Raw genomic sequence first — 57,671 nt, forward strand, 5'->3', positions numbered from 1 at the left:
GCATGGTTGGTATAGCAAACATCGCACCCCATCGGCACGCCAAGCAGCTTGCCACAGAAATGGTCTTCAAGACCGGCGCGCGTGATCTGTTTGCCATCAAACAGATATTCCGGCCCGATGAAGCCGACAACGGTGTTGACCAGAAGCGGCGAATATTTGCGCGCAACCGCATAAGCGCGGGTTTCCACGGTTTGCTGATCAACCCCTTCGTGGGCATCGGCGGACAAAGCCGCACCCTGCCCGGTTTCGAAATACATCACATTATTACCCACCGTGCCGCGTTTCAGTCCCTTGGCGGCATCTTCGGCCTCGGCCAGCATGGCTTGGGTAATGCCAAAACTTTCATTGGCTTTCTGGGTTCCAGCAATCGATTGAAACACCAGATCGACCGGGGCATTGCGGGCCATTACGTCAATGGCTGTGGTGACGTGGGCCAGAACGCAGGATTGGGTGGGAATATCGATGCGTTCGCGGACTTCATCGATCAGTTTCAAAAGATCGATCATGGCTTCGGGGCTGTCCGTTGCCGGATTGATACCGATCACCGCATCGCCACTGCCATGCATCAGACCATCAAGGATCGATGCTGCCACACCGGCCGGATCATCGGTCGGGTGGTTGGGCTGCAAACGGACGGCCAGATGGCCGGGAAGCCCGATTGTATTGCGAAAGGCCGTCACCACATGGCATTTCCGGGCAACGGCGATCAGGTCCTGATTGCGCATCAGTTTGGAAACAGCCGCCACCATTTCGGGCGTCAGACCGGGCGCAAGGTTTTTGAGAACTTCGGGGGTTGCGTCATCGCCCAGAAGCCAGTCGCGAAATTCCCCGACTGTCAGGGATGCGACCGGCGCAAAAGCATCGGCATCATGATCATCGATGATCATGCGCGTGACATCATCATCCTCGTAGGGAACCAGTGCTTCTGACAGGAAGCGTTTTAACGGTACATCCGCCAGTGCAAAGCGCGCTGCAACCCGTTCTTCATCCGACCCGGCCGCAAGCCCGGCAAGCACATCGCCGGATCTAAGCGGGCTTGCCTTTGCCAACAGGGTCTTGAGATCGGGAAATGTAAAGCGTTCGAAACTGAATGGCGCGCCGGTCTGCAAGTTCTGTCTCCTGAAGCATCGATCGCATCACATGATATTTTTATGCTTGTTATCATGTGGTTACGGCATCATCCCAATGGATGCCGCAACGGGTGATCATGATGCTTCTATGGAAACAGAAAATTCCCCAAATGCAAAGTTTTTAATCACAAAGAAACAGCGCCTGCCTATTGGGCAGCAAGCGGTGTTTCATTTCCCGGACCGTGAAGGATTGCCGTGCTGTGGCGGCTTTGGGCTTGGTCACTGGGGCCACGCAAAACGACATGGCGATGGCCGAGTGAATTAAGCTCGACATGGCCGTCAACCTGATAGACATCACGCAGAAGACCACTGTCGATCACATCGGCACAGGGGCCATAGGCAACCATCCTGCCATCACAGATGGCCATGGCCTGATCGCAATATTGCAATGCGTGATTCAGATCGTGAATGGCAATCAGAACAATAATGTTCTGCCCCTTGGCAACGTCGCGCATGAAAGACAGGACTTCCATCTGGCGATGAAGATCAAGGGCGGATGTCGGTTCATCCATCAGCAGGATCTTGGGATCACGCACCAGTGTCTGGGCAATCGCGACCAGCTGACGCTGCCCGCCGCTGAGTTCCCCAAGGTTGCGTCCGGCCAGATTGGAAATGCGCAAGGCTGCCAGAATTTCATCAATCCGTGCCAGTTCATCGGCCTTTACCCGCAGGCTGGAACCCTGCTTGGCGGCCAGAATGATTGACTCGTAAACCGACAGCACAGCTGTTGATCCGGTGTCTTGCGGCATATAGCAGATCGTGTTGCGTTCTTTGGCAATCGCGCCAAGATCAACCGATCCCGTACCCTTTGCCAGACCTGCAATGCGTTTGAACAGGCTTGATTTGCCTGCCGCATTCGGGCCGATCACGGCGGTAACGGTTCCGGGCTGAATGACCGGTGTGGTGATCCCTGATACCACCTGCACCTTGCCATATCGGGTGCCGATGTCATTAAGGCGAAGCGTTACCATGATTTCCTCCGACTTGCGAAAATCAGCGAGAAGAAGAAGGGCACACCAACAAGGGCGGTAATCACCCCGATCGGCAGGATCGCACCCGGGATCAGAAGTTTTGACAAAACCGACGTCGCCGAGAGGATCAAGGCCCCGCACAGAACCGATGCCGGCAGGAAGAAGCGTTGATCTTCGCCCACCAGCATGCGGGCAATATGCGGACCGACAAGGCCGATAAAGCCGATGGTGCCGACAAAGGAAACCGGAATTGCGGCCAGCATGCTGACAATCAGCATGGTGCGCAGACGAAGCCCCTGCACATTCACGCCAAAGCTTTCTGCCTTGGCATCACCAAGTCGAAGGGCGGTCAGGGCCCATGCCTGGCGCACGAACAGAGGCAATGCAATCGCAACTGCAATCGCGGTGACCGCAACCTTGGTCCAGGTTGCCTTGACCAGACTGCCCATGGTCCAGAACACCACAGCAGCCAGTGCCTGTTCACTGGCAAGATATTGCAGCAATGCCAGAAGCGCGTTGAAGGTAAAGACCAGCGCAATACCCAAAAGCACGATGGTTTCAACCGTAACCCCGCGCAGGCGGCTGAAGAAATGAATGATCAGTGCGGTTGCCATGGCCATGACAAAGGCATTGATCGGAATAATTAAATCAACAAATGCCGGCAGCAAAGCCACGCCAAGCACCAGCGCCAGGGCCGCGCCAAATCCGGCAGCAGCCGAAATGCCCAGCGTAAACGGGCTGGCCAGCGGGTTGGCAAGAATGGTCTGCATCTGGGCACCGGCAGTGGAAAGGGCCGCCCCCACGGTCAAGGCCATCAGTGCGATCGGCATGCGGATATCCCAGATCACAACACGCAGCTGATCACTGGCCGACCATGGATCAATCAGGGTGGCAATCACATCCGATAACGGATAATTCGCGGGCCCGGTTGCCAGATCAATCGCAAAGGACAGAAACAGCGCGCAGCCCATGGCAACCAGGATCAAAAAACGACGCAAGGAGCGCGCTTTGTAATGCGCGCTCCCGGCTTCAATAGAAATCTGTTTGGTGGTCATCAGTTTGTCGCGGAATCCGTAACCGAGATGAAATAGCCCGGCTGGTAATCAAGCGGCAGGAAGCGGTCATGCAATTCCTTGAAGGTCGCTTCGGCGTCAAGATCAGCAAACAGGTCCGGGTGGAACCATTTGGCCATCTTTTCGATGACAACGAACTGATATGGGCTGTTGTAGAACTGGTGCCAAACAGCGTGAATCTGACCGTTTTCAACAGCCTTGATGCCGGTGAATGCCGGGCGTTCCATCAGGCCAACCAGTTTGCGGCGTGCTTCGACCATATCGGCATCCGGGCCAAGACCGACCCATGCACCGCCCGGGGAATAGGCTTCCCAGCTGGCACCGGTGCCAACGAACTGATCGGGATTGGATGCCACAACCTGTTCTGGGTTGATGGTGCCAAAGGTGCCCGGAATGATCGCGGCTGCGATATTCACGCCACCGGCCATTTCAACCATGGTGCCGAAATTCTCGTTGCCAAAGGACATGCAGCATTCTTCGGAATAGCCAGCCGCGCGTTCGATAAAGACCTGCGGCTTTTCCGGATTTGCCTTGGCGATGCGATCAAGCACATTCTGGATGTGATCGGCACGGAACTTGATGAATTCCGCAGCACGGTCTTCCTTGCCGGTCAGCTGGCCAAGGATCTTCATGCTGGTTTCGGTGTTTTTCATTGGGGCTTCGCGGAAGTCGATATAGACCAGCGGAATACCGACAGCAGCCAGTTTGTCATCATAGCCGCCATCTTCGGTCGCGCCCTTGGCTTCAAGGTTCATGATGACGACATCGGGTTTGAGCGCGATGGCCTGTTCGACATCAAACGTGCCGTCTTTCATGCCGCCAAAGGTCGGGATGTCATCGATGCGCGGGTATTTCGCAGCATAGATGTCATAGGTTTGCGGGTCGGCTTTTTTCAGATCGTCTTTCCAGCCGACAACACGTGCAAAGGGATCTTCGCTATCAAGCGTTGCCAGACCATAAATCAGGCGACCTTCCCCCAGAATGACGCGTTCGACCGGCAGTTCGACGGTCACTTCACGGCCGGCAACATCCGTTACCTTGACCGAGTCTGCTGCCTGTGCGGTTCCCGCGACCATCATGGCCAAGGCAGCAATAGCACCATAAAATTTCATTCCCGTTCCCTCAAATTAGGATTGCCCGAGGCACGGATTATCAGTTATTGAGAATGCAAATCAATATTTTTCGCAAAAATAAAATCATTGATTTATCAGAAAGGTGTCATATTCACCTCTGAATTAGATAAAAACCGCAGAAAACTACCATTCTCCGCCAGAGAAGACCCAGAGAGAACCACAAATCATGAGCCAGGCCAGCAATTACAATTTGCGTGACGAGATCAAGGAATATTGGTCGATGCGGGCGGCAACATTTGATGAACAGCCCGGCCATGAAATCTTTTCCGATGCTGAACGCAGTGCCTGGCACGCGCTGTTTGAAAGGCATTTCGGGGTTGCCGATGGCCGCAAGGCACTTGATCTGGCAAGCGGTACCGGCGTGATCAGCCATCTGATGCATGATCTTGGCTTTGCCGTGACCGGTATGGACTGGTCCGAAGCGATGCTTGAAAAGGCGCGGGCGAAATCGCGGCTTCGGGGATCGAACATCCGGTTTTTATTGGGGGATGCGGAACATACCATGGAAGAGGATGACAGTTACGATGTGATTGTTACCCGTCATCTCGTCTGGACGCTGGTTGATCCGGCGGCGGCCTTTGCGGAATGGTTCCGGGTTTTAAAGCCGGGTGGAAAGCTTCTTGTTGTCGATGGTGATTTTGTATCGCCGACATGGGCAACAAAACTGAACAAGGCGATGTCGGGCTTTCTCGAATCGATCGGGTTGCGCAAGCCGACCGAGCCGGTGGCGCATATGCAAACCCATCGCGACATTCTTGCCCGTGTGCATTTTTCCGAAGGTGCGCGCGCCAATGATGTTTCGGCCATGCTGGCCCGAACCGGTTTTGATCCGGTTGTTGTCGATTTCGATCTGCGCCAGATCCATGCCGCCCAGAAAAAACATATCAGTTTTGGCAAGGGGCTGGAACGCGGGGCGCAGCATCGCTATGCGATTTGCGCGCAAAAGCCGGTTGCCGGTTAACTATCGCGCTTATGTGTGACGCACCGGTTCGGTGACGACGTCTGTTATTACCGAATTTGCGATGAAACAGGCTTCATGGGCGCGGTGATGCAAATCGTCCTCGGTGCCGGTGTCGGGGCGCGGTCCGGCATAGGTCACGTCAGGGCGCAGAACGACCCTGGTGATCATGGTTTTGCCATCACGGGTTTCCATGAGGCCCACAGCATCATCGGCATAACGATCAATCACCAGTCCGGCATCGGATGCGAAATGAAGGAAAAACAGCATGTGGCAACTTGAAAGAGTTGCGACAAAGGCTTCTTCCGGATCGACATTTTCCGCAACCGAATAGGGTAAAGGCACCACATGCGGTGATGAAGATGCCGGGATTTCAAGTCCGCCATCAAACCGCCAGACATGCCCACGTGAATAGCGCCGGTCGGTGAATTTTTCGGTTTCTGCGCGTTGCCAGACAACATTTGCGCCAAAGCTGCTCATGACGGGGTCCTGTCCGATGTCGGATGCGGATTTTGCCCCGATGTACCATCGATCGGGATCAATGTGCCGGCCGTAATTCCGATATGGGTTGAAAGAACGTCACAGGCAGCCGCGATATCATCGGCTGCGAGTGCGGAAAGTATGCGGTTGTGTTCTTCGTAAAAGACGCGGCGTGGCTGTGACCCGATCGGTTGCAGGGCATAGGCGCGTCTTGCTTCGTTGCGCAGATCGGCAATCATTTTCAAAAGCCTTTCATTGCCGCATCCACCATACAGGGTTTGGTGGAAATCGCGGTCCAGATCGGCAAGGGTTTCGGGGTCTTCTTCTTCGAAAAGGTCTTCGTTCAGGCGGCGCGCCTTGCGCAGATTGCTTGCCGTCAGGTTCGGTGCCGACAGCATCAGCGCATTTTGTTCAAGCGCAATGCGGATCTGGCTGAGTTCACGGACGTCTTTCGCCCGGAGCCCGACCACGGCAAGGCTTCTGTCAGGGCGCTTTTCAAGCAGGCCGGATGTCCGCAACCGTTCAAGTGCATGGCGCACTGGCTGACGGCTGACGCCAAATCGGGCGGCCAGTTCTTCCTGTTTCAGGATCGTTCCGGGGCCAAGATGGCCGGACTGAATTTCGTTTTCCAGGGTCTGGGCGATAATGTTTGTATCCATGGATCCAAGCTGTGTGGATTTTAATGCAAAGTCAAGCCGCAACCGCGGCTGCGCCCTGAAAACGGGGTCGCCGTCGCCGGGGAAACGTGCGGCGCTTGTCGGATGTTTGTTCCGTTATCCGATTTATCCCTGATCCCGACGCGTCATGCGGGTGGGTTTTTGTCGGAATGCGGGGTTGGTACGATTTGATCAGGTCGCGTTTATTCTGCGGGGATGGCGCGCGCTTCGTCATCGCGGATGGCGCAATGATCGGTGATGAAATCAATGATCCGGTTCTGGGTGTTGTCGATATCTTCGGTCACGATACCGTGGCGTCCGGATGTGACCATCTGAACATCGATTTCCGTTGCCTTGGAGGCAAGGCGACGGATCATGTTTGCGCTGGCCGGGTCGACGACCTGATCGCCATCGCCCTGAAGAACAAGTGTCGGGCATTCAAGGTCTGGCAAACGGCGCTGCATTTCAGCAACCGCTTGCCGCAACTGGTGCAGGCCGCCGATCGGAATGTTGCGATAATTGATATCGGGATGTTCGGAGTCGTTGGGCCGGAAACTCAGCAATTCCTGTGCTGATGGCATCCATCCCATCAATTTGTTTGCCCCGTATAGCAACGGCACAAACATCAGATTGCGATTGCGGAATTTAAGCGGTGTTGCGGCCAGAACCAACCCGGCAAGCTTTTCGGGGTGGTTTGCAGCATGAATGGCCGAAAGCGCCCCACCAGTGGAAAACCCGACAATGATCACCTGTTCGCAAAATGGTGACAGGATCTCGTATCCACGTCGCACCGATGCCAGCCAATCCGACCAGGTACGTTTTTGCAATTCATGGGGGGATGTGCCATGGCCGGACAGCCGCACCCCCATCACCGCATAACCAAGTGCGGACAGTTTATCACCCAGTTCGCGCAGTTCGGCCGGGGATGCCAGGAACCCGTGGACAAGCAGCACCCCGCAGGCAAACCGTGTCTGCCCGTTGGGCAGAAGCAAATAGGGACGGCTGTCCGCTGTTGCGGTTTCCTGCTGATTGATTGCGTCGTATTTCGGATCCTTGAACTTGGCCCGGTTCCAGGACCACGCCCGGATTTCATCATCAAAACGGCGATGAGCGATGTCGACCGGGCTTAGATGATCAACTTCGACCCGGGCACGTTCCAGTGCCTGCCAGGCGGCATGAATCGGGGCCATTTCATTGGCGTAGACCATGATCGGATTGTCCATGCGGATCTGGTCGAAATGGGCCTGTTCCTGCAATTTTTGCAGGAAACAGTATTTCTGATCCCGGCGTTCGATCAGGCCAAGTTGAACAGCACTATCGATAAAGAACCGGATTTGCGGACAATTCAGTTCAAAGATACCGACATAATCGGCCGGGTTTTTCATGCCGCGATGCAGATGGACGTTTTCGGCCTGCTGGATGTTCTTGATTGCAAGATACAGGGTTCTGTCAAAATGACCGATATCGATTTCGGTCACGCCGTCTTCAAGCCACATCATGATCAGGCGTGATGCCAGATGGCTGACATTGAGTGTGAGGTTGGAATACATCACCGCCATGCAATGATCGCGCAGCGGCTTGATGTGGCGGGTCAGGGCATATTGCGTCACCCGATCCGTCACCTTTTCAAGTGTCCGTGCCGGTTTGAACAGATCATCAATCGCGCTGGCCTGCGCCACCCGTCTTGCCAGCATGCGCCGGTCCAGCCAGTTGAAATGCATGCGCGGATCGACCGGATCGCCAAGGCGGATGTCCATATCGGTCTTCTTGAACATCAGATTGCCTTCAATGATCAGTTCTTCGGCCATCTTGGGGCTTAAGCCACCGGTAAACATGTCGGCTGCCCGCGCCAGAAGGTTCTGATCCACCCGAAGCGGATGAAACGTGATATTGGCCGGGAACATCAGTGTCGGTTTGGCAATGGTTGCGCGAAGATCATCTTCGCTGCAGTCCAGAATGACGGCCCAGCGCGAGAATTCATCGCGCTTGCCCTTTTCAATCAGCGTCGACAGCCCGATTTTGAACCCGTCAATACAAAGACCAAGCAACGCCGCCCCGGTATGATGAGCGCGTCTTGTATCGGCCGACCGGGAATAGATGCTGTAATCTGGGCGCTTTGGGTGCGGGCGTTCTTCCGAAAGGACACGCCGGTCCTTGACCATGCCGCCTTCGGGAAAGACAACCACCTTGCCGCCACGAAGGATTTCCTCGGCCAGAAACGGCAACAGGCGTTCATAGTCATTGGGAACACCGCCGAGTGCGCGCAAATAGCGTGAAAACGTATTGTCCTGCACGAAAAACTCGCCCGATGCGATCGATCGGCAATAGACCCCGGTTTCAAGCGCGATCAGAAATTGCGGGATAAAGGTTTCAAACCGGGCAAAATGGTTGAACATGAAAATGTCGCCTTGCGCGAGATGGTCGCGCGGGCCGTGCATCTTGATATTGATGTCGATATTGGCCCTAAGGGCGGTCATCGCGCGAATGGTCCATTCGCACGTTTTGGCATTGATCGCGAACTTTTCACGTTCGATATCGCGGAAATCATGTGGCATGTGATGCGATACCCGGTTTGCCTAAGGCAATGGTTTCAAGGACGTTTTATCGGTTCTGTGCCGATTGTTTTATCATTTTGATATGTGTCTTTATGCGTGCCTTTGGAAGGTATGCTACAAGTAATTTGCGAAGAATTAATGTGCTGCGCGTAACTCTGTCGCGACAATCGTGGCCTTGATGACTTTCGTCTGGCCACGCGCTTGCCAATGTCTGCCATCGCGGCTTTCTGCCGTTCCATCCTGTAGTTCCCGACAGGCCGATGGCCGGATTCCTGTTCTGACTCTCTGACTCATCGCCGGAGCTCCCGTGTCGACAACCGCCCCAGATCCGCAAACACCGAAACGGTCCGAAAATCCCGCACCATCGCAGGAAAAGGCGCGCTCGATCTTTTCGGATCGCAATTTCATCCTGTTTCTGGTTGGACAATGCATCACGACACAAGGCCTGTGGATTCAGAAAATCGCCATGTCCTGGCTGGCCTGGTCGTTAACGGGATCGGCATTCTGGACCGGTTTGATTGCCGCACTGAATTTTGCGCCGGCCTTTTTTCTGGGGCCGATTTTCGGGGTCATGGCCGACCGGGTTGATTTGCGCCGGACGGCGATGTTGCTCAATCTTGGGCAGGCCACTGTGTCTTTTGTTCTGATGGGTTTGTCCTATGCCGGGATGATGACTTTGCCCTGGATGATCATGCTTGCGGCGTCGATGGGGATATTGGGCAGTGCAATGACCCCGATCCGCTTGTCGCTGGTGCCGGTGATTGTCCCGCGTGAATTCATGAGCCGTGCGGTGGCCTATGCCGCGATGAATTTCAATATTTCGCGTCTTGTCGGTCCGGCGGTTGGCGGGGTGGTGATTGCGACCTGGGGGACGGGGACGGCCTTTATGCTGAATGCCATCAGCTATTTGCCGATGGTGTTTGTCATTTCGGTTGTGACCATTCATCAGGACCGCGCCCCCGATGCCAAAAGCCGGCGAATCCTGGCCGCCCTTGTTGATGGCGCCAGTTATGCGATCCATCACCCGATGATCCGTTCGGTGTTGGCGCTATCATGCTTTGTGTCACTGGTTGGTACGGGCATGATCGAACTAATGCCGGTTTTCGCCGAAGCAGTCTATGAACGCGGGGTGACCGGACTTGGCATGATGGCCTCGGCGGGCGGGATCGGGGCGGTGGCATCGACCTTTATGTTGTCGCGGGTCAAATCAAATGCTGCTGATTTTCAACGCATTACCATTGTCGGGGCCTTTGCGGCCGCGATTGGCATGTTCGGACTTGGATGGTCGCCCTGGTACGAGCTTGCGGTGGGGTTGATTGCGCTGACCGGGTTCGGGTTGACGGCGGTCGGTGTGGGTTCGCAAACCGCCTTGCAGCTTACGGTCGATAATAAATTGCGCGGCCGTGTGATGAGCTTCTGGAGTGCGACGAGTTTTGGTGGTATGGCGCTAGGAGGGACCATGCTTGGTGCCATATCCGAAGCCGGAAATATCCAGTATACCGCGCGCGGTTCGGGCATTCTGATCCTGTGTGCGGCTTGTGCTGGACTGTGGCGGCTTTACCGGATTGGTGCATCTGGTCGCCGGTCTGCGCCATCTTCGGATGCAGTGCAGTAAAGGATTCTTAAGGCATGGCCCCCTATGGTGGGCGAACGCGAGTCATTTGGGGAAAATTTCAGATGCGGTTTCTGGGGATTGTAGGTCTATGTTTGGTGCTTTCCGCGTGTTTCAGCACGGGCAATTCCGCAACCCAGTCAACCGGCCCCATGCCAAGCGATACGGTCAAAGTGCTTGCCAGCGTCGATGTGCCAAGCTCGCGGCTTAATTCTTTTGCGCCGACCAACAAATTCCTGCAATGCGTACCCTATGCCCGCGAAGTTTCCGGGATCGAGATTTATGGTGATGCATGGACATGGTGGGCACAGGCCGGCAAACAGAATTTCCAGCGTGGCAATCGCCCGCAAGTCGGTGCTGTTCTGGCCCTGCGCAAGACGTCGCGTTTGAAGCTTGGCCATGTTGCGGTGGTTTCGGCAATTCTTGATAACCGCAAGATTCTGGTCAATCACGCCAACTGGGGCAGTGATTCGCGCACCCGCGGCAAGGTCCATTACCGTCAGCCGGTGGTCGATGTTTCGCCCAACAATGACTGGTCGGAAGTCCGCATGATGAATACGCTTGGCACATTTGGCAGTGTCTATCCCGCGCATGGCTTTATCTATCAGCCGCAAGAAACTGCGCAGGCCAACTAAACCATTTCTAAGTCAGCATTCCGCAAACAGAAATGGCGAAGCTCCCGCAGATAGAGAGCTTCGCCAGTTGGAAGCGTGCGCTTGGCACGCTCTGAACCCGTGCGGGCGGCACGGATTCGGGGGTTGAACGTGTGTTTTGTCGCTCAGGCTGCGATGGGGCCAAGGGCGGCAAACAATGCGCTGTCGCTGTTTTCTTCCGGGTTTGGCGTGGTCAGAAGCTTCTCGCCGTAAAACACCGAATTGGCCCCGGCCATTAGACACATGATCTGGGCTTCGCGGTTCAGTTCCGTGCGTCCGGCCGACAGCCGCACCATTGATGTCGGCATGGTAATGCGGGCCGTTGCCACCATGCGCACCAGCTCCAGCGGATCAATCGGATCACGCCCGGCAAGCGGCGTTCCGGCCACCGGCACCAGCGCATTGATCGGCACGCTTTCCGGATGGGGATCAAATCCGGCTAGGACCGCAAGCATCGATGCCCGATCGCGGATGGTTTCACCCATGCCAATGATCCCGCCACAGCACAGATCAATGCCGTGCGACCGAACCGCAGAAAGCGTATCAAGCCGATCCTGATAGGTCCGGGTGGTGATGATTTTTCCGTAAAATTCCGGGCTGGTATCAAGATTATGGTTATAGGCCGTCAGTCCGGCGTCCTTCAGTTGCTTGGCGTGATGGGGTTCAAGCATGCCAAGGGTAACGCAGGCCTCCAGTCCCAGTGCATCAACTCCGCGCACCATTTCAAGAACCGCGTCAAATGCCGCCCCGTCGCGCACACGCCGCCACGCCGCCCCCATGCAGAACCGATCAGCCCCGGCAGCCTTGGCGCGCTTGGCCATGTCAATGACCGATGCCGGATCAAGAAGCTGTTCCTTGCCCAGTTTGACCTCGCGATGGTGGGCCGATTGCGGGCAATAGGCGCAATCTTCGGGGCAACCACCGGTCTTGATTGAAAGCAGGCTGGCCTTTTGCACATGTGACGGATCGTGATGGGCGCGGTGCACGGCATTGGCCTGCCCGACCAGATCCAGAAGCGGACTGCGATAGATCGCCTCGATCTCCTCGACGGTCCAGTCATGACGAATGGTGCCCGTGGCGGGCGAAACCATATCGGGTTGGGGCATATCGGATTGCGCGACCGTCATCGGATCAGCCTGCCACATTGCGGTTTTTCAGGCGGTTTATCGCCGCAAAACTCAGTGCAACCAGCGCGATCTTGATCGTGTCACCCAGAATGAACGGGGTAAAACCAAGTGCCAGAACCTTTTCTGATGGAACAAAGGCCGAAAGCCCCGCCAGTCCCAGCAGGTAAACCGGCACCATGCCCGCCATCATGACAACAAAGCGCCCAAATGCCACGCGGCCGCGCGCCAATGCCCCGACCAACCCGGCCGCAACAAGGTAACCGGCCAGATATCCACCCGTCGGCCCCATCATATAGGCAATGCCGATGCCGCGTTCGGGTGTCCCTGCAAAAACCGGAAGCCCCACGGCCCCGGCGGCAAGATAGGTCAGCATGGTGGCAACTGCGATGCGGGGGCCCGTGGCAAGGGCGATTGCCATGATCGCCATGGTTTGCAGCGTCATCGGGACTGGCCAGAACGGAACCGTGGTCTTGGCGCTTGCCGTGATCAGGGCCACACCGGCCAAAACCGCAACGCTGTTTTTGACGGCTTTGAAAACCGGATTGTCGATCGCAGCAGGGCTGTCGGGGGTAACAGGATGGACCATGATGACGGGTTCCTTCGGCGGTTGTTTTATAATTATCTATAAAATTGAATCTGATCTATTAATTACGACGTCATCCGGGGTCAAAATCAATCCAAAAATCATCAAATCGCAGGATTTGGACAAGAATTCGGACAATCTTCGTTTAAATATCTGTAATTATTATGTAAAAATTATCTATAAAAATTGGAATTATAGACGCGCAAAGGCGATATCGGGGCGCAGCAGCACCCGATTGCCAATCATCAGACCAGAAATTTTGGATTTTTGATCAGATCGCCGACAATTTCCGGCTGTTTTTGCCGGGCTTGGTGCCGATCCATTTCACGTGCCGGGCAAGGGTCGCGGCAGCAACATCAAATTGATGTTCACGCAGGGCCCGCAAGATGGCGCGGTGATCCTGATCGGTCGGGGCTTCCCATTCCATCCGGAAGCCCGAAAACAGGAATCGCGCACTGGCGGCATGAAGATCATCGATGCTGGCCATCAGGCGCGGCATGTTGCACGGCGCAAGAATGATGCGATGGAAAGCCTTGTTGGCGTCTTCCCATTCGCGGACATCCCTGGCGTTTTCACCGGCCCGGTTGATGTCTTCGGCGGTATCCAGGATCGCACTGGTCAGGTTCGGAGCGGCATGGCGCAAGGCCAGAACTTCAAGTGATGCCCGCATTTCCGCGACTTCGCGGACCTCGGCAATATCAAAACTTGCGACCCGGACACCGCGCCTGGGTTCACTGACAACAAGACCCTGTGCCTCAAGCCTGCGGAATGCTTCGCGCACGGGGACGTGGCTTGCACCAAATTCCTCGGCAAAGTGATCCTGTCGCAACTTTGTGCCCGGTGCAATTTCACCGGCAATGATGCGATCGGCCAAGGCGCGGGTGATCCGCCCGGTAACGGTGGTGTCGGTCTTTTGGGTCATGATTTTATAGATAATTTGACCGGCGGGATTTGTCACTGGAAAGTTCGTGGCCGGGCCAAACAATCCAAACCGCAAACACGGCAAACCCGGTCGCGAAAAAGCCGGGTCATAATCGCCGGCCCGGCTTCGGGTTTGGCGGTATATGCGGACCGACTATTCGGCCGCCAGGTCGCAATGCTCGTCTGGCATATCGGCAAAGGCATCGCGCAGCGCGTTCGACCATGCATCGGAAAGTGCACGAAATCCCTGATCATCGGCTTCGATCCGACGCAGTTCGGAAAATGCACAGGTGTCATCGGGCAGGACGGCGAGATCAAGCGGCATGCCGACTGACAGGTTGGATCGTAACGTCGAATCCATCGACAGCAACACGGCCTTGACCCCGTCTTGAATCGGGGTTTCCGGGGTAATCACCCGATCAAGGATCGGCTTGCCGTATTTATGTTCGCCGATCTGCAAATAGGGCGTATCGGTGGTGGCTTCGATGAAGTTGCCCGCCGCATAGACCAGAAACAGGCGCTGTTCCCCGCCTTTGCGCTGCCCGCCGACCATGATGGATGCGGCACTGCTTTCGTGATGCTGCTCAAGCGTGTCGTGGTATTTGTTCTGAACCTTTTGCATTGCTTCGCCAAACAGTTCGGCAACGCGGAACATGCTGGGCGCACTCAGGATGCAGTTTCCCGGTTCGGTATTCGGGTCATCGATGGCCTCAAAAAGGGTGCTCATCACCGCTTGTGTGATGGCAAGGTTCCCGGCTGACAAGGCAACAATGGCGCGATCACCGGGCACTTCCCAGGTGAACATCTTGCGATAGCGCGAAATGTTATCAAGCCCCGCATTGGTCCGCGTATCGGAAAGGAAAACCATCCCTTCGTTCAGCATCAAACCGACACAATAGGTCATTTTCGTTTTGGCCCGGCTATTGTTGTGATTGCGCGATGATGACTGTTACATCCAAATTTTCGTTCGCGCCACCAGTATGTACACCCCGTATAGGTGTTGCCACCTGGCCATCAAGTCCAGCCCCGAGACGAATATAATAATCGGTCGGGCAGCACCGGTTTGCCGGGTCAAAACCGACCCATCCGAAGTCAGGAAGATACAATTCCGCCCAGGCGTGGGATGCCTCGTGCGGGTTGCCATCCTGATCGGCAAACAGATATCCCGACACATAACGTGCAGGAATGCCCAGATGCCGGGCAGCCGAAATCAGAACATGGGCGTGGTCCTGACAAACCCCCTTGCCGTCGGCCAATGCATCGGCGGCGGTTGTATGCACATGGGTTGAGCCCGGTGCATATTCGATGGCATCCGATATCGCCCCGGCCAGGGCATGCGCGCGATCAAGAAGCGGCACATCCTTGGTCTTTTTGGCGACCTTGTCGGCCAGTTTGTGGATGGCTGCACTGGATTTGGTCATTGGTGTGGTGCGCAGGAACACCCCCGGAAAGGCGCGTTCCTTGTGGCCGCGCAAAACACCGGCGGTGTCGGTTGTTTCCACTTCGCCGCGAACCACAATCTCGATTGCGTCGACCGGGCCGCCAGCGGTAAGCGTGCTGATGACATCGCCATTGCCATCGGTGAATTCCGATCCGATCACACATCCTTCGGCGGTGATTGACCAGTTCAGGATCTTTTGCCCGTCAAACTGCGCCGGGGTGAGTTTGAGGCTTTGCACGACGTGACGTGCGGGCATTTCATAGCGGTAATTGGTTCTGTGTTCGACCGTCAGGCGCATCTTATTGCCCCCCGAAATAATAGGCGTCGGCAATGGCATTGGACAGCGCACCATTGCGGGCCTGAAAATCATTGAGGAATTCATGCAGCCCGGTCGAAAAGATTTCGTCCATTTCGCTTTGGGTCAGAAGCGAATACATCTCGACCGCTTGCCCGTGCACCGGGTGGCGTTGGCCATAATGGCGCGCCAGCCGTTCCAGATGCTGGGTGATCTGTTCCGCACAATGGGCAAGGGACCGCGGACTGAACGGATTAAGGATCAAAAAATGCGCGATCCGGTGCGGTGAATAATCATCGCGATAAACCCAGTGGAAGGCACGCAGCGACGATGCCGCCCGCAAAACGGTCGTCCATTGATAGTTATCCACACCATCGCCGACCATGCTGGTTTCGGGCAGAAGCACGTAATATTTCACGTCCAGAAGGCGGGCGGTGTTATCGGCGCGTTCGATGAAAGTGCCCAGACGGATAAAATCATAGCCGTCATTGCGCAAAATGGTCGAATCCGTGGCCCCGCGAAACAGCGCGCCCTGCTTTTTGACCCAGTCGATGAATTCCGGCAGTTCATTCTTGGCCAGATTGTGCATCGACGGACGGCGAAGTTCCATCAGCGCGTTGTTCAGTGCTTCCCACATTTCTGCGGTAATCGCGGTACGCATGGCGCGTGCATTGGCGCGCGCATATTCAAAACAATTGATGATTGATGACGGGTTATCCCGATTGAAAATCAGGTAATTGGCGACTTCTTCCTGGCGCAACGGCGCATCGGGATCATATCCCGCCATGCAACCGGACGCCGAAAGGACCGATTCCCATTCGGACCGGTTGCCATCGCCAACAGCGGGCATCAGCGCCATGCGATAGCCCATCTCCATCAGGCGGGCCATGTTTTCGGCCCGTTCAACATATCTCGACAGCCAGAAAAGGTTGTCTGCAGTACGGCTAAGCATCTTTCAACCCTTTCCCTTGTTAATCGCTCATGATCCAGGTGTCCTTGACCCCGCCACCCTGTGACGAGTTCACGACAAGCGACCCTTCGCGCAACGCCACACGGGTCAACCCGCCGGGCGTCAGACGGATGTCATCACCGACAAGACAGAACGGTCGGAAATCGACATGGCGCGGCGCAATGCCGCTTTCAACAAAGGTCGGGCAGGCCGAAAGTGCCAATGTCGGCTGGGCGATGAAATCGCCCGGATCGGCCTTGATGCGTTCGGCATAGGCGGCCTGTTCGGCCTTGGTCGATGCGGGGCCAACCAGCATGCCATATCCGCCCGAACCGTGGACTTCCTTGACCACCAGTTCGCCGAGATGCTCAAGCACATATTTCAGGTCATCGGATTTGCCGCATTTCCAGGTCGGAACGTTATTAAGGATCGGTTCCTGCCCCAGATAGAAGCGGATCATGTCGGGCACATAGGTATAAACCGCCTTGTCATCGGCGACCCCGGCACCCGGTGCCGAGCAAATGGCAACCCCGCCTGAACGGTAAACATTCATCAGTCCCGGCACGCCAAGGACCGAGTCCGGTCGGAAGCACAGCGGATCGATATAGGCATCATCAATGCGGCGGTAAATCACATCCACCCGGGCCGGGCCACGGGTGGTGCGCATGTAAACGCGGTCTTCCGATACAAACAGATCCTGTCCTTCAACCAGTTCGACCCCCATCTGGTCGGCTAGGAAGGAATGTTCGTAATAGGCGCTGTTCATTGCGCCCGGTGTCAGGACAACAATATTGGGATCGCGGTCGCATTTGGGCGGTGCGATGCTTTTCAGCGTTTTGAGCAACATGTCCGGATAGCTTTCAACCGGCTCGATACGCAGGTTTTTGAAAAGCTCCGGGAACATCCGCATCATGATTTCGCGGTTTTCAAGCATGTAGGACACGCCGGACGGGGTTCGGCAGTTATCCTCAAGCACATAGAAATCTTCGGGTCCGGTGCGGACAATATCGACGCCGACGATGTGGCTATAGACCTTGCGCGGTGGATCGATCCCGATTACGGCCGGTTCAAAGGCGTCATTTTTAAACACCAGATCAGCGGGAATGATCCCGGCCTTGATGATTTCCGCATTGTGGTAAACGTCATAGAGAAACGTGTTGAGTGCCCGGGCGCGCTGTTTGACACCACGATCGAGCTTGCGCCATTCGCTTGATGTAAAAATGCGCGGGATCAGATCGAACGGGATTAACCGTTCCGGGTCACCGCCTTCGCCATAGACGGCAAAGGTGATGCCGATTTTGCGAAACAGCGTTTCAGCTTCAAGGCGCTTCTGTTCGAGGACCTCGGGGCCGTTTGCTTCCATCCAGTCAACCAGCGCGCGATAAGGTTCGCGAACCTGGTCGTCCATCGTCATCTCGTTGAACATGCATACTCCCCTTATTTACCTTTCGATTAAAGGCGTCCGGGGGTGGCATGGTCAAGGATGTTCAGGGTTGAAATGACATATTTTTCGGCAAAAATTTGTTGTGCTGAAAAAATAAACTCGGTGCTTGGGGTGTTTGGTCAAAAAACGGGCGGACTTGGCGTCCGCCCGGTCGGTGTCATGCCTTGGCCGGGCGCAGCACATGGGTATGGTCGGCGGCATAAAGCCGGGAATCGGTGAAATCCTTTCGTCCGAACACTTCACCGACCATGATAAGTGCCGTGCGGGTAATGCCGCTTCCTTTGACCTTGGCGCGGATGTCACCAAGGGTGCCAAAGATATATTGCTGATCGGGCCAGGTGGCGCGATAGGCAATCACCACCGGGCATTCTTCGCCGTAATGCGGGGTCAGATCACGCACCACATTGGCCAGGTTGTTAATCGACAGATGCACGGCAAGGGTGGCCCGTGCTTTGCCAAGTTCGGCAAGACTTTCGCCATCAGGCATCGCCGATGACCGCATGGCTGTACGGGTCAGGATCACGGTTTGCGAAATATCGGGCAGGGTCAATTCCGCACCGATTTCAGCCGCGACCGCGGCATAGGCCGACACACCCGGGGTGATGTCATAGGGAATGCCAAGATCATCAAGGCGACGGATCTGTTCGGCAATTGCCCCGTAAATCGACGGATCACCGGAATGCACACGTGCCACGTCCTGGCCCTTGGCATGGGCGGTTTCAATTTCGGCGATGATTTCATCAAGATGCATCGATGCGGTATCAATCACGCGTGCGCCTTCTGGTGCGCTTGTGACGATTTCTTCGGGCACCAGCGATCCGGCATAAAGACAGACCGGGCATTTTTCAATCAGACGCAAACCGCGTACGGTGATCAGGTCCGGGGCACCGGGGCCGGCGCCAATAAAATGAACAGTCATTATTCTGCCTTGTCGTTTTTCGAGGTGCTGAGAACCGGGGCTTTGGCGGCATCCGGACCCTTTTTGGCATAGCCACGCGGGGTATAAACCCATTCGTTTTCACCGCGCGTGATATGGCGGCTGTTGCTTGATCCGACCAGAACCGTGGTCAGCATATCCACCATGTCGACTTCAAGTTTCGAAAGCGGAACGACCGTGATTTCCTCGTCCGGGCGGCCCAGCTGACGGCCAAGAACCACCGGAGTATCGGCCGGTCGGTGTTCAAGCAGGATATCACGTGCAACGGCCAGCAAGTCGCGGCGGCGTTTGGATACCGGGTTATAGAAGGCAATGACAAAATCACCCTCGCCCGTGGCCTTAAGACGGCGCAGGATATCTTCACGCGGGGTCAAAAGATCCGAGAGCGAAATCGCACAGAAATCATGCCCCAGCGGCGCACCAATACGCGATGCCGCAGCCTGAAGGGCGGAAATGCCCGGGGAAACCTGGACCGCAACCCGGTTCCAGTCGGCGCGATCTTCGCGGTCCAGCAACTCGAACACCAGGGTGGCAAGCGCATAGATACCCGCATCCCCCGATCCGATCAGGGCAACATCCTTGCCGGTTGCAGCCAGTTCAAGGGCATGGCGCGCACGGGCTTCTTCGGCACCAAGGTCGGAATGGTGGCAATCCTTGCCATCAATCAGCGATCCCAGCAGATCAAGATACATCTGATAACCAACGATATCGGTTGCGCGCCCGATCAGGGCGGTGGCTTCCGGACTGCGCCAGCCGATCTGACCCGGGCCAATGCCGACAATCGACAATTTGCCCTGTGCCTTTCCAACCTGCTCGGGGATGATGTCATCCTGTGACAGGGCAATGGCACAGGTGGATTTCTTGGTTTTGTGCTTGGGCACGATCAGCTTGCCATTCGGGCCGACGGTGGCAAGGGCCGCACCCTCGGCAACGCCGTGACAGCCGGTTTCGGCAAATACGACGTCAGATGGCGTGACAAGACGTGGTGCTTCGGCCTCAAGGGTTTGGGCATCAAAGAACCGGGCCGGAACACCAAGACGACGGGCTAGTTCATGTACCGCTGCTTCGTCTGCCTTGAGATCAATCGAACTCACACAGGCGATGGCCTTCGGGCTCAGGCACTGACCGGCCAGTGTTTCCATGACAAGATCATAAAGATCATCAACCGGGCAGCCGCGTTCACAACCAACACCAAGGGCAAGAACCGGCGGGTGATAGGTGATGGCGGTTTCGGCACCATCACTGATTGCATCATCATCGGCGCCCTCGCGGGCGGTCGCAGTGATCAGTACGCTGCCATCCTCAGATTGGGAAATGGCACTGTTGGTCAGCCAGGCGCTTGATCCTGCTTCGACCTCAATCCGTGCCGACGCGCCAGCCAAAAGGGCGGCGGTGGCCGGTTTGACGGTTTCGGGCGTGCCCAGTTTCCAGCCCGCGGGCGGTTCATCAAGGGCAAGACCCAGCATCGCATCACCCGGCGTGGTGATTGCAGCATTGCCGCCAAGCCGTTCGGCCAGATCACGGGCAAGGCGGTTGCCGCCATGATGCCCGCCCAAAAGCGGGATAAAAGTATCACCGGCTTCGTCAACGGCAATGACGGCCGCATCTTGCCATTTACCGGCCAGAAGCGGCGCAAGCGCGCGGATCAGAATGCCGGCGGCACAGACGCCGATGATCACGTGATCAGATGAAAAAGTTTGTTGCAGATGCGCAATGGTATCATCAAAGGCAACATCGACATCCTTGACCGATACGCGGGTGCGCAGGCCATGGACGCTGGCACCCTGAAGGTTGCTGGCGATTTTGCGCGCGGTCGGAAGGGCGCGCTGCGTCAGGCAAATCACCGCTATCGGGGCAATCGGGTTGGTCGGCAATGCCGGGCTGTTCGAGCTGTTATGGGCGGTCATCGCCATGCGTCTCCGCGACGGTGGATCAGGATCATGGAAAAATACGGTGCCTTGGCATCAGCTGGAAGATCGGCCAGCGGCACCATTTTCTGGGTTTCAAGGGTGGCGCGTTCGATGTAGCGCGCCCGATCTGTCAGGCCAAGCTCGTTGATGACATCACGCACCTTGGCGAAATGACGGCCAAGCTTGATAATGGCAGCCGCATCGGTATTGGCAAGCTGGGTGCGCAGGCGATCTGCATCAAGCGGACCGGGGATGACTTGCAAAACGTCGTTCTTGGCGGCAAGCGGCGCGCCAAGCTGGGCGGCACAGGCCATCATGGAACTGACACCGGGCACGGTTTTGACCGGATATCCGGCCTCGGCCAGGCGACCAAACAGATACATGAAGCTGCCATAAAAGAACGGATCGCCTTCGCACAGCACGGCTACGGTTTTGCCCGCCGCCAGATATTCGCCAATCTCGATGGCGGCGGTGTCATAGATCGGGTCGGCGGGTTTGCCCATTTCGATGCGGATGGCAATTTCAATCCGGCCTTCGGGAATGTGCGGATCGACAATCTGGCGGGCCAGACTGACACCGTCTTCCAGGGCCGGATAGGCAATCACATCGGCCTGTTGCAGGATGTTATAGGCCTTAAGCGTGATCAGATCGGGCTCCCCCGGTCCGATGCCAAGCCCATAGGCGGTTCCGGCAACCGGAAGGTCGTTTGATGCGGGAAGATCCGCACTGCTCATGCTTTTACTCCGAGGTAATGGGTGACGGGGGCAAGGTTGCTCCAACCCCTGAAATTGCCGCGCGGAACCAATCGGGATACCGACAGGCGCGACAGCGTGCCACCGTTTTCATTATAAAATCGTAATAACTTTTCTTCGCCTTCAAGCGTCACCGTATTGGCTACCAGCCGCCCATGTGCAGGAAGCAGTTTCCAGCAGGCTTCAAGCAACCCGTTGCCGGTGATCCCGCCGCCAATAAAAATGGCGTCAGGCCTTGGCAAGCGGTCAGCAAAGGCGATTGCATCTTCAATCGTGCTTTGTTCAATGACCAGTCCCGGTACGCCCAGACGAAGCGCATTCTTTTTGATCATTGCACAACGTTCAGCGTCACGTTCAATCGCAACCGCCTTGCCCTGCAATCGCATCCATTCAATGGAAATCGAACCGCATCCGGCCCCCAGATCCCACAAAACGCCCCCGGCAAACGGCGCAAGAGAAGAAAGCGTTTGTGCACGGATTTCCGATTTGGTGATCATGCCATCATGAATGAATGCATCATCGGGCAAACCCGGTCCCATGGGTAACGGATTGGCTTTGGGACCCGCTTCAAGATCAATCATGATCAGGTTAAGCGGATCGACCGATTTGACATCAGGCATGGAAGTGGCGGTTGATTGCCAGGTACGTGCCGTCTGGGTGGTAATCCGTTCTTCGGGGCCGCCAAGGCGTTCGCAAATCGACATGCGGCTTTGATCAAAACCGGCTTCGCACAGCATGACCGCGACCAGTGCCGGGGTCGATCCGTCGGCACTTAGTGCAATCAGTTTGCCATGCGGGCGCAAATGGGCGCGCAGGGTCTCGGGATCCCGTCCATGCAGGGTAATCACATCGCATTCCGCCAATGGCCAGCCAAGCCGCGATGCGGCCAGTGAAATGCTTGATGGGGACGGGATTGCATATATCGGTTCGGGTCCGAAATATTTAATCAGCGTATTGCCAACCCCGAAATACATCGGATCGCCACTGGCCAGAACCACCGGGTTCTGATCGAGGCAGTCTTCGATCAGCGGCAGGTTGGCTTCAAATGGTGTGATCCATTTGTTCTGGGTTGCGGTGTTGGACCCGGGCAACATGGCGATATGGCGCGTACCGCCAAAAATGATGCTGGCATTTTCAATGATTTTGCGCGCCATCGGCGACAGGCCGTCATAGCCGTCTTCACCAATGCCGATTACTGTGATGCGCCCTTTAAGCGGGGATTGTTCATTCATGACAGGCCCGCCTTCTTGCGATCAAGGGTGCCATCGGGTGTCGTTTCATCATCGCGTGCCAGACGTGCCAATGCATTGACTGTGGCGGCGGTCACCGCACTGCCGCCAAACCGGCCGCGCAAGGTGACAAAGGGAATATCCCCGGCATGTTCGATCAGGGCATCCTTGCTTTCAGCCGCTCCGACAAATCCGACCGGCATGCCGATGATTGCGGCGGGCTTGGGCAGTCGGCCATTATGAATGGCTTCGAGCAGATGGAAAAGGGCGGTGGGCGCATTGCCGATCGCGATTATTGCGCCTTCGATATGATTGGCCCATGCCTCGACCGCGGCGGCAGACCGGGTGGTGCCAAGTTGGGCTGCAAGGCCGTGGGTATCACCATCATTCAAGGTGCACAAAACCGGGTTTTCTGCGGGTAAAAGGCGGGAAATGATGCCATGGCGGACCATTTCCGCATCACAAAGGACGGGTTTTCCTGTTCGTAATGCCTGTGTGGCGGCTCCACACAGATCACTACCAAAAGTAATCTGACCCGCCATTTCGACCATGCCACAGGCATGGATGATACGGATGGCAACAGGACGCTCGGTCTCTGAAAAGCGCGCAAGGTCTGCCTCGGCCTCAATCGTGGCAAAGCTTTTGGCATATATTTCCTGCGGATCACGCAGATAGTCAAACATTGCCGCGCCTTTCAGAACTCGGGGATCGACCGGTCAGGAACCGGTCGATTTGTTCGCATCACCATGATCATGGGAATGGTTGTGCCCATGGTCGTGATTATGGCTGTGATCGTGTGCGTGGTCATGACCGTGATCGTGGCTATGGCCGTGGTGGTGCCCGTGCCCATGATGGTGATGATGGCCGTGGCTATGACCATGGCTGTGCCCGTCGGTGCCGATCCCCATCACATGGTGGTGGTGGCCGACCTGCGGGGTGCCAACATCACCTTCAAAGCCGATGATCTGCTCGCGATATTTGCACAGCTGGCAGTTCATGTTGTTGTCGCCGGTGTCAATCTCGGCCAGGCGCTCGGCAAAGCTTTCAAGAACCATCGGGTGATCTTTAAGGTAACCGGCCTTGATGAATTCGACATCGCCGAACTCGGCTGCGACTTCGTCAGTGTGGGTATAGATACGGTCGATCAGGATACCCGCAAACAGGAAATAGGGGAAAACCACAACGCGTTTGTAGCCCAGTTTCATGGCTTCGCGCAGACCCGCATTGACGCGCGGATGGGCAACACCGGAATAGCTGATTTCGGTACGGCCAAATCCCATGCCTTCCTGAAGCATGCGGGCAACTTTATAAACGTTTGAATTGGCATCCGGGTCATTGGTGCCCCGCCCGACGACCATCAGAAGGGTTTCCTTGCGCGATACGCTGTCATCCGCATCGGCAAGGGCTTCTTCGATACGGTCTTTGGCCGCGATCAGGAGTTTGGGATCAATCGCCAGATCACGACCGAATTTGACATCGATATCTGGATTGTCATGGGCGAAATTGTTTACTTCGCTCGGTAGGTCATTTTTGACGTGGCCGGCGGCAAACAGCATACCCGGAAGGGCATAGATCTTTTTGTGGCCCATGGCTTTGAGCTTTTCAAAGCCGTCACGCAGGATCGGGTGCGCAAATTCGAGAAAGCCGCTTTCGACATCGTAGTCGGCCAGATGGGTCTGTTTCATCGTTTCAACCATGGCGTTGAACTGTGAAACCGCGCGTTCATCACGCGAACCGTGACCGCAAATCATTACTGCGCCTTTGGGGGACATAAAAGGCTGCTCCTTTGTCTCTCTTTTGGTGTTTTTCGCGATGACTTTTGCCATCGCGGTACCCGATGCCACCCCCGTTTTCACCGATTGGCCTGCGGAATGCAAGCGGCAGGTAACAGAAGAAATATCGAAGGCGGGATCAGAGGCGAAAATACTACTTATGGTGGGCGGGCGGGTCGTTGATATCGAATATCTTGTGGGGCGGTGTGGTCTTAGGGGGATGCATGCTGTTGTGACGATTAATCGTATGATAAAAATAAAAATCGTATGAATTTCTTCTATCAAATCGGGTCAGGCTTGGCAAATGATGGTGTCGCAACAGGGCCTTGTCCCGTGCCCGTGTCAATGGCATTGACGGTTTGCTGTACAGGTCGCACATTGCGCCGATGGAACCCGATCTTGCAGATTTTCTTATTCCGGCTTCCGGCTTTTCCGGACCACTTTTCACAATACTGGTGCTGGCGCTGGTGTTGGACGCGATCTTTGGCGATTTCCCATGGTTGTTTTCACGCATTTCCCATCCGGTGGTCTGGATTGGCAATCTGATTTCGTGGTTCGAAAAACGCCTTAATCGCAAGGGGCTTGGCAATGCGGACTTGATCCTGCGCGGCATGGTCACCAGCCTGGCGGTCATTTTCGTTGCAGCGGTGGCCGGTGGTGTAATCCAGATTCTGTCGGCCTTTGGCGGTGTTTTCTGGCTGTTCGAGATCCTTCTGGTGGCGATCCTGATCGCGCAAAAGGGCCTTTATCAACATGTCAAAGCGGTCTCGACAGCCCTTAAAACCGATGGACTTGCCGGCGGACGCAAGGCGGTTTCGATGATTGTTGGCCGTGACCCGGACAAGCTTGATGAAGCCGGTGTCAGCCGGGCTGCAATTGAAAGCTGTGCTGAAAATTTCTCGGACGGGGTGGTCGCGCCGCTTTTCTGGTATGCGGTCGCCGGGCCTGTTGGTATTTGCGCCTATAAGGCGATCAACACCCTTGATTCGATGATTGGTCACCGCAACGAACGGTATTTGTATTTTGGTCGGTTTGCGGCGCGGCTTGATGATGTTGCCAATTTTGTCCCGGCCCGGATTGCCGGGGGCGTGATTTGTCTGGCCGCCGTGCTTGATGCCAAGACCAGCGGTAAAGCTGCCTGGCAGACGCTTTGGCGTGATGCACGCAAACATAAATCCCCCAATGCCGGATGGCAGGAAGCAGCCTTTGCCGGCGCCCTTGATCTGGCTCTTGCCGGGCCACGTCAATATGGTGATGAAATCGTTGATGATCCCTATATCGGGTCTGGTCGGCGCGATGCCGGGGCAGCTGATATTGACCGGGCATTGTTGCTTTATATCGGGGCCTGTCTGATCAATGCGGCTTGGCCGGTTCTGATCAAGGCACTTTGGATCGGGTTATGAGTGCTGGTTGCGCGATTGATGCGTGCCCAAGGGGGCCGGAATTTTTAGCTGCCGTGCTTCAAAACCGTTTTAATGCCGAAATCCTTGACCGTACCGGATTGCTGGGCTTCACCGACTGGTGGCTTACGGCGGGGTGTCTGGCGCAGACCGTCTGGAACCTCAAAGCCGGAAAGGCGCCTGAAACCGGGATTGAGGATTATGATCTTTTTTATTTCGATCCCGACACAAGTTGGGGTGCGGAGGATCATTTAATTTCCAGATGCGCTGATCTGTTTTCGGATCTCCCGATCCGGATCGAGCTTCGAAACCAGGCCCGGGTACCGATCTGGTATCGCCAAAAGTTCGGTCTGGAATATGGGGCGGTTCAATCGGCAAGCGGCGGCATTGATCGCTTTGCCTATCAAACTACGGCGATCGGCCTTCGCAGGGAACTTGACGGCGATTACCGACTTTATGCGCCGTTCGGGGTAGAAGCTGCCCTTGACGGCCGGGTCATCCCGAACAAGGTGCTCCCCATCGCGTCAGTTTACGCTGCGAAAGTTGCCAGATGGAAAAACATCTGGCCGCATCTTGATGTCATGCCGTGGGCTAAGGGCGGCGATGCGGATATGGACGACGACTGAGCCATCAGAATGGACGTCAGCTATTGCCTTCATTCATCCGTGCAATGGTCGAGGTGGTCGAAAAACCGTCCTCAAGATTGGCCAGTACCACTTTGCCGCCATAGCTTTGCACGATATCGGCCCCAACCACCTTGTCGATGGTGTAATCGGCCCCTTTGACAAGGATGTCAGGTTTGATCGCTTCGATCAGATTGATCGGGGTATCTTCACCGAAAATCACCACACCGCTTACAGTTTCAAGCGATCCGAGAACGGCTGCGCGGGCGGCTTCGGACTGGACCGGGCGGCTTTCGCCTTTAAGCCGTTTGACCGACGCATCGGAATTCAGGCCAACAATCAGACGGTCACAATTTGCCCGCGCCTGTTTGAGCAGGCTGAGATGGCCCGGATGCAAAAGATCAAAACAGCCATTGGTAAAGCCGACTTTATAGCCCTTGCGCCGCCAGCGTTCTGCGCGATCCACCATGCGGTCAAGCGGCATCAGTTTGGCTTCGCCAATCATCAGATCATGATGATGCAGGGCCGATACCAGCTCGTCGGGATAAACAATTGCGGTACCGATTTTGCCAACCACAATGCCCGCCGCAACATTGGCAATGCGCGCGGCATCGGCAAGGCTTGATCCCGCCGCAACCGCGGATGCAAGGCAGGCCACCACGGTATCACCGGCCCCCGATACGTCAAAAACTTCGCGGGCCTCGGTCGGCAGGTGGATGGCTTCGCCATCTTTGGTAACAAGGGTCATGCCATCCTGGCTGCGCGTCAGCAGAACGTTATCAATGCCGCATTCGGTAATGATCTTGGTGGCGGCCGCAACCGCTTCCTCGTCGCTATTGACGGCAATCCCGGTTGCTGCCTGTGCTTCGGCGCGGTTCGGGGTTACCACGGTTGCCCCGCGATAGATGCTGTAATCACTGCCCTTGGGGTCAACAATGACCGGTTTTCCGGCCTTGCGCGCGGCATTGATCGCCGCGGCAACCACATCGGCATGCAAGACGCCCTTACCGTAATCAGACAGAATGATTGCCGCCACATCTGGTGCAAGTTGGCCTGCAAGGGTCGAAAGGTTGCTGATGGTGGTCGGGGTGATGTCCGATGTGGTTTCGTTGTCAGATCGCAACAATTGCTGGCCGCTTGCGATATAACGGGTTTTGATGGTGGTCGGCCGGTTGCGTTCGGTCTGGATATAGGGCTCGACACCCTTGTCATTGGCGACATATTCCATGACTTCGCGGCCCGGCAAATCATCTCCGACAAGTGTCAGGAACTGAACCGATGCCCCAAGGGCGGTGGCATTGCGCGCGACATTGCCCGCCCCGCCAAGCATTGCACTTTCGCGTTCGACCCGGATGACCGGGATCGGTGCTTCGGGCGAGATACGATTGACCGACCCATAGACAAAGCGATCAAGCATGACATCACCAATGCACAGGACCTTGGCGTTGGTCAGTTGTTCTACCTGTCGGGCCAGATGGCTGAGATCGGTCATTTGTTCGTATCTTTGTTCTGTCGTTCTGAATTGTGTTTTTGCAGCCTATGGGCCGATTATTTTTTAGTCAGGCCAAGGGTATGCTCAAGCGCACCGACAAGCATCTGACCGAGCTGAATGTGCATTTCCTGGATCCGGGCGGTGGTGTTGCTGGGCACAATCATCAGCGGATCGCAAAGATCGACCATGTCGCCACCGGTCTTGCCGGTCCAGCCGGTTGCAATCAGGCCCATTTCCTTGGCCTTGGCCAGACCAAGATTGACGTTCTTGCTGTTGCCCGATGTCGAAATGCCGATTGCAACATCATCAGGATTGCCAAGGGCTTCGATCTGGCGCGAAAACAGGTAGTCAAACCCGAAATCATTGCCGATCGCAGTCAGGGCAGAACTGTCAGTGGTCAGGGCAATCGCCGGCAGTGCACGACGGTCATGGATGTAGCGAACCGTGAATTCGGTGGCGATATGTTGCGCATCCGCAGCTGATCCGCCATTTCCGAAAAACAGAAGCTTGTTACCGTCATTGAGCGCATCGGTGCAAATTTCAACAAGCTCGACAAACGCATCGCGGGTGGCTTCGCGTGTTTTGTTTACCAGATCAAGATGCTCGTCAAACTCGGCATCGAAAAAGGCTTTGATATCCATTGCGCTCTGAAATCCCGCAGTAGGTCATGTATTGTGATCAGGCTGTTTAAACAGGGTCCCTTGTTCAAACAAGAATCTGGAATGGTTTTACATCATCGCTATGTGTTGATTGATGTTTTTACCTGACATGTCAAATCGGGCTGAAACTAGCAGCTTGGATGGCGGAAAGCTACGACTTATCTGTTTTGCCCGATGTCTGAAATTGTCCGATTTTCACGTTTGGTTTCAATAGGTATGAATGATAAATACATAACCTGTTAATCGACAGGCTCTATTATGGAACGGGCTTGGTATCGGGGTTGGTTCCGGTAAAACAATAATCTGGTTATTGCATTAATGTCTGATAGCTCACTTCCATCGCCCGAAGCCTTTCTGGTCGACTATGTGCGACGCCTTGAGCGGCGCAAGGAAGGTGTGGGGGCTATCCATGTGCATTTCTCGAAATTGCAGGCATTCAACCGTCGCGACCACCATATCCGCACGGCGATCGTTGCCTTTGAAGAAATCGCGCCAGAAGTCACGGGGCGTATCTTTACCCTGTCCAATCAGGACCTGATTTTCATTTTTGATGCGGCCGAGATTGACGAGGTCAATGCCGTCATCTTTCGTCTGAAATTCCTGTTCAACGATGATCCGCTGATCAGTGACGGCAAGGATGAAAGCGGTGCGCCGGCAAGCTTCACCGATTTTTACGATGTCGGGCAGCAATATAAGGACTTTCTGCATCTGACTCAGATGCTGGTGCGTGCCAATGCCAACCGCCCCCGGGTGGTCAGCAAGGCGGCCGAGCGCCATAACGATCATCCCGATTACGGGGATGATCGCGCCCCGCTGACCCCGAAAATTCTGGGCCGGATTGATGAATCGCTGCGCCGTGCCGACTTGTCAAACCTGATGCGCCGCCAGGCGATCTGTGCGGTGGTCGGTGATGCCAACCCGACACCGGTTTTCCATGAATTGTTCATTTCAATCAAAGATTTGCAGGAAACACTTCTGCCCGATGTCAATGTGCTGTCGAACCGCTGGCTGTTTCAGCATCTGACGGAAATTCTTGATCGGCGGATGCTGTCGCTTTTGACCCGGTCAAACGATGCGTCCGTGACCGGGTCTGTCAGTATCAATCTTAATGTGTCGACCTTGCTGTCACCCGATTTCCTGACTTTTGACAGCAATGTCAAAGCCGGTCAGCGTGGCACCATCGTTCTTGAACTGCAAAAGATTGATATCTTTGCCGATCTGGGTGCTTTCTTCTTTGCCCGCGATTTTTGCCGTGACCGAGGCTATCGCATTTGCATTGACGGTATCAGCCATCTTTCCCTGCCCTATATCAACCGCAACAAGCTGGGCGTTGATATGATCAAGATGATCTGGGATCCGGATATGGAAAGCATGGATGATGCCCATCGCGAAGCCATGCGCGCAGCAGTCGCGGAATCAGGTGATACACGTGTGATTCTGTGCCGTTGCGACGATGAACGTGCGATCAAATTCGGCCATTCGATCAACATCACCATGTTCCAGGGCCGCCACGTTGAACAATTGATGAGCGAACGGACAAAAAAATAGCGCCGGGCTTCCCGACGCTATGATGCCCCAAGCTGTGATGATTGTCTGAAAAGCTTCGATGAAAAGCAATTTGGCCGCTTAAGCCTGTTCCTTGCCGTCAATGCCGGCTTTTTCAAATGTCGCCATACCGTTATGGCATTCAGCAGCCGAGCGCAGCAGCGGGATCGCCAATGCTGCACCCGACCCCTCGCCAAGGCGCATGCCAAAATCGATCAAGGCCTTTTTGCCAAGCTTTTCAAGCAGGCGAATATGGCCCGGCTCTGCTGAAACATGGCCGACAAGACAGTGATCAAGTGCATCTGGCCGCATGGCGGCCAGAACCGCCGCCGCCGCACAGGAAACATAGCCGTCAAGCAATACCGGTACCCGCGAATAGCGCGCGGCAATAATCGCCCCGGCCATGGCGGCAATTTCGCGCCCACCAACACAGCGCAAGACATCAAGCCCGTCATGCATCTGGTTTTTATGCAAGATGATGGCATCGCCAACCACTCGGGTCTTGAGTGTCAGGGTCGCGTCATCAATGCCGGTTCCCCGCCCGGTCCAGTCCCCGGGACTGCCGCCATAAAGTGCATGGGCAATTGCCGCTGCGGCGGTGGTGTTGCCGATGCCCATTTCGCCCGGCACAAAAAGATCAAGGCCCTTTTCAATCGCGCTCATGCCAAAGGCCATGGCTTCTGCACAGCCCTCATCATCCATCGCCGGTTCCTGACTGAAATCGTTGGTCGGGATTTCAAGTGCGACTTCCATCACGCGGAGTTCCGCATCGACCGATTTGCAAATCTGGTTGATGGCAGCGCCGCCATTGATGAAGTTTTCCACCATCTGCTGGTTTACGCTTGGCGGAAATGCAGACACGCCCTGTGCCACAACGCCATGACTGCCGGCAAAGACAGTGACACGCGGCCGAGACATCCGCGGGCGTGATGTTCCCTGCCAGCCTGCCAGCCAAAGGCTGAAATCTTCGAGACGGCCAAGTGACCCGGCCGGTTTGGTCAGGGTCGGCTCTCGGTTGGCAACAGCAGCCTGTGCCTCTGCGTCAACGGCCGGCAAATCGGCCAGAAGACTGCGAATTTCATCAAGGCTTTGGGGCGGGTGCTTGGGATTGAACATTGTGGTCTCCGGCTGGCGGCTAATCGTCAAAAAGCGTGTTCCGCTTGGCTTCTGGAATGGTAAGGATTAGGGTCAGAAACCAATCAATTGGTGTGTTTCAGTATCGGCCAACGGTCTGCCGGTCCCGGATCCGGGATGGCTTCGGTTTCGCGGTGAACTGAAGAACCCCAATAAAATCGGCCCCAAACTAGGCCTATGCGCAACAGATTGCCAGTTCGAAAATCGGAATTTCATGGTGTCCGAAGATCATAACCAAAACGAAACAAACATGCAAAGCACAGATACACCGACAGGTGATCGGCATGATGATGCGGATAAAACGTCTGTTGATGCGTCGGTTTTATCCGATTTCTGGTGTGCTATGGCATTGCTCAGCCGGGTGCCGTTGCCCCCGGTTGGTGATTTCCGGGCGGCTCTGATCGCGCGATCTGTCTGGTGCTGGCCACTTGTCGGGCTGGTTCTGGCGGGCCTGGCATTGCTACCGGCGATGCTTGTCGATTTTCTGACGGGAAATCCCCTTGTCTATGCGATCTTTGCCATCGCAGCGATGGTGTTGCTGAGCGGCGCGATGCACGAAGACGGCATTGCCGATTGTGCAGACGGCTTTGGCGGCGGGATGGACCGCGACCGCAAACTTGAAATCATGCGCGACAGCACTGTCGGGACCTATGCGGTTGTCATGCTGATTTTGACGCTGGGTTTGCGGCTGGTTCTGATTACGGCTGCGGCGGAAATCGGACAGGCCGGTATCCTGTTTCTGATCATGGCGGTTATTTCCCGTGCGGCAATGCCGGTTGTTATGCGCATATTGCCGCCAGCGCGGGATAACGGACTGGGCAAAGGGGCCGGGCGGCCCGGATGGCTTCCGGTTCTGGTCGGGTTTGCCATTGCCAGCGCCATTGTTCTGGTATTGGGCGGTATCGGTGCGATGTTTGCGGTAATCGTCGGTGTGATGATCGCGATCCTGATCGTCGCAATGGTTGCCAGATCACAAATCGGTGGCCAGACCGGCGATGTGTTGGGGGCAACCCAAATCTGTGCCGAACTGTTTGCCGGTATCGGATTCATTGCCGTAATGGCATAGCCAGGAACTTTGCTGATTGATCAAAACGACCATGATTGACTGCCAATGTCCGAACAAACCGGGGAAAGCATGACCAAAATCAAGACAACGCGCTGGTGGCTGGTGCGTCACGCGCCGGTGCAAAACCCGGAACGTCTGGTCTATGGCCGAAGCGACATGCAGGTTGATCTGTCTGATGAAAAAAAACTGCGTGCGGTGGCGCGGCACTTGCCCCGCGATGCGGTCTGGATGACCAGCCATCTGTCACGGACGCTTGATACCGCGCTCAAGCTTCAGGAACTGATCGACGAAGACATCACCCCGACCCGCGAAAGCGGCTTTGCCGAGCAACATTTCGGGGCCTGGGAGCTTCAGCACTGGAACGACCTTCCGAAAGGCGAAACCACGCAATTCTGGACCGATTTCGCCCGACAGCAGCCGCCAAATGGTGAAAGCTTTGCCGATATGGTCGAGCGGGTCGGTCCGGTTTTCACCCACGCCACCAGCTACTGGGCGGGCCGCGACATTGTTGCAGTGGTCCATGGAGGTACCATCCGTGCGATCATGGCCAATGCGCTGGGGCTGTCACTTGAAGCGGCATTGTCATTTCATGTCGATACGCTGAGTCTGACCAGACTGGAATATATCGACGGTGTCGATCAGCCCGGCTGGCGTGTCACCGCGGTCAATCAAAGCTTTGGATGATTTTGACAGAAAATATAAACGGCATCGATCCGATGTGGAACGATGCCGTCAGGATGTGGATGTCGTGACCATTCCGGTGCCGTAAACTGGCTTGTCAGCAACAATCAGGCCGTTTGCAGCTCGGAATTCAAGGGAAGATCTTCAAGCGCATGTTCGGCCAGATAGCGATCAAGCATATCTGCGGTGATGTCGTGCTTTTCGCAGATCGCAGTCACGTCTTTCAAATAGGCTTCGTAATAAGGCAGCGGACGGCTGCGTGACTTGTTGCGCAATTTGGCGACATGCGGGAAATCTTCACAAAGAGCCGTATTCTCAATCGCCTGGATGACGTTGTCATCAATGATGGCTGCGGGCATCTTGCGATAGGTCTTTCCACAGGCTGACAGCATTTTGCTGGCGGTGGGGACCGATATCCCCGGCTGGGAAAGCAATTCGTTTAATTCTTCCTGGCCGAAATCCGAAATCGACATCAACGTGATGAGCGTCGGCAGATCACGCACAAGCAGCGACAGCGCATTGACGCGGATGCCGCGCGCATGGGACCAGATGATGGTGCCGATCACCCCTTTGGAAGCATCAAGTGCAAAGATGCTGCGCACATCGCGGCGCGACAATGTGATGTCCGCACCGGTCGCATATTCTTCCAGAAACGTCTGAAAGGCCCGATTGTCGGAATTCAGGCGTTCAAGCAGACCAAGCCACATATCCTTGCGCGAGGATGTGGTCCAGGTTGGTGTGTTCGGATTTCGGATTTTCGATAGTTGTGCAGAAACTGCCATCTGATTTTGCAAAATTCCAGTTAACCCCAAGAGTTTGGTGCCGCAATTATGCGGCCCACCGGTTTTGATGTTTTTTGTCCCGGTGATCTTGCTGGAAGGTGATTTGTTACCACTCTAATTCCAGCTTGATAATATTATGTTCCCTTAAAGGAGGGCCGGCCTCAAGCAGGCAATTCTTACAAATACTGACCTTCCGGTTAGCTGACCCGTCCGGACAGAGAATGCCCTTTGGGTTCAAGGGCAAACCTGTTAGGTTCGGCGCACCGTTCGGTGATGGGAAATCGGTGCGATGCCGATGCTGCCCCCGCAACTGTATCGGGTTGGGTGATCCGGGTGGATGTATTGCCATTCACCAGCCACCGGGAAACCGGGAAGGCGGATTGCTTTCATGCCCGCAGCCAGGAAACCAGCCGAATGGTGTCATCATCTCAAATGATGGCGACGCAATCGGGCCTCGGTGGGAGGCCATGGCGAGGAATAGAATATGATCCGGACTGACCCGCCTTGCGGGACACATCTGATTCTTGGCGGTGCGCGATCTGGCAAAAGCCGGTTCGCCGAAAACATCATCAATGCGGCTGGCGGCGGCACATATATCGCGACCGGTCGGGCATGGGATGATGAAATGGTCAACCGCATCGACCTTCATAAACAATCGCGTGGCGATCTTTGGCAAACGATCGAGGAACCGCTTGATCTTTGCGGTGCACTCGATACCTGCAATCAGCCGGGCGGCAAACCGGTTCTGGTCGATTGCCTGACCTTGTGGCTGACCAATCTGATGCTCGAAGATCGCGATATTGATGCTGAAATCGACCGGCTTTGTGATCACTTGCCTGGGCTGGACATTTCGGTGTTGCTGGTATCAAACGAAGTCGGTTTTGGGATTGTCCCGGAAAATGCAATGGCGCGGGCTTTTCGCGATCATGCCGGACGTCTCCATCAACGTATTGCCGCATTGGTTGACCGGGTGACGCTTGTCGTTGCCGGCATTCCGATGCAGGTCAAATGACAATTTAAATGATTGAATTTCAAGGAATTTGAAAATGGCACAATTGGGTAAAATCCCGGCAACCGTCATTACCGGCTTTTTGGGGGCTGGCAAGACAACCATGATCCGCAACATGCTGGAAAATGCCAATGGCAAACGCATTGCGCTGATCATCAATGAATTTGGCGATCTGGGTGTTGATCGCGGCATCATCAACGGGTGTGGTATCGAAGGCTGTGCCGAGGATGATGTGGTTGAACTGGCAAACGGATGTATCTGCTGTACGGTTGCGGATGATTTTCTGCCAACTATTCGTGGCCTGATTGATCGCGATACGCCGCCTGATCATATCGTTATCGAAACATCTGGGCTGGCCTTGCCCAAGCCGTTGGTCAAGGCGTTCAACTGGCCCGAAGTGCGGTCGCGCGTGACTGTCGACGGGGTTGTTGCGGTTCTTGATGGTGCGGCATTGCGCGACGGGCTGTTTGCCCATGACCATCATGCGGTTCAGGCCCAGCGCGAGGCTGATGAAAACCTTGATCATGAAAGCCCGCTTGAAGAACTGTTTGAAGAACAGCTTCATTGCGCCGACATGGTGGTTCTGAACAAGACCGACCTTCTGACTGACGAAGAACGCACCAAGGTCGAAGCCGATATCCGCGCCGAACTTAAAAAGCCGTCGGTCAAAATCATCGCGACCGAGCATTCCCGTGTTGAAAACGCCATTTTGCTGGGCCTTGGTGCTGCGGCTGAGGATGACCTTGATAGCCGCCCGAGCCATCATGATGATGGTCATGAACATGATCATGATGATTTTGAAAGTTTTGTTGTCTCACTTGATGCGGTCAATGATCCGGCGGCCCTTGAAAAACGCCTGATCGATATCGTGCGTCAATTTGATGTTCTGCGCATCAAGGGTTTCCTTGATGTTCCGGGCAAACCGATGCGCCATGTGGTTCAGGGGGTCGGTGAACGTTTCCAGCGTTACTTTGACCGTCCCTGGGCCGATACGGAAAACCGCCGTTCCGAACTGGTGGTGATCGGCTTGCATGGTCTGGACCGTGCCGCGATCGAGGCCGCAATCAAGGCGGCCTAAGCCCATTGGGCACACATAAAACCATATGACCGATACCGGATGTTTTGCGTCCGGTATCGGTGCTTTTGACGACAGAACAGACGGAATTTCAAATGCATCTTTTGGCAGCACAGCCCGGCATGGTCACTGATGGCAGCGAAGCGGTCGATCTTGGTCAGGAACCGGGCGATGTCGTCATCCTGTCTGCGGCCGAGTCCGAGCTTGCCTGCCTTGCCGGCGCACAGGCACGTCTGGCAGATGCGTTTGGTGAAGATGTTCCGTCTTTGCGTTTGGCCAGTCTTTTGCAGCTTGGTCACAATATGTCGGTCGATCTTTATGTCGATGATGTGCTTTGTGATGCCAAATTCATCATCGTGCGGATCTTGGGCGGGCGCGGTTATTGGGAATATGGTGTCGAGCAGCTGGTTGCTCTGGCGCGGTCGCGTGATATCCCGCTGGTGCTGTTGCCCGGTGATGATCAACCCGATGCCGAACTTCTGTCGCTATCTACCGTCAAGGGGGCTGAATATCAGCATATCTGGCGCTACCTGATCGAAGGTGGCCCGCAAAATGCCGAAAATTTGCTGCGTCTGATCTATGAAAAACTCAATGCAGATGTGCGGTGGAACTGGTCGCCAGCCGCCCCGTTGGTCAAGGCTGGCGGATATTGGCCGGGCATGTCACAGGCCGGTCTTGATGATATCAGATCAAACTGGAAAACCGATCAGCCGGTCACCCCGATCATTTTTTATCGATCACTTGTCCAGGCGGGAAATCTTGACGTCATAGATGCGCTGGTTGCTGCATTGTGCGACAACCATCTCAATCCGTTGCCGATTTTTGTCGCCAGCCTCAAGGACCCGGTGGCAAGTGCGCTGGTCAGTGACTGGCTTGCGGAAACGAATGCCGATCTGATTTTGAATACGACCGGGTTTGCGCTTTCCGTTCCGGGGTCGGAACGATATGACGGGCCGTTTGATGCCGTTGATGCGCCGGTCTTTCAGGTGGTCTTGTCCGGTGGCAGCGAAGATGCATGGCGCGATGGTGTGAGCGGGCTTGCCGCCCGTGATATCGCGATGAATGTCGCCCTGCCCGAGGTCGATGGCCGTATTCTGGCCCGGGCCGTTTCGTTCAAGGGATCGGCGGGTAAGGATGACCTGACCCAGATTGATCTCGTCAAATATATCCCGGTGCGCGATCGGGTCGATTTCACCGCAAAACTTGCCGCCAACTGGATCAGGTTGCGCAAATCTGCCCCGGCAGATCGCAAGATCGCCATGGTCATGGCCAACTATCCCAACAAGGATGCCCGTCTGGGCAATGGTGTCGGGCTTGATACGCCGGCTGGCATGATCGAAACTCTGCGCGCCATGCTTGAAAACGGATACGCCATCACCGATTTGCCGGCAGACGGCAATGCCCTGATTGCCGCGATCAAGGCGGGGCCGACCAACGATTTCAAGTCCCTTGCCAAGCGTGAAATACGGGTAATGCTGTCCCTGGCGGAGTATCAAGCGGCCTTTGCCGCGCTGCCCAAATCGATCCGAAACCAGGTGATCGAGGCTTGGGGCGATCCCCAAACCGATCCGTTTTATCTGCCCGATCAGGAAAGCTTTGCCCTGTCGATCCTGCCGATGGGCAATGTGGTTGTGGGCTTGCAGCCCGCGCGTGGCTACAACATTGATCCGCTTGAAAGCTATCACTCGCCCGATCTGGTGCCGCCGCACAACTATTTCGCCTTTTACATCTGGCTGCGGCATGTGTTTGGCGTCGATGCGATCATTCATTTTGGCAAACATGGCAATATGGAATGGTTGCCGGGCAAGTCACTGGCACTTTCCGAGGATTGCTTCCCCGAAGCAGTTTTTGGCCCGACCCCGCATTTCTATCCCTTTATCGTCAATGACCCGGGCGAAGGTACACAGGCCAAACGTCGTGCCCAAGCGGTCATTCTTGACCATCTGACCCCGCCCCTGACGCGTGCCGAAAGTTACGGGCCGCTCAAAGATCTCGAAGCATTGGTCGATGAATATTATGACGCTGCTGCGGTCGATCCGCGCCGTTTGACGATCCTGAAACGCGACATTCTTGAACTGGCCATTCGCATTGGTCTTGATCGTGATTGCGGGATCGAGGCGGATGAAGATGAAGAAAGTGCCTTGGCCAAGCTTGATAACTATCTGTGCGAGCTTAAGGAACTTCAGATCCGCGATGGTCTTCATATCTTTGGCAAGGCGCCAGAAGGTGATCTTTTGGCCGATCTGCTGGTCGCGCTGGCCCGCTTGCCACGTGGTGCTGATCACGGGCCGAAGGCATCCCTGCATCGCGCAATTGCCAAGGATATCCTGGCCGACCCGGCATTTGATCCCCTTGATTGCGCCTTTGCCGAATTTTGGCCCGGTGCCAAGCCCGATATCCTTGCTGCCTATGGCACAAAGGATGACAGCGACATTGGCCCGTGGCGGACAACCGGCGATACGGTGGAGCGGATCGAGCTTCTGGCGCGGGATCTGGTCAATGGCACGGTCACGGCTGATCCGTCATGGAGTGCAGTTAAGGATGTTATTTCCGATATCGAAACAAATATTCGCCCGGCCGTAACCGGTTGTGGTCCGGCCGAGATTTCCGGCATCCTGCGGGGACTTGCCGGCAAATTTGTCGAGCCCGGACCGTCGGGTGCACCCACCCGTGGGCGACCCGATGTGTTGCCGACCGGGCGCAATTTCTATTCGGTCGATACCCGTACCGTGCCGACGCCTGCGGCCTGGCAGTTGGGTTGGAAATCGGCCGAATTGCTGCTCGAACGCCATGTTCAGGATCATGGTGAATGGCCAAGTGCGCTTGGTCTTTCGGTCTGGGGAACAAGCAACATGCGCACGGGCGGTGATGACATCGCCCAGGCCCTGGCGCTTATGGGGGTCCGTCCGACCTGGGACAGTGCGTCGCGCCGGGTGACCGGGTTTGAAATCATGCCTGCATCACTTCTGGGCCGTCCGCGGGTTGATGTGACCTTGCGCATTTCGGGTTTCTTCCGCGATGCCTTTCCGGGCCTGATTGACCTGTTTGACAGTGCGGTCCGGGCGGTCGCGGATCAAACAGACGAACCCGAAGACATCAATCCGATTGCTGTGCGGATTGCCAAGGAAACTGCGAAACTGTGCGATCAGGGGATGACCGCCGATCAGGCCCGCCAGCAGGCCGCATTCCGCGTGTTTGGGTCAAAACCCGGCGCCTATGGTGCGGGCTTGCAGGCAATGATTGACGAAAAGCTTTGGGAAAACGAAGCCGATCTTGCCGATGCCTATCTGGCATGGGGAAGCTACGCCTATGGCAACGGGGCCGAAGGCGTTGCTGCGCGCAAGCTGTTTGAAACCCGGTTATCCAATGTCGATGCGATTGTCCATAATCAGGATAACCGTGAACATGACCTGCTGGATTCCGATGACTATTATCAATTCGAAGGCGGAATGACATCGGCGGTACGGAACCTGTCAGGCAAGCAGCCGACGGTTTACCACAGCGACCATTCCCGCCCCGAAAGTCCCAAAATCCGTACACTTGAAGAAGAAATCGCCCGTGTGGTCCGGGCCCGCGTGGTCAATCCCAAATGGATCAATGGGGTGATGCGCCATGGCTATAAGGGGGCGTTCGAGATGGCGGCAACGGTGGATTATCTGTTTGCCTTTGCCGCGACTGCACGCTGTGTGGCCGATCATCACTTTGACCTGGTCTATGATGCCTATCTTGATGATCCCAAGGTTCGCGATTTTATCGAAGCCCATAACCCCGATGCCCTGCGTGATATTCGCGATCGCCTGCGCGAGGCAATTGAACGCGGGCTTTGGCAGCCGCGCCGCAACAGCGTTTCATCCGACCTTCTTGATCGGGCGTGACGCACTTCTTGCCCTGTCCTTTGATTCACAAGAATTTTACCACCGGAACAAGACGGGCAGTTGAAACGTTTCGTTTTCGCACCATATCTCAATTAACCAACTGTTAATAAGTTGTGAGGGACGGGGCACCCCTGTTGGATCACCTGCCGGGAAGCAGGGTGATCACAAGGATAGGAGGCCGCGATGGAGAACAAGACAAACGTTCGTTTGCCTGACTATTTGCAAACTCCCTTGCCTGCCCACAAAGGGCATGCAGATATTATCGACTTCCTGCTTGCTGATTGCGATATGCCCGACTGGCTGCGCGAAGATTTGCACGGTCAGGGCCGGTATCGTCCCGCCCGCGGGGCCATTCGCGCCGTGCTGGATGTCCGCGAACGCTTTAACGGGCAACATCGCCCTGTCAGCTTCGAGGAATTCCATGATGGCATGACCGAGCTTGCCCATCATTTGCCCGGTCCCGACCAGACCCGCTTTGAAATTGATGCCAAGGTTAAAATCTATTGGCGCTATTTGCAGGGCGTGGAACGTCAGGTCTGGCGCACCGCGATTTCAGTTGCCCATATCGCGCTTGACCATTTCCCGGTGGTCCGCGAATTCAAATCCCTGATCGAAGAAGTCGTCATCAGTCGCGACTGGCTTGAACGCCGTCTTGAAGTGGTTGAACACAGCTTCCAGACCCCGGTTTCGCTGCAAAATGAAACCGTGCGCAAGGCACTGATGCGGCTGAAACGCATGTCCCCCGGTGATCGGCTTCAACTGTTTAACAAGGCCCGGATGCGCCGCCCGGAATTGCGCAATATCGATATGCGCGAGCCCGACAAATGGGCCGATCTGGTAACTGGTGACCTTGGCCTGTCCCCCAATCAGGGCACCATGTGTTGACATTTTCGGGGTTTCGACATTGCCCTGGATGGCAAAGCCGTCTCGTGGGTGGGGGAAGCTGCCAAAGGCAGCGGAAAAGTGCGGTCATCGGGCCGCACTTTTCTTGTGTCGGGGCTTGTGGTGGGTCATCAGATATTCTTCCAATGATCATCCTGTTCGATGTGCTGTGATGTTGTCATCCCGGCCATTGGCGGGCAAAGTGCGCCTGACACAACGGGGCACCGGATGACGCGCGCACATAAAATGTTTGGCCTGAAAATCTTTACCCTGGGCATTTGGCTTTCGGGATTGCTGGTGGCTGGTATCGGGCCGATGGCATCTGATGCGGTTGCAACCCAAAAGAACAGCTGGTCTGCTGTCCCGTTCGGGCCATTTCACTGGCAATTGCAGGGCGACATTGCCGATGATGTCACTGCTTCAAAAATCATCGGTGCAGATCTTTATGAAGTCACCGCAGCACAAATACGCGATTGGCGGGAAGCCGGGCTTTTTCCGATCTGTTATATCAATGTTGGTGCGCTTGAAGACTGGCGCGATGATTACGTCGATTTTCCCAAACATGTGATCGGCAATGCTTATTGGGGATGGGACGGGGAATACTGGCTTGATATCGCCCGGTTTGAACATTTTGCCAATGTCATGACCGCGCGATTTGATCTGTGCCGGGACAAGGGGTTTCTTGGTGTTGAACCCGATAATATTGACGGTTACGAGGCCGATCTTTCCAACAAGGCAACCGGGTTTGACCTGAAACGAACCGATCAGCTGCGTTATATCCGGTGGCTGATTGATCTTGCCCATCAGCGCGGTCTTGCTATCGGACAGAAAAATGCCCCCGAACTGGTCGGTGATCTGGTTGATCTGATGGATTTTGCCATCCTTGAATCAGCCTTTCGGTTGGGCTTCATGGATGCGTTTGATCCCTATATTGCGTATGGCAAACCGGTCTTTGCCGTGGAATATCGCGAAGAAGGCGCCAATGCCGCCCGGTTTTGTCCGGCAGCCCGCAACCATGGCTTTCAGGGTGTGATTGCAAGTCTTGAACTTGATCAAACCCCGCAAAACTGCCCTTGATCAAAGATGCGCTTTCGCCGCATTGTGGGGACGCATATCAAAGGGAAGAAACCATGACCGATAAAAGCCAGCCTGACGTCGATATCAACGCGCGCCACGATGAAAAAATGAAGAAAATCAAGGCCGCGCGCGACAAGATGATGGCCCAGAAGATCGACAAAAAAGGACTGATCATTGTCCATACCGGCAAGGGCAAGGGGAAATCATCCTCGGCCTTTGGTATGGCGATGCGCTGTGTCGGTCATGATATGAAGGTCGGCGTGGTACAGTTCATCAAAGGCGGCTGGGAAACCGGCGAGGCAAAGCTTTTGAAAAAATTCCCCGATCTTTGTGAATTCCACGCTATGGGGGCCGGCTTTACCTGGGAAACCCAGAACCGGGCGCAGGATGTGGCACTGGCGCGTGAAGCCTGGAACAAGGCATTGGAAATGCTGCGTGATCCAAGCTTTTCCATGGTCATTCTTGACGAGATCAATATCGTCCTGCGCTACGACTTCCTGCCGCTTGACGATGTGCTTGATGCGCTGTCAAACAAACTGCCCGATCAGCATATTGTCCTGACCGGGCGCAATGCACCAGATACCCTGATCGAAGCAGCCGATCTGGTAACTGAAATGACCATGATCAAACATCCGTTCCGCGAACAGGGGATCAAGGCGCAGATCGGTGTCGAATTCTGATCCGCATTGTGATGATCTGTCGTTTCAAACGGCAATGATGAAAGTTTTGAAACCGGAATGAACGCGCAATCTGTTCCTGCTTTGATGCTTCAGGGGACCGGATCGGATGTCGGCAAATCAATGCTGGTGGCCGGATTGTGCCGTGCTTTTGCACGTCGCGGGCTTCGCGTGCGTCCGTTCAAACCGCAAAACATGTCCAACAATGCTGCGGTCACCGACGATGGCGGGGAAATCGGCCGTGCGCAGGCGCTTCAGGCCCGGGCCGCCGGTGTGCCGACCACGGTGCATATGAACCCGGTTTTGCTCAAACCACAAAGCGATATTGGCGCCCAAGTCGTGGTGCAGGGCAAAGTGCTGACCAGTGCCAAGGCCCGCGACTATTACCGCCTTAAACGCGACCTTCTGCCAAGGGTGATCGAAAGTTTCGAGATCATGGCAAATGATGCCGATCTTGTTCTGGTCGAAGGTGCCGGATCCCCGGCCGAGGTCAATCTGCGGGCATCCGATATCGCCAATATGGGCTTTGCCGAGGCCGCCGGTGTGCCGGTTATTCTGGTTGGCGACATTGATCGCGGCGGGGTGATTGCATCGATCGTCGGGACCCACGCCCTGCTGTCTGATAGTGATCGCGAATGGCTGTGTGGCTATGTCATCAACAAGTTTCGCGGTGATGTGTCACTGTTTGCATCGGCAACCGACATCATTGAACAGACCTGCGGCTTAAAAAGTTACGGTATCGCAACGTACTGGCCCGGTGCCCATAAATTGCCCGCCGAAGATGGCGTGGCGCTTGAAAAGGCCGGGAAATATCAACGTAAGCAAGATGGTGTGTCTGGTCCTGAGATCCGCATTGCCGTGCCGCATTTGCCGCGCATCGCCAATTTTGACGATCTTGATCCGCTTGCTGCCGAGGCAGATGTCGAACTTCTGGTGATCAAACCGGGTCAGGTGATCCCGGCTGATTGCGATCTGGTGCTGCTGCCCGGGTCAAAATCGACCATGGCCGATCTGCGTTTTTTAAAGGAACAGGGCTGGGATATCGACATTCTGGCCCACCACCGGCGCGGCGGGGCGGTTATCGGCATTTGTGGCGGCTATCAGATGCTGGGACGCATGGTTCATGACCCCGACGGTGTCGAAGGCGAACCGGGCAGTGAAACCGGTCTGGGATTGCTTGATGTTGAAACCGTCATGGCTGGTGACAAGACCTTGCGCAAGACTGACGGGCTGACCGTCATGTCCCATGCCCCGTCATCCGGGGCGCTGTTTTCTGCCGATGTCGCGGTGAACGGCTATGAAATCCATATGGGCCGAACCGATGGCCCCGATCGGGCACGGGGCTGGCTGGCGCTGGCCGGGATTGCCGAACCCGATGGCGCAATCAGCACGAACGGGCGCGTGATGGGGTGCTATTTACACGGCCTTTTTGGTAGTGACGCCTTTCGTCAGAACCTTCTGGCATCGCTTGGCGGGAATGATCGTGTCGCCTTGCATGATTTCGAAGCCGGAGTCGATGCTGCTCTTGATGAATTGGCCGATCATCTCGAAGCCTGTCTCGACCTTGATGGCCTGCTTGAATTGGCCAGAAGCCGGACCAAATAGCCGTTTGTCGGACTTTCGATCCGTGCTGTTTGGCAAAAGGGTGAAAATCACACAACAATTGCGTGGAAGGCCTTTACTTCCGCCCTGTTGCGTGGTTTGACAGATTTCGCAATTCCGGTTCTGAAATGAACTTTATGAATTGCCGTATTGCCGATGCCCTCACAGTGCTGGCGGGTCTTTGCAAAACGTTCATCCTTGGTCGGGTATCTTCACGTCTATGCGTCAGTTATATCATTTTTGGCTCTCACCATTTTCGCGCAAAGTGCGCCTGGTCCTTGCCGAGAAAAAACTAGAATTCGAACTGAAAGCCGAACCGGTATGGGAACGGCGCGACGAATTCCTGTTGCTCAATCCGGCCGGCGAAGTACCCGTGCTTGAGGACGAAGACGGCACCGTTCTGTGTGACTCGACCGTGATTTGCGAATATCTCGACGAGATTTCTGACGAAGAACCCAGACTGTTTGGATCAAATCCCAAGGAACGTGCGGAAATCCGCCGTCTTGTTGCGTGGTTTGACGGCAAGTTCAACCGTGAGGTCACCGACCATCTGCTTGGTGAGAAGCTGCTTAAGCGGTTCTTTTCAACCGGCACTCCCGATACCAAGGTCCTGCGCGCCGGGCGCACCAATGCGGCCTATCATCTTGATTATATCGGCTGGTTGTTTGAACGCCGGAACTGGCTTGCCGGGGATCACCTGACCATGGCTGATCTGGCGGCCGCGGCACAGGTGTCGGTGATCGACTATATGGGCGATATCAACTGGTCCAAACATCCGCGTGCCAAGGACTGGTACATGCGGATCAAAAGCCGCCCGTCCATGCGCGACATTCTTGCCGACCGACAGGCAAGTTTCCCACCATCCAGTCACTATGCCGAACTGGATTTTGAATGACGAATTCATCCAATTCAGATGAATTCTACCCTGCGGGAAGCCTGAATACGGCAAGTTACGATCTTCGTGCTGATCTTGATCGCAAGTTTTTTGATGATCCCGTTCCATTCTATACCCGTCTTGCAAAAAGCCTTGCGACCGGGTATGGCGTTCTTGAACTGGGCTGTGGTACCGGGCGTATCAGTGCCGCGATTGCGCGTCTCGGGATTGCGGTAACCGGGCTTGATCTGTCGCCGGCGATGCTTGATCAGGCACGCGCGAACTATCCCGATATTGACTGGCATCCTGGCAATATGTGCGACTTTGATCTGGGCCGGGTTTTTGATCTTGTTATCATCCCGTTTCGCGGGCTTCAGGAAGTCACCGATATCACCGATCAAAGACGTGCCCTAGACCGTGCCTTTGCCCATCTCAAACCTGGCGGGGCACTTGCTCTTGATCTGATGGATCCGGATTTGCGCTATTGCCTGCCCGAAGGTGATCCGGATTTTGTCGAACTGCCGGTCTTTCCGATGCCTGATGGTGTTGGCAGGCCGGACAGCCGATTGCGGATCACTGCGATGGAACGCACCAATGACCCCCTGACCCAGCGGTTCAGCGAACATTGGCGGTTTGAGGAAATCGGTCCTGACGGTGATGTGCGGCGCCGCGAAGAGGCCTGGCATCATCTGCGCTGGATTACACGCAGTGAAATGCGACTGATGCTGGAACTTTCGGGTTTTGTTTCGATAACGGAATTTTCTGATTTCAACGGCAGTCCGCCGCGATATGCCAGCAATCAGGTCTGGATGGCAAAACGGCCGGACTGATGCCCGGCCGTTTTGATGCTTGGATAAATTCGGCGCTTAGTGGGCCGCAAATTTCTTCGATGTGGCCAGGGTTTCCTGACGTTCTTCTTCGGTCAGCGGTACCAGACCGTTTTCAACCAGAAGCCCGTCCTCGCCAATGACGGCCTCGGACACATAGGTCGATACGAACGCCCCCAATGACCGCACAAGCTGTTCGTGGTCATCCTTGACGTAAAGATAAAGCGCGCGGGACCCCGGATAGCTGCCATCAAGGATGGTTTCATAATCCGGTTCAATGCCGTTGATGGTAATGCCGCGAAGCTTTTCACGGTTACGCTCAAGATTGTTAAAGCCCATCACCCCATAGGATGTCGGATCCTTTTCAAGCTTGCTGATCACAAGGCGGTCATTTTCCCCGGCTTCGATATAGGCACCGTCTTCGCGGATGGTCCGGCACAACAAACGGAAGCTGTCGGGGTCGGACGATTCAAGACTTGCGATATCGGCAAAGGTCGAACAACCCTTATCAAGCAGAAGCTGCCCCATCAGGTCACGGGTGCCCGATGTCGGCGGCGGGCCATAAACCCGGATTTTCAGATCGGGAAGCGACGGATCGACATCGGACCATTTGACATTCGGGTTGGGAACGCTTGCGCCATTGACCGGAATGGTTCGTGCCAGTGCCAGATAAAGCTGGCGGGCGGTAAGCGACATGGTCGGGGCTTCACGCGATCCCAGCAAGACAATACCGTCATAGCCGATCTTGATTTCACTGATCTTGCGGACCGAATTGGCCGCACAAATCGCGGTTTCGGACCCGGAAATCGGACGCGATGCATCAACGATATCGGGATATTGTTCGCCAACACCGCCACAGAACAGTTTGAAGCCGCCGCCTGAACCGGTGCTTTCGACCACCGGGGCCGGTTCGCCGGTTGTTCTGGCAAAATGTTCTGCGACCTTGGTGGTCAGCGGAAAAATTGTCGAAGACCCGACAATACGAACCTGATCACGTGCCTGTGCCGCTGAAACAACAGAAACAAGTGCAATAGATGCGGCCATGGCAGTCACGGCAAACGTGCGACGCATTTCGTCCCCCAAAATGGTGTCCGGTCAAATCCGGGATCACTGATCACCAGACATATACAAAGGATGCTGGTTTCGGCAAACCCGGAGCATGATGCATTTAATCTGAACCGGTACGAACATCCATCTTTTCTATATTCGCTTTTGCCGCATCTGCGACAGGGGTTCCGTTTGAATTTTCTATGACATTTAGCCAGTCGCGTCGCGCCAGGTCATTTTTCCCGGCGATCTGGTACAGTTTTCCGCGTTCAAACAAGGCCTGAACGTTGTTCGGTTCAATCACCAGCGCATTTTCAACATCGGTCATGGCAAGGTCATAGCTTTCAAGCATTCGCCATGCCGACGCCCGATAGATCAGGACATCTGCCTGATTGGGATCAAGATCAAGCGACTTGTTCAGATCGTCGATCGCATCCCAATACTGCCCGGCAAGGCCAAGCGCCATCGCGCGATCGACCCACAATTGCGGGTTATTGGGCACAAGTTCGAGTGCGCGGCTCTGATCACGCCAGGCAAATTCAAGATTGTTTGCCATCATCCAGGCCTGACCGGCCTGGGCCAGCATGCCGGCAACAACACCGGGGTCTGCGGTGCTGTCCTTGGCCAATGCATCAAGCCGGGTTGCGGCTTCTTCATATTTGCCAAGTGATATCAGTGCCACGGCAACGCAATGGCGCGCCGGTTCTCCGCCACCCATGTCGCGCCAGGCAATAGCACTTTCAAATCCGTCTTCGGGCTTAAGCTGGGCCAGCTTGATGCAGTCCTGATATTGCTGCTTTTCCTCAAGCGACAATGTTCCGTTGGTATCTGATCCGCTGCCAGACTGTGCATACAGGTTCGGGGCCGCCCAGATGCTGACGAAACCCGCCAGGAAAAGCGTGCCGGTGGCGCGCGAAAGGGTCGAAAGGCCGCGAAAATGTGACATGGCGTCAAAAGCTCCGTTTCTGGCAGGATCGGGTCGATAACAGCATAGGCACGATGGTAATGATCCACCATGCCCGAATGCCCATCTCGCCAACAAACATGATGAAAACGGCAAGATAATGATTGTCTTGTAAATGGTTTGTGGCACAAGGCCCCGAAACATCACGGCAAAAGGTTTTGAACAGCAGGCCTGGCATCGCTACTGTGCGCACAGGGACGATCACCCATCAAATACAGGTGCCTTGATGACCAATAAGCTGTTTTGTTTCGGACTGGGTTTTTCCGCACGTCTTGTGGCGGATCAATTGCGCGAAGATGGCTGGAAAATTGCCGGAACCACGCGCAGTGCCGATAAGGCAAGATTGCTTGCAACCCAGGGGATCGAGCCATTTGTTTTTGGGGATGATCAGCCCGTTGACGATATCAGATCGGCACTGGACGGTGTTACGCATGTTCTGGTTTCGGCCCCGCCCGGCGGGGATGGTGACCCGGTGATCCGTCATCATGGCGCCGATCTTGCGGCCCTGCCCGAAGGCACATGGATCGGCTATTTGTCGACCACCGGCGTTTATGGCGATCGCAACGGCGGCGAAGTCACCGAAGAAGACGACCTTTTGCCAAGTGGCAAGCGCGGCCGCCGCCGGGTTGCTGCGGAAAAGGCATGGTTTGATCTGGGGCGTCGGCACGGTCTTTGTGTGCACAGTTTCCGGCTGGCGGGGATATACGGACCGGGGCGCAATGCACTTGAAACAGTGCGATCGGGCCGCGCACGCCGGATCGTCAAACCCGGTCAGGTCTTTTCACGCATCCATGTCGAAGACATCGCCCAGACGGTTCTGGCATCAATCAGAAAGCCCGATTGTGGCGCTGTTTACAATGTGTGCGATGATGATGCCGCCCCGCCACAGGATGTGATTGCCTATGCTTGCGGGTTGCTTGGCGTGGATCCCCCGACCGAAGAAGACTTTGCCACCGCAAAGCTCAGCCCGATGGCCGCAAGCTTTTATGAAGATAACAAACGTGTCTGCAATGCACGGATCAAGGACGAATTGGGGGTTACGCTGCGCTATCGGGATTACCGGGCGGGTCTGATGGCTCTTTTGGACGGAATATTGGCCAAAATCGACGCCGAGCAGGAAATTGTTTAACAAAACCGCATTGTTGACGCGGATTAAGGGTCGTATATAACCCAAGTGCCTGCGGACAATCATATCGTCTTCGCGATGGGCACCATATGATTGTCCACAGGATCGTATTCGGATCGGGCCGGTCTGCTGAACCGGTCGTCACGGCAGTTGGCACCCGCAAGTCCCTGAAAATCCCGGACCTGGTGTCACCGGCAAGGAGAGAGCAAGCATGGAACGTCGTATCGTAACCGTCTTTGGCGGCACCGGATTTGTTGGACGTCATATCGTCAAACGTCTGCTTGAACGTGACTTTATCGTTCGTGTTCCGACCAGAAGTTTCGAGCGGGTCAAAAAGCTCAAACCGATGGGCTATCTGGGGCAAGTCGTTCCTGTTCATTGCGATGTCCGCAACGAAGACAGCATCAAGGGTGCGATTGACGGATCAGAAGCCGTGATCAACCTTTTGGGCATTCTTTATGAACGCGGCAGCAGCAACTTCCTGAACATTCACGTCAAGGCGGCCAAACGTATTGCCGAAGAAGCCAAGGCATGCGGCGTTAAAACCTTTGTGCATATGTCGGCCCTGGGCGTTGATAAGAACAGCTCGGCCAATTACGCGACCTCGAAGCTGGCTGGCGAAAATGCGGTGCGCGAAGTTTTCCCGACTGCCGTGATCTTCCGTCCGTCGGTGATCTTTGGCCCGAATGACAATTTCCTGAACAAATTCGCGACCATGGCGCGGTTCTCGCCGGTTCTGCCGGTGATCGGTGCGCCGGGCCTGCCCAAGGTCGACCTTGGCGAAGGCAAGGTCGATATTCTTGGTGATGGTGGTCCGAAATTCCAGCCGGTTTACGTTGGCGATGTGGCGGATGCCTTTGTTGCTGCTGTTTGCGATGCAGGCCTTGCAGGCAAGACCTTTGAACTGGGCGGGCCGGAAACCTATTCCTTTATGGGTCTTCTGCGCGACATGTTGCGCATCACCCGTCAGCGCGCGATCCTGATGCCCGTGCCGTTCTGGCTGGCATCGATCAAGGCATTCTTCCTTCAATTCCTGCCAGTCCCGCCGATCACCCCTGATCAGGTCCGGTTGCTCAAGGTTGATAATGTCGTCTCCGAAGGTGCGGCCGGCTTTGCCGAACTGGGAATTACCCCCAACAGTCTTGAGGCCGTGGCACCGTCCTATCTGAAACGGTTCTGTCCGCCGCGCAAATCCGGCGAATTCCGCCGCTTCGTCTAAGACGCAGCGTCGACGCAGGATCCGGGATCAGCGACCCGGCACCGCATGATGATGACAGACCCGGATCAAAACCGGATCAATAATCGAAAACCCCGCCAGAAATCTGGCGGGGTTTTATTTGTTTCATCGGATCGAAACCCGGTATCGGGGCAGAACGGACTAGCCGGCGCGAACGCGGGCGACAAAGCCGTTTGCTTCGTCCTGAAGGCGCTGGGCCTTGGTCAGAAGTTCTTCGGCTGTGCTGCGTGCATTCCCCGACAGGTTCTGGACGGCTTCGGCCGAGCGCGAGACTTCGGTCATGTTTTCGGAAACATCACGCACGCCGCGTGCGGCTTCTTCGGAACCGTTGGCGATCTCGGCGGTGGCCGATCCCTGCTGGCGCATGGCAGCTGCGATCGAACTTGAAATCGCATCGACCTCGCCAATGGTGTCGGCAATGGCAGAAATCATCTCGACGGCGGATGCGCTAACCGTGCGCATTTCATCGATCTGACGGCTGATATCCTCGGTCGCACGCTGGGTCTGGGTCGCAAGGTTTTTGACCTCATTGGCGACAACAGCAAAGCCTTTGCCGGCATCACCGGCACGGGCGGCCTCAATCGTTGCGTTAAGGGCCAGAAGGTTGGTCTGATCGGCGATGGTATTGATCAGGTCAATCACCTCGCCGATTTTTTCAGCCGTGTCCGAGAGCTGGCGCACGGTAACATCCGAACGACGGGCTTCTTCAACGGCGGAACGTGAAACTTCTTCGGCCTTGCTGACCTGACGTTCGATTTCGGCGATCGACGCAGACAGTTCCTCGGTCGCGGACGAGACCGAACTGACATTTGCCGACGCATTGTGTGATGCGCTGCTGACGTCCGTAGCCCGCGCAACGTTTTCACCGGCATTCGATGCCATATGGTCAACCGCGTTGCGCATCTCAGTGATCTGGCTCAGCAGATCGGTGACAAGGCCATTGACCGAACTTTCAAACCCGTCGGCCATTTCCAGAAGTGCCGCGCGGCGTTTCTGTTCGGCGCGTTCTTCGTTGGCCTTGTTCTGGGCCCGCAGTTCTTCGGCCTCAAGCGCGTTTTCGCGGAAGGTTTCAACCGCGCGCGCCATGGCGGCAATTTCATCGCTGCCCTTGTCGGCAACCGGGGTGCGCAGATCGCCATTGGTCAGACGGTCCATCGCCCTGTTCAGACCAATCAGGCGTGCCAGAAGGTTGCGCTGCACATACAGCCAGACAATCAGGATCGAAATAATGATTGCCGCTGCGGCAACTGCCAACATGACGGTTTCAGCAACCGTGATGGTTTTGCTGACATCGGCATTGGCGACATCGATCTTGGTGCGCATTTCAGCCAGAAGTTCGTCGGCTGTCTGTCCGATGCCATTGGCAATCGTTGTGGTTTCTGCCAGCAAATCGTTCAGGGTAACCTGTTGCTCAAGGGCGCGTTGGCGCAATGCAAACAGGTTGGTATCCCCATTGGGATCAAGACCGGCGGCCAGAATTTCAAAACTTTCTTCCGACTTGGTCTTAAGGTCCTCGACCGGAATTTCGGCAATACTGGCCGACATCTGGGTGATGATCGGATTGGACCAGAACTTGACCCGGTCAAGCCCGTCAATATCGGTTGCCGAACTTGCAATACGTGCCAGATCCGGGATTTTGAGCGCCAATGCCCTTAATTCGGACATGCTTTGTGCGGTCAGGGCATCTTCATCAATCAACTGATCAAGAAGGTCGAAAATTTCGCCTTCTTTGTCTTCCTTGCCAACCAGGCTGTAAAGTTCGCCCGCATTGTTGGTCAGGGCCATATTCGCATTGGTCGACAATTCACGCGAACTGACTTCAATGGCGTTTGCCGCACGAATGACTTCGTCGAGCAGCGCGTTCAATTCGTCGCGATTGGCAAATACCGTTCCCATGGTTTCTTCAAGGCGACGGATATTGACGATCATATGCCCGGTCTGTTCGGAAAACTGCTGAAGGATCGCGCCATCAACGCCAAGTGCGGCCAGACCCGCAATGCGATCATTCATCTGGTTTTCAACTGCATCAAGTGTCGCGGTGGCAGCGGCGACCTCGTCCAGGTTGGTTGCGCTGGCGACCGCGCGGGCAATCTGGATGATCGCGTCACTGCTGACATAAAGTTCCTGTCCGCTGACAAGTGCGGGAATTGCCTGGGCTGTGACGATCCGCTGCTGGGATTCCGTCATTCGAAAAGAAAAAACCGCCAGTGCGGCGGCACAAACAGCAAGTAAGGCAATGGGGACAATCGCCGCCATTAACCTACCGCGCAAACCAACTTTGCCGGTCATGATATTCCCACTCTATGGATTGTTCTGGTTATACGAGGTCAGAACCCGTTTTAAGTCGGAATTCGGCCCCTGACGGCTTGTTGCCGTCTTTCGGGCATTATTGAATCAAAGTCACTAATGGTCCAGCAGTGTTTGCGTTGCAATATTGCGAAATTATTATTTATCGAGAAACTTTTGGACGCTCTCGAGTATAATTTCGCGACTTGTTGCTTGCGTTACCGGTTCGGCACCCGGTCGTTCAATCATGATGACCGGTAAACCGAGATTGCGGGCGGCCTCGATCTTGGCAAAGGTCGCGTCGCCGCCGCTGTTTTTGCAAACGATCACATCAATATCGTGACGTTCAAGAAGTTCGGTTTCACTTTCAATACTGAACGGGCCACGGGCGAACAGCCATTCCCCATAGGCCAGATCGAACGGATCGCGCGGTGCATCAACGGTGCGCACCAGAAGCCACGTTTTTTCAAGTCCTTCGAACGCATGCAGGTTTTTGGCCCCACAGGCAATCAGCGCGCGTGTCCCGTGTTGGGGAAGAATACGTGCCGCTTCCTCGATCGAGCGGACCTCGATCCAGTTGTCGCGATCGGTTTTTTTCCAACCCGGCCGGTAATATTGAATGCAGGGCATGGCAACCGCCTGACAGGCCTGGGCGACATTGCCGGAAATTTCGATGGCATAGGGGTGGGTTGCATCGATCACCAGATCGATCTGTTCACTTCTGATATAGGAAATGATGCCTTCGGGCCCGCCAAATCCGCCAATCCGTACCGGTACACCGTCCGGAAGGCTTGGCGCGCTGGTGCGTCCGGCCAGCGAAAGCTGCAACCGGATGTCACGCCCGAATTCATGCATCAGGTCTTCGGCAATGCGGTTGGCGTCCCCGGTGCCCCCAAAAATAAGGATATGTTTCGGGCGTTTGGCAGGGCGGGAAAGCGACATGGGCAAGTACCTTATTCTCTTTTGATCGGTCCACGGGATGGATCAGTTGGTTATTTTGGGCCTGAACTGGTCAAAGTCACCAATCCCCTGACGGGCAATAATCATCCCGTCGCGATCGGTAACGACAATTTCGACCGCGCCGGCGCCATCAAGGGTGGCGCGCGCGGACTCACAGGCCAGACGCGCAATGGTCCTGGCAATATTAACGTTTGCCGCCTGACAAAGTTCCAGCACCTGTTTGGCCGTATTGGCAGTTTTCACCTGTTCCTGAAGGTCACCGTCCCCCCCGGCAAGCCCGACCGTCCCTGCAAGCTTGGCAAAGTCGACCTGGGACCGGCTGCTATGAAGGTCAAGATGGCCTTGCGCCAGTTTGACCAGCTTGGCAAAGCCGCCGGCGATGCTGATGAACGCGACCGGGTTCTTGCGCAGATATTTCAACATCCCGCCGACAAAGTCGCCCATATCAAGAATGGCTTCTTCGGGAAGATCGTAAAATGTGCGAATGGCGGCTTCCGATGTTTTGCCGGTCGCCCCGGCAACATGGATGCGCCCGGTGGCACGGGCCACATCGATCCCACGATGAATGGAATGAATCCACGCCGAACAACTGAACGGGATCACGATCCCCGTGGTGCCAAGAACCGACAAACCACCGACAATGCCCAACCGGCCATTCCAGGTTTTGGTGGCAATTTCCTTGCCCCCCGGGATCGAAATTTCGATTTCAACATCACCGGCAGCCCCGAACGTTTCACACAGTTCGGTGATCTGACCGATCATCATTTCGCGCGGTTTGGGATTGATTGCAGCTTCGCCGGGCGGCAATGGTAAACCCGGTTTGGTAACGGTGCCAACCCCGTCCCCGGCGTGAAATGTAATGCCGCTTCCTGGTGTGCCATGGCGGACGGTTGCGATGATTTCCGCGCCATGGGTCACATCCGGATCGTCCCCGGCATCCTTGATCACGCTGGCCCGCGCCCAGCCCGTTCCGCGTTCGGCCTTGACCAGTGCAAAGGACGGCGTTTCCCCGCGCGGCAGGGTAATGGTCACCGGATCGGGAAAATCCCCGGACAGCAAAGCCTGCCACGCAGCACGGGTCGCAGCGGTGGCACAGGCCCCCGTTGTCCATCCCTTGCGCAGCGGTCCGTCCGGTTTTCTGGCCATACGTTGATTTTTCCTGTCAATCTCACTACTGATCCCGGTATGGATCGGTGCGGGCAATGCCGCAACGGGATATTCAATTAAACATTATTATTAATGTTGTTTAAAAATTAATACGACAAAATTACGGAAATAAGTTGGACGTATCGTTTGATTGCTGTTTAACATATTCTCTCAAAGTGGTCCTGCACAGATGGGCCAGATTCCAATGCACAGAAGTATGATATAATGACGGCTCTTGGTCTTGATTTTCCGGTATTTGAACCGGGTTGGGTATGGCTGGTTGGTGCGGGTCCGGGGGATCCGGGCTTGCTGACGCTTCATGCGGTTAACGCCATGCAACAGGCCGATGTCGTTGTGTATGATGCCCTGGTTGATGAACGGATTCTCAATCTTTTGCGGGCTGATGCCAAACGCATCTATGCCGGCAAGCGCGGCGGTCGTCCGTCCTCAAAACAGACCGATATTTCATTGCAACTGGTCGAACTGGCCAAACAGGGGTTGCGTGTCCTGCGTCTTAAGGGTGGCGATCCGTTCGTGTTTGGCCGTGGCGGCGAAGAAGGCATGACCCTTGTGGATCACAATGTGCCTTTCCGTGTGGTGCCCGGCATTACTGCCGGGATCGCCGGGGCGGCCTATGCCGGTATTCCGACCACCCATCGCGACTGCAATTCGTCGGTCACCTTTGTCACCGGCCACGGATCAAGCGGCGATGTGCCGGACAATATCAATTGGGCGGCGCTGGCCAAGGGTGCGCCGGTGCTGGTGATGTATATGGCGATGAAACATCTGCGCCGGATTTCTGCCGAACTGATGACCAACGGCCGGTCCGGGGATGAACCGCTGGCTGTGATCAATCAGGCAACCACACCCGATCAGGGCATTTTGATCACCACCCTTGAAAAGGCCGCCGACGATGTCGAACGTGCCGGCGTTGAACCGCCGGCAGTCTGTATTCTTGGCAAGGTGGTCGGATTGCGTGATCGTCTGAACTGGCTATCGCCCCAGGATGATGTCAAATCGGTGCGCAATGTCCCGTTTGAACAGGTGCTTGAACTGATCTCGACCCCGTCCGATCCGCTTAAGGATCAGGGGTAAGGCACAGATTAAATCCGTTCCAATGGATTGATATATATCGTTGTCCGTAAGCCCCGTGCTTGTCACAATCGCGCCAATCGATTTGACCCGGATGGATCATGGACGAACAACAGGTATTGATCCGCATCCTTGAAAGCGGCTGGGCACAATGTGCTGAAATCCTGCGCGATGATGGCGGGGTGATTTTGTCTGCCCTGATCGCAGGTTTGGTGGGCAGTGTTACCCATTGTGTCGGAATGTGCGGGCCGTTCGTGATTTCACAGGTCACCAGCCGGATGGAACAGCTGCCGGTCGACAAGATGACCGAATTCCATCGTCTGACCGGGGCGGCATTACTGCCCTATCAGTTCGGGCGATTGACCACCTATTGCCTGTTGGGGGGCTTGGCCGGGTTCTTCGCCGATGGCATCACGGCATTGACCCGCATCTGGTGGATCGGTCCGGTCTTGCTGGTGCTGGCAGGGGTGTTTTTCCTGATTTTCGGGATCATGGGCCTTTTACCGCATCTGGGCGGGCTATTGCCGACGACGGGGGACAGCCGATGGTGGAACCGGGTTTTTGGTGACCGTTTGCGTCCGCTTTTTGCCGCACCTTTCGGGTTTCGCGGATATGCCCTTGGCGTGATGCTGGGCTTCATTCCCTGCGGGCTGGTTTATGGTGCCCTTGTTCTGGCTGCGGCCACCGGTGTCGCATTGAACGGGGCGGTGGTGATGCTGGTCTTCGGGATGGGCACGGTGCCGATGCTGTTTGTGACCGGCTTTGTCGGGCAATATGCCGCGCGGCGTTTTCGCAGCCTGATGGTGCCGGTCGGGCGTGGCTTGATGATCGTCAATGGATTGATCCTGTTTGCCCTGGCGGCACAGGCGGTGGTTTGACCATGCATGCCCGATTTCCAGCCATCTGTGGGTGGGGCGAAATTCATCGGCTTTATATGGTTTTGCACCGGGGTGTGAGCTTTCCCACAGTCGCTGCCCTTGCAGGATTGAACAGGGCATTTATAGTGCCCGGACAGTTTGGAATGCTTAAAGATCGGCCAATCGGGATCGGTCGACGATAAAAGAGGTAGGACGCGTGAGCAAAAAGACGCTTCTGGCAATTCTGGCGATTGCACTGGTTCTGGGGATCGGGCTGACCTATCGGCTGATGATGATGGGTACAGAAACCCAGTCATCGGGTGCCGCATCGATCGGCGGGTCGTTCGAACTTGTCAATCAGGACGGCAAGACGGTCACGGAAAAAGACTTCGCCGGGAAATATATGCTGATCTATTTCGGCTATACCTATTGCCCGGATGTCTGCCCGACCGAATTGCAGGTCATGGGCAATGCTCTTGATCTGATGCCGGACGATCTTGCGAACGAAGTCACACCGGTCTTCTTCACCGTTGACCCCGAACGTGACACGGTCGAGGCCATAAAGGCCTATGTCCCCAATTTCCATGAACGCATGGTCGGGCTTACCGGCACCGTGGCGCAGACATCGGCGGCTGCCAAGACCTTCCGGGTCTATTACGCCAAAGCCATCCCCGAAGGCGAGCCGCAAGATACCGATGCCTATTTGATGGATCATTCTTCCTTTGTCTATCTGATGGACCGCAACGGGCAGTTCATTCGCCACTTCAATTACGGCACACCCCCCGAAGACATGGCCAAGGGCATTACCGAAGCGGTTAAAAAGAACGGCTGATCTTTCCGGAATGCTATGATTGCTGGGCGGGGTGGACTATTGTCCCCACCCTGTTACCCAATGATCACGGGGCCCAGACCGGCCCCGATCCGTGCCGGAGAACCACCAAATGCAAGACCCCGTTCCAGGCATCCTGATTGCCGCCCCGTCGTCAAACAGCGGCAAAACGGTTGTGACGCTGGCGATGTTGCGCGCGCTGACCCGTCGGGGACAATCTATTGCCGCGGCAAAAACCGGTCCGGACTATATCGATCCGGCTTTTC

53 protein-coding genes and 1 riboswitch (2 of these 54 cut by a window edge) are annotated in these 57,671 nt (G+C 55.6%); of the genes, 24 read left to right on the forward strand and 29 right to left on the reverse strand.

Features of this window, described 5'->3' with window-relative positions; genetic code table 11:
• The 4 genes from WA429_RS14035 to WA429_RS14050 all read right to left on the reverse strand — a co-directional run.
• On the reverse strand, positions 1–1,109 hold the 5' portion of the coding sequence (locus WA429_RS14035; RefSeq protein WP_287464621.1) for an ethanolamine ammonia-lyase subunit EutB. The gene continues 283 nt to the left of window position 1, outside the view; only the first 1,109 of its 1,392 coding nucleotides appear in the window; it begins with the start codon at positions 1,107–1,109; its stop codon lies off the left edge, out of view.
• A 167-nt stretch (positions 1,110–1,276) separates the two neighbouring features.
• The gene (locus tag WA429_RS14040; protein ID WP_287464623.1) at positions 1,277–2,101 is read right to left on the reverse strand and encodes an ABC transporter ATP-binding protein; all 825 of its coding nucleotides are present in this window, start codon (positions 2,099–2,101) and stop codon (positions 1,277–1,279) included.
• Positions 2,095–3,156 (reverse strand): FecCD family ABC transporter permease, encoded by a 1,062-nt coding sequence (locus WA429_RS14045; protein WP_101246779.1) that lies wholly within the window; start codon positions 3,154–3,156, stop codon positions 2,095–2,097. Before WA429_RS14045 ends, WA429_RS14040 begins: the two co-directional genes overlap by 7 nt.
• Positions 3,156–4,286, reverse strand: coding sequence for an ABC transporter substrate-binding protein (locus WA429_RS14050; RefSeq protein WP_101246780.1), 1,131 nt, complete (start codon positions 4,284–4,286; stop codon positions 3,156–3,158). Before WA429_RS14050 ends, WA429_RS14045 begins: the two co-directional genes overlap by 1 nt.
• Positions 4,287–4,473: 187 nt before the next feature.
• Between WA429_RS14050 and WA429_RS14055 the strand changes: the two genes are divergently transcribed.
• Complete coding sequence (locus WA429_RS14055) at positions 4,474–5,268, forward strand: class I SAM-dependent methyltransferase (RefSeq protein ID WP_287464627.1); 795 nt, start codon at positions 4,474–4,476, stop codon at positions 5,266–5,268.
• A 9-nt stretch (positions 5,269–5,277) separates the two neighbouring features.
• Here WA429_RS14055 and WA429_RS14060 read toward each other — a convergent pair whose 3' ends face one another.
• From WA429_RS14060 to WA429_RS14070, 3 genes are all read right to left on the reverse strand, one after another.
• On the reverse strand, positions 5,278–5,745 hold the full coding sequence (locus WA429_RS14060; protein ID WP_287464629.1) for an OsmC family protein: 468 nt from the start codon (positions 5,743–5,745) through the stop codon (positions 5,278–5,280).
• A complete protein-coding gene (locus tag WA429_RS14065; protein WP_287464630.1) occupies positions 5,742–6,404 on the reverse strand; it encodes a GntR family transcriptional regulator in 663 nt (220 codons plus the stop codon). Before WA429_RS14065 ends, WA429_RS14060 begins: the two co-directional genes overlap by 4 nt.
• A gap of 200 nt (positions 6,405–6,604) precedes the next feature.
• A complete protein-coding gene (locus tag WA429_RS14070; RefSeq protein WP_287464632.1) occupies positions 6,605–8,956 on the reverse strand; it encodes an alpha/beta fold hydrolase in 2,352 nt (783 codons plus the stop codon).
• A gap of 307 nt (positions 8,957–9,263) precedes the next feature.
• On the opposite strand from WA429_RS14070, the gene WA429_RS14075 reads away from it, so the two are divergent.
• Both WA429_RS14075 and WA429_RS14080 read left to right on the forward strand, forming a co-directional pair.
• Positions 9,264–10,571 carry an MFS transporter gene (locus WA429_RS14075; protein WP_287464633.1) on the forward strand — a complete coding sequence of 436 codons (1,308 nt, stop codon included), beginning with the start codon at positions 9,264–9,266 and terminating at the stop codon, positions 10,569–10,571.
• A 149-nt stretch (positions 10,572–10,720) separates the two neighbouring features.
• A complete protein-coding gene (locus WA429_RS14080) occupies positions 10,721–11,203 on the forward strand; it encodes a CHAP domain-containing protein (RefSeq protein ID WP_233433073.1) in 483 nt (160 codons plus the stop codon).
• A gap of 143 nt (positions 11,204–11,346) precedes the next feature.
• Here the strand turns inward: WA429_RS14080 and bioB are convergent, their stop codons facing one another.
• From bioB to WA429_RS14145, 13 genes are all read right to left on the reverse strand, one after another.
• The gene (gene bioB, locus WA429_RS14085) at positions 11,347–12,366 is read right to left on the reverse strand and encodes a biotin synthase BioB (RefSeq protein WP_443082686.1); all 1,020 of its coding nucleotides are present in this window, start codon (positions 12,364–12,366) and stop codon (positions 11,347–11,349) included.
• Positions 12,353–12,934, reverse strand: coding sequence for a biotin transporter BioY (locus tag WA429_RS14090; RefSeq protein ID WP_287464634.1), 582 nt, complete (start codon positions 12,932–12,934; stop codon positions 12,353–12,355). The genes bioB and WA429_RS14090 overlap by 14 nt, the downstream gene beginning before the upstream one ends.
• Before the next feature lie 268 nt (positions 12,935–13,202).
• Positions 13,203–13,853 (reverse strand): GntR family transcriptional regulator, encoded by a 651-nt coding sequence (locus tag WA429_RS14095; RefSeq protein ID WP_114112376.1) that lies wholly within the window; start codon positions 13,851–13,853, stop codon positions 13,203–13,205.
• A 153-nt stretch (positions 13,854–14,006) separates the two neighbouring features.
• Positions 14,007–14,756 carry a proteasome-type protease gene (locus WA429_RS14100; protein WP_114112182.1) on the reverse strand — a complete coding sequence of 250 codons (750 nt, stop codon included), beginning with the start codon at positions 14,754–14,756 and terminating at the stop codon, positions 14,007–14,009.
• Positions 14,757–14,772: 16 nt separating this feature from the next.
• Positions 14,773–15,591 carry a transglutaminase family protein gene (locus WA429_RS14105; RefSeq protein ID WP_287464636.1) on the reverse strand — a complete coding sequence of 273 codons (819 nt, stop codon included), beginning with the start codon at positions 15,589–15,591 and terminating at the stop codon, positions 14,773–14,775.
• A gap of 1 nt (position 15,592) precedes the next feature.
• Positions 15,593–16,540 carry an alpha-E domain-containing protein gene (locus tag WA429_RS14110; RefSeq protein WP_101246790.1) on the reverse strand — a complete coding sequence of 316 codons (948 nt, stop codon included), beginning with the start codon at positions 16,538–16,540 and terminating at the stop codon, positions 15,593–15,595.
• A gap of 19 nt (positions 16,541–16,559) precedes the next feature.
• Positions 16,560–17,963 (reverse strand): circularly permuted type 2 ATP-grasp protein, encoded by a 1,404-nt coding sequence (locus WA429_RS14115; protein WP_101246791.1) that lies wholly within the window; start codon positions 17,961–17,963, stop codon positions 16,560–16,562.
• Positions 17,964–18,138: 175 nt separating this feature from the next.
• The gene (gene cobM, locus WA429_RS14120) at positions 18,139–18,900 is read right to left on the reverse strand and encodes a precorrin-4 C(11)-methyltransferase (RefSeq protein WP_101246792.1); all 762 of its coding nucleotides are present in this window, start codon (positions 18,898–18,900) and stop codon (positions 18,139–18,141) included.
• Positions 18,900–20,825 (reverse strand): precorrin-3B C(17)-methyltransferase, encoded by a 1,926-nt coding sequence (gene cobJ / locus WA429_RS14125; protein ID WP_336107516.1) that lies wholly within the window; start codon positions 20,823–20,825, stop codon positions 18,900–18,902. Before cobJ ends, cobM begins: the two co-directional genes overlap by 1 nt.
• Positions 20,822–21,562: a precorrin-2 C(20)-methyltransferase gene (gene cobI, locus WA429_RS14130; RefSeq protein WP_287464639.1), complete on the reverse strand. Its 741-nt coding sequence runs from the start codon at positions 21,560–21,562 to the stop codon at positions 20,822–20,824. Before cobI ends, cobJ begins: the two co-directional genes overlap by 4 nt.
• Entirely contained in the window at positions 21,559–22,812 is a 1,254-nt protein-coding gene (gene cbiE, locus WA429_RS14135) for a precorrin-6y C5,15-methyltransferase (decarboxylating) subunit CbiE (protein ID WP_287464641.1), read from the reverse strand. The genes cobI and cbiE overlap by 4 nt, the downstream gene beginning before the upstream one ends.
• Positions 22,809–23,492 (reverse strand): precorrin-8X methylmutase, encoded by a 684-nt coding sequence (locus WA429_RS14140; protein ID WP_287464642.1) that lies wholly within the window; start codon positions 23,490–23,492, stop codon positions 22,809–22,811. The genes cbiE and WA429_RS14140 overlap by 4 nt, the downstream gene beginning before the upstream one ends.
• 33 nt (positions 23,493–23,525) lie before the next feature.
• A complete protein-coding gene (locus WA429_RS14145; protein WP_287464644.1) occupies positions 23,526–24,581 on the reverse strand; it encodes a sirohydrochlorin chelatase in 1,056 nt (351 codons plus the stop codon).
• A 40-nt stretch (positions 24,582–24,621) separates the two neighbouring features.
• Here WA429_RS14145 and WA429_RS14150 point away from each other — a divergent pair, with 40 nt between their 5' ends.
• The 3 genes from WA429_RS14150 to WA429_RS14160 are packed head-to-tail and all read left to right on the forward strand — an operon-like array spanning position 24,622 to position 26,607.
• Positions 24,622–24,852 (forward strand): hypothetical protein, encoded by a 231-nt coding sequence (locus WA429_RS14150; RefSeq protein ID WP_287464645.1) that lies wholly within the window; start codon positions 24,622–24,624, stop codon positions 24,850–24,852.
• A gap of 55 nt (positions 24,853–24,907) precedes the next feature.
• Complete coding sequence (cbiB, locus tag WA429_RS14155; RefSeq protein ID WP_287464646.1) at positions 24,908–25,984, forward strand: adenosylcobinamide-phosphate synthase CbiB; 1,077 nt, start codon at positions 24,908–24,910, stop codon at positions 25,982–25,984.
• Between the two features lie 53 nt (positions 25,985–26,037).
• Positions 26,038–26,607 carry a nucleotidyltransferase family protein gene (locus WA429_RS14160; RefSeq protein WP_287464647.1) on the forward strand — a complete coding sequence of 190 codons (570 nt, stop codon included), beginning with the start codon at positions 26,038–26,040 and terminating at the stop codon, positions 26,605–26,607.
• 16 nt (positions 26,608–26,623) lie between these two features.
• On the opposite strand, the gene rfaE1 is transcribed toward WA429_RS14160, so the two are convergent.
• Both rfaE1 and WA429_RS14170 read right to left on the reverse strand, forming a co-directional pair.
• Positions 26,624–28,096 carry a D-glycero-beta-D-manno-heptose-7-phosphate kinase gene (gene rfaE1, locus WA429_RS14165; protein ID WP_114112191.1) on the reverse strand — a complete coding sequence of 491 codons (1,473 nt, stop codon included), beginning with the start codon at positions 28,094–28,096 and terminating at the stop codon, positions 26,624–26,626.
• Positions 28,097–28,152: 56 nt separating this feature from the next.
• Complete coding sequence (locus tag WA429_RS14170) at positions 28,153–28,737, reverse strand: D-sedoheptulose 7-phosphate isomerase (RefSeq protein WP_101246800.1); 585 nt, start codon at positions 28,735–28,737, stop codon at positions 28,153–28,155.
• Between the two features lie 336 nt (positions 28,738–29,073).
• On the opposite strand from WA429_RS14170, the gene WA429_RS14175 reads away from it, so the two are divergent.
• Positions 29,074–30,303, forward strand: a complete 1,230-nt coding sequence (locus tag WA429_RS14175; protein ID WP_101246801.1) for a hypothetical protein — start codon at positions 29,074–29,076, stop codon at positions 30,301–30,303.
• A 78-nt stretch (positions 30,304–30,381) separates the two neighbouring features.
• Here the strand turns inward: WA429_RS14175 and cobT are convergent, their stop codons facing one another.
• On the reverse strand, positions 30,382–31,416 hold the full coding sequence (cobT, locus tag WA429_RS14180; protein ID WP_287464648.1) for a nicotinate-nucleotide--dimethylbenzimidazole phosphoribosyltransferase: 1,035 nt from the start codon (positions 31,414–31,416) through the stop codon (positions 30,382–30,384).
• A 268-nt stretch (positions 31,417–31,684) separates the two neighbouring features.
• On the opposite strand from cobT, the gene cobS reads away from it, so the two are divergent.
• Both cobS and WA429_RS14190 read left to right on the forward strand, forming a co-directional pair.
• The gene (cobS, locus tag WA429_RS14185) at positions 31,685–32,500 is read left to right on the forward strand and encodes an adenosylcobinamide-GDP ribazoletransferase (RefSeq protein WP_287464649.1); all 816 of its coding nucleotides are present in this window, start codon (positions 31,685–31,687) and stop codon (positions 32,498–32,500) included.
• Between the two features lie 45 nt (positions 32,501–32,545).
• The gene (locus WA429_RS14190) at positions 32,546–33,184 is read left to right on the forward strand and encodes a histidine phosphatase family protein (RefSeq protein ID WP_287464650.1); all 639 of its coding nucleotides are present in this window, start codon (positions 32,546–32,548) and stop codon (positions 33,182–33,184) included.
• 104 nt (positions 33,185–33,288) lie between these two features.
• Here WA429_RS14190 and WA429_RS14195 read toward each other — a convergent pair whose 3' ends face one another.
• Positions 33,289–33,963, reverse strand: coding sequence for a hypothetical protein (locus WA429_RS14195; protein WP_101246804.1), 675 nt, complete (start codon positions 33,961–33,963; stop codon positions 33,289–33,291).
• Positions 33,964–34,214: 251 nt separating this feature from the next.
• Positions 34,215–34,392, forward strand: a riboswitch (cobalamin riboswitch).
• A gap of 55 nt (positions 34,393–34,447) precedes the next feature.
• Here WA429_RS14195 and cobU point away from each other — a divergent pair.
• The 9 genes from cobU (at position 34,448) to WA429_RS14240 (ending at position 45,864) form a co-directional block, all read left to right on the forward strand.
• Entirely contained in the window at positions 34,448–34,975 is a 528-nt protein-coding gene (cobU, locus tag WA429_RS14200) for a bifunctional adenosylcobinamide kinase/adenosylcobinamide-phosphate guanylyltransferase (RefSeq protein WP_287464651.1), read from the forward strand.
• 34 nt (positions 34,976–35,009) lie between these two features.
• Positions 35,010–36,050 carry a cobalamin biosynthesis protein CobW gene (cobW, locus tag WA429_RS14205; RefSeq protein ID WP_287464652.1) on the forward strand — a complete coding sequence of 347 codons (1,041 nt, stop codon included), beginning with the start codon at positions 35,010–35,012 and terminating at the stop codon, positions 36,048–36,050.
• 92 nt (positions 36,051–36,142) lie between these two features.
• Complete coding sequence (gene cobN, locus WA429_RS14210; protein ID WP_287464653.1) at positions 36,143–39,922, forward strand: cobaltochelatase subunit CobN; 3,780 nt, start codon at positions 36,143–36,145, stop codon at positions 39,920–39,922.
• 183 nt (positions 39,923–40,105) lie between these two features.
• Positions 40,106–40,807, forward strand: a complete 702-nt coding sequence (locus tag WA429_RS14215; protein WP_228194964.1) for a hypothetical protein — start codon at positions 40,106–40,108, stop codon at positions 40,805–40,807.
• Between the two features lie 225 nt (positions 40,808–41,032).
• Entirely contained in the window at positions 41,033–41,881 is an 849-nt protein-coding gene (locus tag WA429_RS14220) for an endo alpha-1,4 polygalactosaminidase (RefSeq protein ID WP_287464654.1), read from the forward strand.
• A gap of 53 nt (positions 41,882–41,934) precedes the next feature.
• On the forward strand, positions 41,935–42,561 hold the full coding sequence (gene cobO, locus WA429_RS14225) for a cob(I)yrinic acid a,c-diamide adenosyltransferase (protein WP_101247040.1): 627 nt from the start codon (positions 41,935–41,937) through the stop codon (positions 42,559–42,561).
• 57 nt (positions 42,562–42,618) lie between these two features.
• Positions 42,619–44,163, forward strand: coding sequence for a cobyric acid synthase (locus WA429_RS14230; protein WP_287464655.1), 1,545 nt, complete (start codon positions 42,619–42,621; stop codon positions 44,161–44,163).
• Between the two features lie 217 nt (positions 44,164–44,380).
• Positions 44,381–45,055: a glutathione S-transferase family protein gene (locus tag WA429_RS14235; RefSeq protein WP_101246809.1), complete on the forward strand. Its 675-nt coding sequence runs from the start codon at positions 44,381–44,383 to the stop codon at positions 45,053–45,055.
• Entirely contained in the window at positions 45,052–45,864 is an 813-nt protein-coding gene (locus WA429_RS14240; protein ID WP_287464656.1) for a class I SAM-dependent methyltransferase, read from the forward strand. The genes WA429_RS14235 and WA429_RS14240 overlap by 4 nt, the downstream gene beginning before the upstream one ends.
• Positions 45,865–45,900: 36 nt before the next feature.
• On the opposite strand, the gene WA429_RS14245 is transcribed toward WA429_RS14240, so the two are convergent.
• Together WA429_RS14245 and WA429_RS14250 are read right to left on the reverse strand one after the other, a co-directional pair.
• Entirely contained in the window at positions 45,901–46,932 is a 1,032-nt protein-coding gene (locus tag WA429_RS14245) for a substrate-binding domain-containing protein (RefSeq protein ID WP_114112201.1), read from the reverse strand.
• Positions 46,933–47,029: 97 nt separating this feature from the next.
• Entirely contained in the window at positions 47,030–47,854 is an 825-nt protein-coding gene (locus WA429_RS14250; protein WP_250280975.1) for a tetratricopeptide repeat protein, read from the reverse strand.
• A gap of 244 nt (positions 47,855–48,098) precedes the next feature.
• Here WA429_RS14250 and WA429_RS14255 point away from each other — a divergent pair, with 244 nt between their 5' ends.
• Positions 48,099–49,001 (forward strand): SDR family oxidoreductase, encoded by a 903-nt coding sequence (locus WA429_RS14255; protein WP_287464658.1) that lies wholly within the window; start codon positions 48,099–48,101, stop codon positions 48,999–49,001.
• A 208-nt stretch (positions 49,002–49,209) separates the two neighbouring features.
• Positions 49,210–50,217 (forward strand): complex I NDUFA9 subunit family protein, encoded by a 1,008-nt coding sequence (locus tag WA429_RS14260; RefSeq protein WP_101246814.1) that lies wholly within the window; start codon positions 49,210–49,212, stop codon positions 50,215–50,217.
• Between the two features lie 159 nt (positions 50,218–50,376).
• On the opposite strand, the gene WA429_RS14265 is transcribed toward WA429_RS14260, so the two are convergent.
• The 3 genes from WA429_RS14265 to WA429_RS14275 all read right to left on the reverse strand — a co-directional run bounded on the left by WA429_RS14265 (position 50,377) and on the right by WA429_RS14275 (position 54,627).
• Positions 50,377–52,422, reverse strand: a complete 2,046-nt coding sequence (locus WA429_RS14265; protein ID WP_287464660.1) for a methyl-accepting chemotaxis protein — start codon at positions 52,420–52,422, stop codon at positions 50,377–50,379.
• Between the two features lie 258 nt (positions 52,423–52,680).
• Entirely contained in the window at positions 52,681–53,463 is a 783-nt protein-coding gene (locus WA429_RS14270; protein WP_114112204.1) for a cobalt-precorrin-6A reductase, read from the reverse strand.
• A gap of 42 nt (positions 53,464–53,505) precedes the next feature.
• Positions 53,506–54,627, reverse strand: a complete 1,122-nt coding sequence (locus tag WA429_RS14275) for a cobalt-precorrin-5B (C(1))-methyltransferase (protein WP_287464662.1) — start codon at positions 54,625–54,627, stop codon at positions 53,506–53,508.
• A 225-nt stretch (positions 54,628–54,852) separates the two neighbouring features.
• Here WA429_RS14275 and cobA point away from each other — a divergent pair, with 225 nt between their 5' ends.
• The 4 genes from cobA to WA429_RS14295 all read left to right on the forward strand — a co-directional run.
• Complete coding sequence (gene cobA / locus WA429_RS14280) at positions 54,853–55,722, forward strand: uroporphyrinogen-III C-methyltransferase (RefSeq protein WP_101246818.1); 870 nt, start codon at positions 54,853–54,855, stop codon at positions 55,720–55,722.
• Positions 55,723–55,820: 98 nt separating this feature from the next.
• Positions 55,821–56,597, forward strand: a complete 777-nt coding sequence (locus tag WA429_RS14285; RefSeq protein WP_287464663.1) for a sulfite exporter TauE/SafE family protein — start codon at positions 55,821–55,823, stop codon at positions 56,595–56,597.
• Positions 56,598–56,793: 196 nt separating this feature from the next.
• Positions 56,794–57,408: an SCO family protein gene (locus WA429_RS14290; RefSeq protein ID WP_287464665.1), complete on the forward strand. Its 615-nt coding sequence runs from the start codon at positions 56,794–56,796 to the stop codon at positions 57,406–57,408.
• A 109-nt stretch (positions 57,409–57,517) separates the two neighbouring features.
• Positions 57,518–57,671, forward strand: the beginning of a protein-coding gene (locus WA429_RS14295; RefSeq protein ID WP_287464666.1) for a cobyrinate a,c-diamide synthase. The gene runs 1,205 nt beyond the window's last position; the window shows 154 of its 1,359 coding nt (coding positions 1–154); the start codon lies at positions 57,518–57,520; its stop codon lies beyond the right edge, outside the window.

It is taken from the genome of Thalassospira sp. CH_XMU1420-2, from assembly GCF_037029325.1.
GTDB classification, from domain to species: Bacteria; Pseudomonadota; Alphaproteobacteria; order Rhodospirillales; family Thalassospiraceae; genus Thalassospira; species Thalassospira povalilytica.

Bases quoted from the DNA above. Each gene is read 5' to 3' on its own strand.
- WA429_RS14040 (WP_287464623.1), bottom strand. From the start codon at position 2,101: ATGGTAACGCTTCGCCTTAATGACATCGGCACCCGATATGGCAAGGTG.
- WA429_RS14045 (WP_101246779.1), bottom strand. From the start codon at position 3,156: ATGACCACCAAACAGATTTCTATTGAAGCCGGGAGCGCGCATTACAAA.
- WA429_RS14050 (WP_101246780.1), bottom strand. From the start codon at position 4,286: ATGAAATTTTATGGTGCTATTGCTGCCTTGGCCATGATGGTCGCGGGA.
- WA429_RS14055 (WP_287464627.1), top strand. From the start codon at position 4,474: ATGAGCCAGGCCAGCAATTACAATTTGCGTGACGAGATCAAGGAATAT.
- WA429_RS14060 (WP_287464629.1), bottom strand. From the start codon at position 5,745: ATGAGCAGCTTTGGCGCAAATGTTGTCTGGCAACGCGCAGAAACCGAA.
- WA429_RS14065 (WP_287464630.1), bottom strand. From the start codon at position 6,404: ATGGATACAAACATTATCGCCCAGACCCTGGAAAACGAAATTCAGTCC.
- WA429_RS14070 (WP_287464632.1), bottom strand. From the start codon at position 8,956: ATGCCACATGATTTCCGCGATATCGAACGTGAAAAGTTCGCGATCAAT.
- WA429_RS14080 (WP_233433073.1), top strand. From the start codon at position 10,721: ATGCCAAGCGATACGGTCAAAGTGCTTGCCAGCGTCGATGTGCCAAGC.
- bioB (WP_443082686.1), bottom strand. From the start codon at position 12,366: ATGTGGCAGGCTGATCCGATGACGGTCGCGCAATCCGATATGCCCCAA.
- WA429_RS14090 (WP_287464634.1), bottom strand. From the start codon at position 12,934: ATGGTCCATCCTGTTACCCCCGACAGCCCTGCTGCGATCGACAATCCG.
- WA429_RS14095 (WP_114112376.1), bottom strand. From the start codon at position 13,853: ATGACCCAAAAGACCGACACCACCGTTACCGGGCGGATCACCCGCGCC.
- WA429_RS14100 (WP_114112182.1), bottom strand. From the start codon at position 14,756: ATGACCTATTGTGTCGGTTTGATGCTGAACGAAGGGATGGTTTTCCTT.
- WA429_RS14105 (WP_287464636.1), bottom strand. From the start codon at position 15,591: ATGCGCCTGACGGTCGAACACAGAACCAATTACCGCTATGAAATGCCC.
- WA429_RS14110 (WP_101246790.1), bottom strand. From the start codon at position 16,540: ATGCTTAGCCGTACTGCAGACAACCTTTTCTGGCTGTCGAGATATGTT.
- WA429_RS14115 (WP_101246791.1), bottom strand. From the start codon at position 17,963: ATGTTCAACGAGATGACGATGGACGACCAGGTTCGCGAACCTTATCGC.
- cobM (WP_101246792.1), bottom strand. From the start codon at position 18,900: ATGACTGTTCATTTTATTGGCGCCGGCCCCGGTGCCCCGGACCTGATC.
- cobJ (WP_336107516.1), bottom strand. From the start codon at position 20,825: ATGACCGCCCATAACAGCTCGAACAGCCCGGCATTGCCGACCAACCCG.
- cobI (WP_287464639.1), bottom strand. From the start codon at position 21,562: ATGAGCAGTGCGGATCTTCCCGCATCAAACGACCTTCCGGTTGCCGGA.
- cbiE (WP_287464641.1), bottom strand. From the start codon at position 22,812: ATGAATGAACAATCCCCGCTTAAAGGGCGCATCACAGTAATCGGCATT.
- WA429_RS14140 (WP_287464642.1), bottom strand. From the start codon at position 23,492: ATGTTTGACTATCTGCGTGATCCGCAGGAAATATATGCCAAAAGCTTT.
- WA429_RS14145 (WP_287464644.1), bottom strand. From the start codon at position 24,581: ATGTCCCCCAAAGGCGCAGTAATGATTTGCGGTCACGGTTCGCGTGAT.
- WA429_RS14150 (WP_287464645.1), top strand. From the start codon at position 24,622: ATGACTTTTGCCATCGCGGTACCCGATGCCACCCCCGTTTTCACCGAT.
- rfaE1 (WP_114112191.1), bottom strand. From the start codon at position 28,096: ATGACCGATCTCAGCCATCTGGCCCGACAGGTAGAACAACTGACCAAC.
- WA429_RS14170 (WP_101246800.1), bottom strand. From the start codon at position 28,737: ATGGATATCAAAGCCTTTTTCGATGCCGAGTTTGACGAGCATCTTGAT.
- WA429_RS14175 (WP_101246801.1), top strand. From the start codon at position 29,074: ATGTCTGATAGCTCACTTCCATCGCCCGAAGCCTTTCTGGTCGACTAT.
- cobT (WP_287464648.1), bottom strand. From the start codon at position 31,416: ATGTTCAATCCCAAGCACCCGCCCCAAAGCCTTGATGAAATTCGCAGT.
- cobS (WP_287464649.1), top strand. From the start codon at position 31,685: ATGCAAAGCACAGATACACCGACAGGTGATCGGCATGATGATGCGGAT.
- WA429_RS14190 (WP_287464650.1), top strand. From the start codon at position 32,546: ATGTCCGAACAAACCGGGGAAAGCATGACCAAAATCAAGACAACGCGC.
- WA429_RS14195 (WP_101246804.1), bottom strand. From the start codon at position 33,963: ATGGCAGTTTCTGCACAACTATCGAAAATCCGAAATCCGAACACACCA.
- cobU (WP_287464651.1), top strand. From the start codon at position 34,448: ATGATCCGGACTGACCCGCCTTGCGGGACACATCTGATTCTTGGCGGT.
- cobW (WP_287464652.1), top strand. From the start codon at position 35,010: ATGGCACAATTGGGTAAAATCCCGGCAACCGTCATTACCGGCTTTTTG.
- cobN (WP_287464653.1), top strand. From the start codon at position 36,143: ATGCATCTTTTGGCAGCACAGCCCGGCATGGTCACTGATGGCAGCGAA.
- WA429_RS14215 (WP_228194964.1), top strand. From the start codon at position 40,106: ATGGAGAACAAGACAAACGTTCGTTTGCCTGACTATTTGCAAACTCCC.
- WA429_RS14220 (WP_287464654.1), top strand. From the start codon at position 41,033: ATGACGCGCGCACATAAAATGTTTGGCCTGAAAATCTTTACCCTGGGC.
- cobO (WP_101247040.1), top strand. From the start codon at position 41,935: ATGACCGATAAAAGCCAGCCTGACGTCGATATCAACGCGCGCCACGAT.
- WA429_RS14230 (WP_287464655.1), top strand. From the start codon at position 42,619: ATGAACGCGCAATCTGTTCCTGCTTTGATGCTTCAGGGGACCGGATCG.
- WA429_RS14235 (WP_101246809.1), top strand. From the start codon at position 44,381: ATGCGTCAGTTATATCATTTTTGGCTCTCACCATTTTCGCGCAAAGTG.
- WA429_RS14240 (WP_287464656.1), top strand. From the start codon at position 45,052: ATGACGAATTCATCCAATTCAGATGAATTCTACCCTGCGGGAAGCCTG.
- WA429_RS14245 (WP_114112201.1), bottom strand. From the start codon at position 46,932: ATGCGTCGCACGTTTGCCGTGACTGCCATGGCCGCATCTATTGCACTT.
- WA429_RS14250 (WP_250280975.1), bottom strand. From the start codon at position 47,854: ATGTCACATTTTCGCGGCCTTTCGACCCTTTCGCGCGCCACCGGCACG.
- WA429_RS14255 (WP_287464658.1), top strand. From the start codon at position 48,099: ATGACCAATAAGCTGTTTTGTTTCGGACTGGGTTTTTCCGCACGTCTT.
- WA429_RS14260 (WP_101246814.1), top strand. From the start codon at position 49,210: ATGGAACGTCGTATCGTAACCGTCTTTGGCGGCACCGGATTTGTTGGA.
- WA429_RS14265 (WP_287464660.1), bottom strand. From the start codon at position 52,422: ATGACGGAATCCCAGCAGCGGATCGTCACAGCCCAGGCAATTCCCGCA.
- WA429_RS14270 (WP_114112204.1), bottom strand. From the start codon at position 53,463: ATGTCGCTTTCCCGCCCTGCCAAACGCCCGAAACATATCCTTATTTTT.
- WA429_RS14275 (WP_287464662.1), bottom strand. From the start codon at position 54,627: ATGGCCAGAAAACCGGACGGACCGCTGCGCAAGGGATGGACAACGGGG.
- cobA (WP_101246818.1), top strand. From the start codon at position 54,853: ATGACGGCTCTTGGTCTTGATTTTCCGGTATTTGAACCGGGTTGGGTA.
- WA429_RS14285 (WP_287464663.1), top strand. From the start codon at position 55,821: ATGGACGAACAACAGGTATTGATCCGCATCCTTGAAAGCGGCTGGGCA.